Below are 56,176 nucleotides of genomic sequence, written 5' to 3' on the forward strand. Positions count from 1 at the left end.
TCTGCAGGATCGCGCCGGTGAAGTCGGGGGTGTCCAGGCGGACCGTGATTGCGGCGACCCGGAGGTCTGGATGCAGTGATTGCCAGATCGTGTCCGTGATGGCGGACCAGGGGAGTGGAACGGCGATCAGTTCCGGGTGGCCGTTGGTGGTGACGTCGGCGGCGGTGCCGGAGTAGGTCGTTGTGGTGATGGCAGTGCCTGGTGCCAGGCGGGCGGCGTACAGGGACGGCTGTGCGGTGAGTTCGCCGTACGGGATGGCGGAACCGATGACGGCGTCGGTGAGCTCGGTGCCGTTGATCGTTGCGCCGGCGGTGATGCGTGGGGTGCGGATCGGTGGGTCGGGCTCGTACGTGAGTTGGCGCAGCGCGAGTTGGAGGTCGGGTTGCTGTCCGCGGCCGGCGGTCAGTTCGCTGACCTGGGTGCCGTTGCCGACGATGAACCAGTCGTCGCCGCGGGTCGCCGCGGTGTAGTGGCGGAGGTCGTCGGTGGCGGTGCCGGAGACGTCGCGGACGATGATTTCGCGTTGCTGTACGACGAGTTCGCGGGACTTGGACGCGGGGGATCGGCCGGTGAGCCAGTACGCGAAGAACGGGACGCCGTCGGTGTCGCGTCCGACGGCGAGACCGCGGCCTGGGTACTCGGGGGACTTCCAGGTGGTCATCGGCCGAGGAATTTCCGGATCGCGTCGACGTAGTGCGCCGGCTCTTCCTCGTTGATCGAGTGGGCTGCGTGATGGAAGATCTCGAGGGTCGCCTGCGGGAGCCGGGCGGCGAGGTCGCGCGGGATGTCGAAGCCGACCTGGCGGTCCCAGAGCGCGGCGAGGATCAGCGTGGGCACCTCGACGGCGGCAAGGTCGTCGACCAGATCGGCGCGTTCGTTGCCGACCAGGGCCATCGCCACCTCCATGTTCGGGGCCGGCGCATTCTCGTCGTCGGCCGGGATGTTCGACGGGTCGTGGTAGAAGAACGCGGCCGCGTTGGTGCTCTGGGCAATCGCTCCCAGGGCGGCGAGGGTACGGTCCAGCGGCTCGGTGACGCCGTCGAGTTGGGTGCGCAACGCGGTCCGCTCGGCGTCGGTCAGGATCGGGTCGACCGCGGCCGGGCGCATCGCCCACAGTCCGGGGTGCAGCGGGTCGGCGATCGGTGGAGCGTGCAGGATGAGCCGATCCACATGGTTGCTGTGGGCAACGGCGTACTCGGCCGCCAGCAAGCACCCGTACGACACACCCCACGGCACGATCCGCTCGACGCCGAGCGCCGTACGCAACTCGTCCAGGTCCGCGACGAGCTGCTCCATCGTGTACGTCGAGGCGTCGGATGGACGCTCCGACCGACCGCACCCACGCTGGTCGTAGAACACCACCGGAGCCACCTTCGCCAACTCGTCCCCGACCGACCGCTCGACACTGTACGAACTCTCCCCGGGCCCACCGTGCAGCAACACCAGCGGCACACCACCGTTCGCCGCCCCCACCACCCGCACCCAATGCCGAACCCCACCAGCACCCACCGCCCGCACCCCATCACTCAACATGCCCGCGAGCATACGCGCGCCCCGGTCCCGTGATGGACCTACTGCACAACCGGGGAGCTGAACTCCCCAAACCCTCACCACGCTGGAATCCTGGTTCCAGAACCTCTGCGAGAGGGGAGCGAGATGACACGCTCACGCTGAACGGAACGCGGGCCACCGGCTCCACCGGCAGCGTCCGGTTCACGGCGAACGTGACCCGGAGCGACGACACCCTCATCTTCACCGACCTCACGACCTTCCCGATCGCCGGTCCGATCGACGCCACCGCTCGGCGCGCCGCACTCGAACAGGCCGTCCTCGACCATCTCCGCACCCCGCTCACCTACAGCATCGAGTCCAATCACCTCGAACTCCGCGCCACCAGAACCACCGGCCTCAGCCTCAGCGCCCCCCGCCCGGACGGAAATCCGCGCGGTACCTGCTGATTCAGGCCGAGAGCACGGCGGCGTGCTTGCCGGTGGTGAGGGATTGGCCTTGGTCGATCATTTGTTCGGCGAGGCGGTCGACGGCCTTCGAGAAGGCGTCGGAGTTTTCCGGGTCCCAGTCGGTGAGGTGGTCGAGCATCCAGACTCGGAACGCTCCCACGAAGCGCTGGAACATCTCCAGGCCGAGCGTGGTGAAGCGGTAGTGCCCGAGTGTCTCGGACAAGTAGCCGTCGGCAACCAACTGGGTGGCCAGCGGTTCCAGGACGCCGGGCGGCATGCGCAGGTCGCCGGTCATTTCGGCGAGGGTGGCGGAGCCGGACTCGGCGCCGCCGCGGAACACCCGCATGATCATCCAGGTCTGCGCGGCGCTCAGCGGCAGCCCGGACTGGGCGAGTACCTCGGGTGCCGGGTTGCGCTTGTGGTGCCGTACGACGAGGGCCGCGAGCTTCTGCAGTTCGTGTTCGGAGTCGAACGAGGCCGGTGCCGCGAAGTTCTCGCCGACGTCGGACGCGGCCATCCGGGCGGTGTCGCGGAGCGGAACCTCCTTCAGCAGCAGGGCGGTCAGGAACCCGAGCCCGGCCACCGGGACCGCCCACAAGAACACGACATGCAGCGACTCGGCGTACGCCGCGGTGATCACCGACCGCGCCGCGTCCGGCAGCGAACGGACGCCCGCGACCGTCGCCGCCACCTTCGGGTCGACCTGCGCGGTCTGCACCGCGACGCCCAGCTTCTCCGGCAACTGGTGCGCGTAGATCGACCCGAACACCGCGACGCCGAACGAGCTGCCCATCGTCCGCAAGAAGCTCACGCCGGAGGTCGCCACGCCGAGGTCCGCGTAGTCGACGGTGCTCTGCACGACGACGGTCGGCACCGGCATGCACGCGCCGACCCCGAGGCCCAGGACGACCATGAACCCGGCGGTGACGACGTACGACGTGCTGTTGTCGAGGAGCGACAGCAGGTACAGCCCGACGCCGATCAGGATCGTCCCGAAGATCGGGAACAGCCGGTACCGCCCGCTCTTGCTGATGATCTGCCCGACCACGACCGAGGCGACGAGTAGACCGCACACCAGCGGCAGCATCTGCAGCCCGGACTCGGTCGCCGACGCGCCGTGCACGAACTGCAGGTACGTCGGCAGGTACGTCACGCCGCCCAGCATCGCGAATCCGATGATGAAGCTCATGATCGAGCACACCGTGAACACCGGCGAGCGGAACAACCGCAACGGCAGCAACGGTTCCGCCGCGCGCCGTTCCGCCCACACGAACAGGCCGAGCGCGAGCAACGACCCCACGGCCATCGCGATGATCACGGCCGACGTCCAGGCGTACTCGTTCCCGCCCCAGGTGGTGACCAGCGTCAGCCCGGTCGCGGCGATCCCGATGAACAGGATCCCGAGGTAGTCGATCGTCGGCCCGACCGCGGCCCTCACCGACGGAAGGGTGATCGAGGCAACGATCAGGACGATGACGCCGAGCGGCAGGTTGACGTAGAACGCCCAGCGCCAGCTCAGGTGGTCGACGAACAGCCCACCGAGCAGCGGTCCGGCGACCGTCGACACCCCGAACACCGAACCCATCACGCCTTGGTACCGGCCGCGTTCGCTGAGCGGTACGACGTCCGCGATCACGGCCATCGCGGTGACCATCAGCCCGCCGGCGCCGAGGCCCTGGATCGCGCGCGACCCGACCAGCCAGAGCATCGAGTGCGACATCCCGCAGAGCGCGGAACCGGCCAGGAACAGCACGACGCTGAGCAGGAACATCGGCTTGCGCCCGTACAGGTCACCGAACTTCCCGATCAGCGCGGTCATGATCGTCTCGGCGAGCAGGTACGACGTCACCACCCAGGACAGGTGGTTGGCGCCGCCGAGGTCGCTGACGATGGTCGGCAGCGCGGTCGCCACGATCGTCTGGTCGAGGGCCGCGAGCAACATTCCGAGCATGATCGCCACCACGACGGCGTTCCGGGTGGCCCGTCCGACGGGCTGAGCCTCGGTCTCCATGAGCCGAATGTAGCTATTCCCGGACAGCCTGTGACCACGAAACGACGGAGATCCGGTGACGAAATCGGGTCCGTAAGATGGGTGGGTGCCGTCGACATTGCCCGAGGGGGAGGTTGCGCCCCGGGACGGGGCGTTGCCGGATGCTGCTGTGCAGGAGGCCGCCGGGCGGCCGTTCGGGTTCTACCTGCATGTTCCGTTCTGCGCGTCGCGCTGCGGGTACTGCGACTTCAACACCTACACCGCCACGGAACTCGGTGGTGGCGGGGCGCAAGCGTCGTACGCCGACAACGCGGTCGCCGAGGTACGGCTGGCGCGACGGGTGCTGGGGGAGCTGGATCGGCCTGTCGACACGGTGTTCTTCGGGGGTGGTACGCCGACGCTGCTGCCGGCCGCGGATCTCGGGAAGATGCTGGCGGCGGTCCGCGACGAGTTCGGACTCGCGCCGGACGCGGAGGTCACAACCGAGGCCAATCCGGAGTCGATCGATCCGGCCTATCTGTCGGCGCTCCGGGAGGCGGGCTTCAACCGCGTCAGCTTCGGCATGCAGAGCTCCTCGTCGGCCGTGCTGAAGATCCTCGACCGGCAGCACAGCCCTGGGCGTGCGCTGCAGGCCGCCCGTGAGGCGACGTCGGCTGGCTTCGAGCACGTGAACCTCGACCTGATCTACGGGACACCCGGCGAATCCCTGGAGGACTGGCACGCCTCGCTCGAGTCGGCGCTCTCCGCGGAGCCCGATCACGTGAGCGCGTACGCGTTGATCGTGGAGGACGGGACCCAGCTCGCCCGGCGGATCCGGCGCGGTGAGCTGCCGATGCCGGACGACGACGATCTCGCGGACAAGTACGTGCTGGCCGACGAACTGCTGACCGCTGCCGGCCTCGGGTGGTACGAGGTGTCGAACTGGGCTCGCAGTCCGGCGGCCCGCTGCCGGCACAACGAGCTGTACTGGCGCGGCGACACGTGGTGGGGGATCGGCCCGGGCGCGCACAGCCACGTCGGGGGCGTCCGCTGGTGGAACGTGAAGCACCCCAGCGCGTACGCCGAACGCCTCGGTGCCGGTGAGAGTCCGGCGTACGCCCGGGAGACGCTGGACGCGGAGACCCGACGGGTAGAGCGCGTGCTCCTCGAGGTGCGGTTGTCCGCCGGACTGCCGCTCGAGGTTCTCGACGATCCGGGCCGCGCCGCCGTCGACCAGGTCATCACAGACGGCCTCGCCCTGGTATCCAACGACCACCTCGTCCTCACGGACCGAGGCCGCCTACTAGCAGACGCGGTAGTCCGCGACCTCCTACCCTGACCTCCTACCCTGACCTCCCGCCCTCACCTCCCGCCCTCACCCCCCGCCCTCACCCCCGCCCTCACCTGCCGCCCTCACCTGCCGCCCTCACCTGCTGTACTGGCGTGCTGCCCTGGCCTGATCTGCGGCACTCGGCCCTCCTGTTGAAGTGATCACAAGTGATCGCAGTGAGCTGTTGACGACTGTTACGAGCAGGCGGCAGGGTGTGCGGTAAGCGCTTACTGGTCCTTCTGAGGAGTCGCGATGCCGCCCATCGTTCGTCGTCGGCTGTTGTTACAGGCCGGGCTCGCCGTCGGTGCGTTGGGCACCCTCGGACTGCCAACGGATGCGTTCGCGGAGGACGAGTTCGACGTACTCCGGGCCCGCTGGGCCGAGCTGAACACCGGCGGGGCGATCGACGCCGGCGACCCCGCGTACGCGAGCGCGCTCGCCCAACTCGGCCAGCAGGCGCAGCAGTTCGTCGACACGTTGATCGTCGACAACACGCGGACGGCGCTGTGGGCCGACCTCCCGCTCAGCCCGACGAGCGGCAACTTCTCGATCAGCTACACCCGTCTGAAGACGATCGCCCTGGCCCGCGCGACACCCGGCACGGGCCTGGCTGCGGAGGCCGGTGAGCTGCTGAGCGGTGCGCTGGACTTCCTCAACACGCGCTCGTTCAACGAGACGCTGAAGGAGACCGGGAACTGGTGGTTCTGGGAGATCGGCGCACCGCGCGCGCTCCTCGACACCTGCGTGCTGGCGTACGACGCGCTCTCGGCCGAGCAGCTCACGACGTACCTGCGAGCCGTCGACCACTTCGTTCCCGACCCGAACCGCCGGACCAATTCGCCCTCGCTGCGGGAGACCGGGGCGAACCGGGTCGACAAGGCGTTGATCGTCGCGCTCCGCGGAATCGTCGGGAAGTCGACCGACAGATTGTCGGCAGCTCGCGACGCGCTCAGCGACGTCGCGGAGGGCGGCAAGAACAGCGTGTTCACGTACGTCAGCAGCGGCGACGGGTTCTACCGCGACGGCTCGTTCATCCAGCACGGCAATCTCGCGTACGTCGGTACGTACGGCAACGTCGCGCTCGGCGGAGTCGCGAACCTGATCGCGCTGCTCGGTGGATCGACCTGGGAGATCACCGACCCGAACCGCGCCGTCCTGCTGGACGCGGTGGACACGAGCTTCGCCCCGTTCATGGTGGACGGCCTGATGATGGACTGCGTCTCCGGCCGGGCGATCTCCCGCGAGGCCGCCGGCGACCATCGCAACGGCCATGGCACCACCTCGACCGTGCTGCTGCTCGCGAGCGGAGTCGCGGAACCCTACGCGAGCAGGTACAAGGCACTTGCGAAGAGCTGGATCACCCGCGACCGCCTCGACGACTACCTGCCGGGCGCATCCATCCCGCAGATCTCCCGTGCGAAGGTGCTGCTCGCCGACGCCGCGGTCACACCCGCCCCGACCCCCCCCGCGGCACTTCCAGTTCTACAACCAGGACCGTGTCGTGCACCGCCGCCCGGGTTGGACGTTCGCGATCGCGATGTCGTCGAAGCGGATGGCCCGCTACGAGTGGGGCAACGGCGAGAACCTGCGCGGCTGGTACGTCGGCGACGGCATGACGTACCTGTACAACAGCGACCAGTCGCAGTACTACGACGCGTACTGGCCGACGGTCGACGCGCAGCGGATGCCGGGTACGACGGTCAGCACGAAACCGCGTCAACCCGGGGGCGCGGGCAGCGGTACGGGAACAGTCGCCGCGTACGCCGAGTGGGTCGGCGGAGCGTCGTACAAGGAGGTCGCCGGCGCCGTCGGGATGCACCTGATCAACTACGACAAGAGCTTGCAGGCGCGGAAGTCGTGGTTCTGCCTGCGGGACTCGGTGGTCGCGCTGGGCACGGGGATCGTGGGCACGGATGGTTATCCGGTGGAGACGGTTGTCGAGAATCGGAATCTCCACGAGAACGGCACGGCGGCGCTGATTGTCGACGGACAGGCGGCGGTCGACCAGACCTACGGCGATCCGCAGTGGGCCTACCTGGAAGGCGTGGGCGGCTATGTCTTCCCGGCCGGCGGTCAGTTGCGGGTCGAGCGAGAGGACCGGACCGCGTCATGGTCGGAGATCAACGTCGGCAACGATACAGCCGGTTCCACCACTCCCTACACCAGGCGCTACGCGAAGCTCGTCTTCGAGCACGGCACCGGCGCCGGTTCGTACGCGTACGTTCTGTTGCCGAACGCAACCACCCCCCAGACGGCCGAACGAGCAGCCGACCCCGGGATGACCGTCCTGGCGAACACCGCGAATGTCCAAGCGATCGTCTCCCACCGCGAGAACCTGGTCCTGGCGAACTTCTGGACAGCCGGCGCCCTGACCGAGATCACCGGTGGCACCGGGACACGTTCCGTGGCCAGTGACGGGCCCGCATCCGTAGTGGTCGGCGCGGACGGACGCGTACTGACGGTCGCGGTGTCCGATCCGAGTCGGACCGCGCAGACCGTCCGGGTGACGATCGACCGGCGGGTCGGTGACGTGATCGCCAAGGATTCGGCGATCACGGTAGTTGCCGCGGGCAAGCAGTTGGTCCTGGACGTCGCCGTCGGCGGCACGAACGGCGCCACCCACACCGCGTCCTTCAACTGATCTCCGCAAGCAACCGGGGCCGCCCATCAGCGGCCGGCCGGGTCGCCGGGTGCTGGCAGTTCAACCAGGAGGTTGTTCGATGACGCCGCGCGCCCGTCCCCGGCCGCTCACGAGGCGCCGTGTCCTCCAAGTAGCCGGTACCGGCCTGGCGCTGGCCACCGCACCAGCGGTGGCCGACGCGCACCAGCACCACAAGTATCAGCACGAGCACCAGCGCGAGCGAACTCCGTACGACCGGTTTCTAGCTACCGGCCGACACCGCGCTCAACATCGGCGACACCGGCAGCGCGAAGGTCACGCTCGGCGAGCAGGCGCAGCCGATGCTGTACTTCGTCCTCGGCCGCACCGGTGAGGACGACTTCCAGCGGCAGCTCGACGAACGCGCCACGCCGTACGCCGAACTCGTCAGCCCGCATGTGATGATCACCGTCGAACGCGCGTCGGCGCTGACCTATCGAGCCGAGAACCACACCGAGCTGCTGAGAAGCTCGTGATGTTCGAACAGCTACGCCTCGAGCGACTGCTTCCGCGCCTGGGGTGTGCCGGTGGATGCTGAGGCGACCGCACAGCTCGGCGCGCTGCAGCTGGCTCCGCCACCGACGGATCCGACGACGATTCGTGAGTGAACAGGACGAAGGCACCCACCGGGTCGAGGTGGGTGCCTTCGTCGCTCACGGGGTGACGCTCAATCGCGCAGGAAGAGTTCGATGACGCAGCTCTCGACGTCGGGGGCTCGGTTCGGGAGCTTCAGAGTCAGCGTGTTGTCCGGGAGGCCGGTCAGATATGTGTGCGCGGGCGCGGAAGGGTCCACGGTCATCCGCGTAACCTCCGACGCGTCGTGCAGGAACTGCGCGTACTCGACCCGATCGCCCAGGCCGGGCAGATGCAGATGTCCCATCGGCCAGGCGAAGACGTGGAGATACAACCTCCGGCCGTTCTGCGTGTAGCGGCAATCCACCGGCGGCACATAAGCACTCGGACCGCACCCGCGGATCGACCGCTCGTGCAGCCGCATCCACGAGCCGACGCCGGCCAGCGCCTCGAGCGCCCGAGGCTCCCAGGCACCACGACCGTTGGGGCCGACGTTGAGCAGCATGTTGCCGCCCTTCGAGACCGAGTCGACGAGCATCCGGATCAGCAGTGCCGGCGACTTCCAGTCGTGGTTGTCGCGGTGATATCCCCAGCTGCCGTTCAGCGTCTGGCACGCCTCCCACGGCACCTGCGTGCCGTTGCCAGCGGCGACCTCGTTCCCGGGCGGCTGCACCTGTTCGGGCGTGGTGAAGTCACCCGACCCCAGACCGAGCCGATTGTTGACCAGGATCCCCGGTTGCAGCTCCCGGACCATCGCGAGCAGCTCCGCGGACCGCCACTCGTCCGGCCCCTTCGCGTTGAACCCGCGATCGGCGTACGAGAAGTCGAACCACATCACGTCGATCTTCCCGTACGACGTGAGCAGCTCGCGGACCTGCCCGTGCAGGTAGTCGGCGTACTTCGCCACGTCCCGGTCCGCGGTCCGATCGATGAAGTCGACGTCCTTGCGCTGCGGGTGGTACAGATCCACCGGGAAATCCGGGTGGTGCCAGTCGAGCAACGAGTGGTACAGCCCGATCCGGAACCCACGGGCCCGGAACGCCTCGACCATCGGCGCCAGCAGGTCCTTGCCGTACGGCGTGTACGGCGCCGAGTAGTCGGTCAGCTTCGAGTCCCAGAGGCAGAACCCGTCGTGGTGCTTGGTCGTGATCACCAGGTACCGCATGCCGGCGTTCCAGGCGTCCTCGGCCCACTGCACCGGGTCGTACAGGTCCGGGTCGAAGTGGTCGAAGTACGGCTGGTACTCGGCGTCGGTGAGCTGTTCGTACGACTTCACCCATTCGTGCCGCGCCGCGGCCGCGTAGATGCCCCAGTGCACGAACAGCCCGAACCGGGCCTCGGTCAGCCAGCTCATCGAGGACTCGCACTGCCGCTCAGCGCGGTCTCGTACTCGCCGCGGATCTTGTCGCCGCCGTCCTTCTTCCATTTCGCCAGCGCCGCGTCGAACGCGCTGATCGGTTTCCGGCCGGCGATCACGTCGTTGCGGACGTCGGCGAACGCCTGGCCGATGTCGCCGCCGGTCTTGTCGTTGGTCGGCGAGATCATCGAGGTGGTCGGATCCTTCACCACCATCGCGAGCAGCTTGGTCAGGTCCTCGTGCGCCTTGTCGATGTAGGTCGGGTCAGTCGCGTTGAACAGCACCTGCGGGGGAGCGGCGATGTACTTCCACGGCACGGTCAGCTCGGCCTCGCCCTTGCTCGTCTGCTTCGGGTTGCCGTTCGCGTCCCGGGTGAAGTCGACGCCCTCCACGCCGTAGTTCAACAGCAGGTTCTCGGTGCTGCCGAACGGGGCGGCGAAGAAGTTCGCGACCGCGAGCAGTTCCTTGGCGCGGGCCTCGTCGGACTTCTTCATCAGCGTGTACGCGAACAGCACGTTGTCGGCCCACGTGTTCGCCTTGCCGCCCTTCGGCGCCATCGGCACGAACGCGCGCGGGTCGTTCTGCGGGTCGAGCCGCTTCATCGCCTTGACGTAGTCGATGTACGCGGGGAACCCGTCGTACACGAAGGCGCCCTTGCCGGCCTTGAACGCGTTCTTCCGCGCGGTCCCGTCGGCGCCGTCCGAGCCGGGGACGACGACGCCGGCCTTCACCAACTGGACGGCGAACTCGAGCGCGGCCTTGTACTCCGGCGTCTCGAAGCTCTTCACGAGCTTGCCGCCGTCCTCCTTCCAGCCGAACGGTACGCCGAACATCTGCTGCACGAACGTGAAGAACGTGTTGCCCTTCGAGTTCACGATCGCCCAGCGGCCCTGCTGCGGTTTGGTCAGCTCCTTGCAGGCGGCCAGGAAGTCCTCGGCGGTGGCCGGGTACTCGATGCCGGCGGCGTCCAGCAGACGCTTGTTGTAGAACCCGGCACCGCCGGTGATGCTGCGCGGGATCGGCAGCCCGTAGATCTTGTCCTGGACGACGCAGGCCTGCCAGATCACCTGCGGGATGTTCGCCAGGTTCGGGTAGTCCTTCACCTTGTCGCCGCTCAGGTACGGCGTCAGGTCGGTGCACTTCGCGGACAGGAAAGCCGGTAGGTTGTTGACCAGCGTCGCATCCGACATCAGGAACAGGTCAGGCAGCTGGTTCGCGGCCAGCACGGTCTGGAACTTCGTCGCCCAGTCGCTGTCCGGCACGATGGTCAGGTCGAGCGTGCCGCCGAGCTGCTTCTCGACCGCCTGCCACGCGGTGTTCTTGTCCTTGGCCGGGGGCAGCGGGTCGAAGATGTCGGTCATCACGCTGACCTTGCCGCCGTTCAGCGGTGGCCTCTTCACCGTGGTGACGAGGTCCTTCGGGTAGGTCCGGTAGCCAGGCGGTACGCCGTCCGCCGTACCGGCCAGCTCCGGCTTGGGACCGGCGAACGGCACGTACGTGGGCAACGCGACCGTGGACGCGCGGGCGGTACCGGCCGCCGTGCTGCCGTTGCTGCAGGCAACCAGCGTCGGGACGCCGGTCGCGCTCATCACGGCGACACCGACGGCGCTGCGCAGCAACCCGCGGCGGCTGAGAGAGGGGGTGGTCACGGTCATTTCTCCTAACCCTTGATGGCGCCGGTGAGTACGCCCTTGGTGAAGTAGCGCTGCAGGAACGGGTAGACGCAGAGGATGGGGACGAGCGCGACGACGACGACGGCCATCTGGACGGCCTGGATGGAGGCGACCGCCTCACCCGGCGATTCGGTGCCGCCACCGACCGGCTGCCCCTGCAGGACGTAGAGGCGCAGGACGAGCGGCAGCGGCCACTTGCCGGTGTCGCTGAGGTAGAGCAATGCGTTGAAGAACGCGTTCCAGTGGCCGACGGCGTAGAACAGCGCGACCACCGCGAGGACCGCCTTCGACAGCGGCAGCACGATCCGGAGCAGGATCGCGAGGTCGCCGGCGCCGTCGATCCGGGCGCTGTCGAGCAGTTCGGCCGGGATGTTCTGGAAGAAGTTGCGCAGCACCAGGAAGTTGAAGGCGCTGACCAGGCCGGGGACGATCAGCGACGTGTACGAGTCGTACATGCCGAGCGCCTTGACCAGCAGGAAGTTCGGGATGATGCCGGCGCCGAACAACATGGTCAGTAGAACGGTCGTCAACACGAACCGCCCGCCGACGATCGGCCGGCTCAGCCCGTAGGCGAGCGCGATCGTGACGACCAGGTTCAGCGCCGTACCGATGATCGTGATCGCGGCACTGACGAGCAGCGCGTGACTGACCACGCCGCCGGCGAAGATCGTCCGGTACGCCGCCAGCGTCGGCTCGCTCGGGAAGAACGCGATGATGCCGCCGCGGCGGGTGATCTCGGACTCGCCGGCCAGGCTGGTCGCGATGATGTTCACGAACGGGTACAGCACGAGCAGACAGACGACCGCGATCACCACACTCTTGATCGCCAGCCCTGCCCTGCTCGGAGCTTCCATCCACGGTGGGCGTGCGGTCTTCATCGCGAGTAGATCCCTTCGTGGCCGAAGCGGTGGGCGAGTTTGTTGGCGCCGAGGATCAGGACCAGCCCGATCACGCCCTTGACCAGGCCGACGGCCGCGGCCGGGCCCCACTGGCCGTCGAGCACACCGTGGAAGTACACGTAGGTGTCGAGGACTTCCGCCGCGTCGGCGCCGACCGCGTCGCGCTGCAGCAGGATCTGCTCGAAGCCGACCGAGAGGATGCTGCCCAGGTTGAGGATCAGCAGCAGCAACGTCACGGGCACGATGCCCGGCAGCGTCACGTGCCACAGCCGCCGCCAGCGGTCCGCGCCGTCGATCGCCGCCGCCTCGTAGTGCTCGGTGTCGATGTTCAGCAACGCGGCGAGGTAGATGATCGTGCCCCAGCCGGCGTCCTTCCAGATCAGCTGCAGCGTGACCAGCCACGGGAAGAAGCCAGGATTCGTCATCAGGTCGACCCGCGGCAGGCCGAGGTCACCGAGCAGCTGGGGAAGCAGGCCGGTACCGCCGATCAGCTGCTGGCTGATCGAGATCAGGATCACCCAGCCGATGAAGTGCGGCAGGTACACGACGCTCTGCACGAACCGCTTGATCCTCGGACTCACGATGCTGTTCAGCAGCAGCGCCAGCCCGATCGGCGCGGGAAAGAACAGCGCCAGCTGCAGTACGGCGAACTTCAACGTGTTGAGCAGCGCGCGGTAGAAGTCCGGCTCGGTGAACACCGAGAAGTTGCCGAAGCCGACCCACGGGCTGTCCTTGAAGCCGAGGTACGGCTGGTAGTCCTGGAACACGATCACGTTGCCGAGCAGCGGCACGTAGTGGAACACCACGAAGAACAGGAACCCGGGCAGCACCAGCAGCAGCATCACCCGGTCGCGGCGCAGCCGCGCGCGCAGGCCGGGACCGGGCTGCCGGACCGTGGCGGGCGGCCGGCGCGACGTACGGCTGACGCGGTGCATGTTCCTCCTGGTAGTAAGCGTTTGCTGTCCAATGTGAGAGCAACCATGAAACGTTCACCGCCTTGCTGTCAAGCACTTGCCGCACTTCTCTTGACCTCGGTTCGGTTAACTGCTTACGGTTTCTAGTAACCGTTTACTAGGAGTGATCCGTGCCGAAACCTGAAACCACCGAGGGTCGTGGCCCGCGGTTGCGTACGCTCGTCGCGATGCCTGCCGAGACCTGGTCGGAGGTGTTCACCCCGGCGGCCCACGAGCGGCTGGAAGGGGTCGGCGAGCTGCTCGGGATGTCGGCAGGCGCCGCATCACGGGGGAACGACGCCCGCGGCGGCCAGATGCCGCGGTTGCGGTCGTCGTTCGGCGAGGTTGCCGACGAGCTGGCGGCGGCCGAGGTGTTGTTGACCGGGTGGGGCTGCCCGCGGATCACCGGCGACGTCCTGGATGCGGCCCCCAAGCTGCGGGCGATCGTGCACGCGGCGGGGACGGTCAAGACCTTCGTCGATCCGGTGGTGTTCGAGCGCGGCGTGGAGGTTTCGTCCGCTGCCGCGGCGAACGCGATCCCGGTCGCCGAGTTCACGGTGGCGGCGGTCGTGCTCGCGGCCAAGCGGGCATTCCGGCACCGGGACTGGTACCGGGGCTCCGGGTTTAAGCGGCCGTTGCCCGGAGCACCGATTCTCGGAACGCTCGGTACCACGGTCGGCGTGCTCGGGGCCTCCCGAATTGGACGCCAGGTGATCGAGCGGCTGCGGTCGCTGGACGTCGACGTACTGGTGAGTGACCCGTACCTGAGTCGCGCGCAGGCGGTGGCGCTGGGCGCGCGGTGGTGCGCGTTGCCGGAGTTGTTCGCGGCGAGCGACATCGTGACGGTGCACGCGCCGCTGCTGCCGGAAACGCGCGGGCTGGTGACGGCGGAGTTGCTGGCCGCCATGCCGGACGGCGGCGTACTCGTCAACACCGCGCGGGGCCCCGTGGTGGACCATGTCGCGCTGGAGCAGGAGTGTGTCTCGGGCCGTCTCGATGCGGTCCTCGACGTCACGGATCCTGAACCGCTCCCGCCCGACTCCCCGATGCTGCGGTTGCCCAACGTCTTCATCACGCCACACCTGGCCGGTGCCATGGGCAACGAATCCACCAGACTCGGCGACGCGGCCGTCGCCGAACTCGAGCGCCTCGCCACCGGCCACCCTCTCGCCCACGGCATCCACCGCGACGACCTTGGGCGGATTGCATGACGGCGGCAGACCTGGGCGCGGGGCGGGGGCTGCGGGGGCCGGATCGGGTGGTGTCGCCGCGGACCGGGTATACGCGGGAGGCCTGGTTGGCGGTGGCCGATCGGTTGCTGGACGCATTGGTGCCTTGGTTCTCGGCGAGTGGGGCTCAGGTTCGGTTGCCGGGGCGGGGGAGTTGGTCGGGGGCGGACTGCGATGGTCTGGAGGGGTTTGCGCGGTCGTTCCTCCTGGCTGCGTTCCGAATTGCCGCGGACGATGGAGACGAGCGGCTCGTCGAGCGGTATTCGCGCGGGCTGGTCGCGGGGGCGGGTGGTGAGTGGCCTCGGTTGACGCCGTGTTCGCAGCAGATGGTGGAGGCTGCGGCGATCGCCGTCGGGCTGCACGAGTCGCGAGCCTGGTTGTGGGATCGGCTTGACGGCACGGAACAGCAGGTTGTCGTCGACTGGTTGAGCGGGTTCGTCGGGTCGCGGACGTGGGACAACAACTGGCGGCTGTTCCAGGTCGTGGGGGAGCAGTTCCTCGCGTCCGCCGGAGCGCCGTACTCACCGGACGACATCGATGCGGGGCTCGAGCGGATCGAGGACTGGTACGTCGGGGACGGCTGGTACTCCGACGGTCCGGGACAGAACTTCGACCACTACATCGGGTGGGCGATGCACCTGTATCCGGGGATGTGGGCGCGGATGGCCGGGTCTGCCGCGGACGGGCGGCTCGCGGTGTACCGGGAGCGATTGCACCGGTTCGTCGAGGACGCCGTACACCTGACCGGTACGGACGGGGCGCCGATCCACTTCGGGCGATCGCTGTGTTACCGGATGGCGAGCGTCGCGCCGTACTGGATGGGGGCGTTGCTCGACGCGACACCGTTGACGGCAGGTCAGACGCGGCGGTTGTGCTCGGGGACGTTGCGGCACTTCGTGGATCACGGGGTCCCGGACGGGCGGGGGTTGCTGACGCTCGGGTGGCATCACCATTTTCTGCCCGTGACGCAGCCGTACTCCGGGCCGGCTTCGCCGTACTGGGCTGCCAAGGGGTTTCTCGGGTTGTTGCTTCCGGCCGATCATGAGGTGTGGACGGCGCCGGAGGCCGGGGTGCCGTTGGACGAGCGTGATCAGGTGCGGGAACTGCCCGCGCCGGGGTGGGTGGTTCACGGAACGAAGGACGACGGGATCGTCCGGCTGCTCAACCACGGCAGCGATCACGGTGGGGAGGGCGATCCGCACTACAACCGGCTGGCGTACTCGACCCGCACCGGCCCGGAGTTGACAGCCGATGCCGTCGACAACCAGCTCCTGCTGGGCGACTGTGGCCCGCGGACGCAGATCCGGCGCACCCAGGCGGGCGGTTCGTGGTGGGAAGCAGGGGAGGCGCGGATCGAGGTCGCGTCGGTGGTGCACGGCCGCATCGAGGTGCGCTGCGCGCTGGTCGACGGGCCGCCGGGTGTGATCAGGCACGGTGGATATGCAGTGGCCTCAGCTGAGTTCCCAGAAGCAGAGGTTGGAGAGCTCTGGGCGCAGGCAACGCGGGTGGATCGGCTCAGCTCGGTTGTTGTCGGGTTGTCGGGATACCAGCGGGCGGGGGTACGCCGGGGGCTGGATGTGAATGCGTTCGGGCCGCACTCGGCCACGCCGTATCTGGAGGCGGATTACCTCGGGGAAGGTCCGCGGCTGCTGGTGGCGGCGGTGGTACTGTCCGGCGACACGGTGTGGCCGCGGCAGTTGGGCGAGAGCATCGACGTGACGGTGGACGGGTGCCGGGTCGGCCTCCGGTTCGCCGACGGCGGGCAGGTCGACGTACGGCTGGGTGAGGAGGTGGGTGATGGCGGAACCGCCCCGGGGGCGGGCGCGCCGGCGTGACCCCGAGGCGGCGCGGACCATCCGGGACGTGGCCGATCGCGCGGGGGTCTCCACCGCGACCGTCTCCCGTGTTGTCAACGGCAACTATCCGGTCGCGGCCTCGACCCGGGCAGCGGTCGAGCGCGCGATGCGCGAGCTCGGGTACGTCGCGAACGCGCACGCCCGTGCACTGGCCGGCTCCACCACCCGCGTGGTCGGCATCGTGGTGAACGAGATCGTCGACCCGTTCTTCGCCTACATCGCCCGCGGTGTGCAGTCCGAAGCGACCGCCTCCGGCCGGCTGTGCCTGGTCTGTTCGACGCAGGGCGACGAGGCGGCCGAGCTGCGGTTCGTCGACCTGCTGCTCGAACAGCGCGCGGACGCGGTGATCCTGGTCGGCGGCGCGGTCGAGGACCAGGACTACTTCGCCACCATCGGGCAGCGCGCGAAGCAGCTCGCGAAGAACGGTTCCAGCCTGGTTCTCTGCGGGCGGCCCGGCCTGGAGTCCGGTGTACCGGCGTACGCCGTCGACTACGACAACACCGGCGGGGCCGCCGCGATCACGGACCACCTGCTCAGCGTCGGCCACACAAAGATCCTGTACCTCGGCGGCCCGACGATGCTGTCCACCACGACCGCCCGGGTCCGCGGCTTCCGTCAGGCATACGCGGCCCGCAAACTCGAGCACGATCCAGCGCTGGTCCGTACCGGTGCGTTCGGCCGCCAGTGGGGGTACGACCAGACGCTGCGCGCGCTCGACGAAGGCCCCGAGTTCACGGCGATCTTCGCCGCCAACGACATCGTCGCGGCCGGCGCCTACACGGCGCTGCGCGAACGCGGCCTCAGCATCCCGGGCGACATCTCGGTCGTCGGGTACGACGACGTACCGGTCGCGGTCGAGCTGCAGCCGGCACTGACCACCGTCCGGGTACCGCTGGAGGAGCTCGGGCGAGCCGCCGTCCGCGCCGGGGTCTCCGGCCAGGAACCGAACGCGGATCCGTTCGCGCACCAGCAACAGGTGACGACGCTCGGCACCGTCGTGGTGGTCCGGGACTCGGTCGCGCCACCCGGCCGGCGCTGACTACTCACAGCGAACTCCCAGGTACGAAACGGCACTTGACATATCTACTGCGGACCGTTGAGACTCAGCTCACTTTCGCGATCCGAGAGCGCTCTCAACCCCCGTCCGAGTTCCAGGGAGCTTTCAGCCATGCGGCCCAGTGCCCGCTATCGCCCCGTAGCCGGCCTGCTCGCCGCTGCCGGGATCCTGTTGGTCGCCGCCTGCGGTGGCGGTTCCGGTACGACGGACACCGCCGGCAGGTCCGCCGACGGCCCGAAGATCGAGCTGACCGTCGCCACCTTCAACGAGTTCGGGTACGCCGACCTCTACGCCGAGTACGAGGCGCAGCACCCGAACATCACGATCGTCGAGCAGCGCGCGAAGACCGTCGACGACCACGTGAAGAACCTGGACGCGAACCTGGCCCGCGGTACCGGCCTGGCCGACATCGAGGCGATGGAGGTCAGCTGGATCTACAAGTACCTGGCCAAGGCGGACAAGTTCGTCGACCTGCGTCAGTACGGCGCGGACGACCTGAAGGACCGCTGGCTGGACTGGAAGCTCGACGGCGCGACCACACCGGACGGGAAGATCATCGGCTACGGCACCGACATCGGGCCGGAGGCGATCTGCTACCGCCGCGACCTGTTCGCGAAGGCCGGCCTGCCGACCGACCGCGCCGAGGTGGCGAAGCTGTTCCAGGACTGGCCGTCGTACTTCGCGACCGGCCGGAAGTTCAAGCAGCGGGTCCCGGGTTCGGCCTGGTACGACTCCGCGGTGCTGACCTGGGAGGCGATGCGGAACCAGCTGATCCAGGCGTACTACTCGAACCAGGACCTGTTCCTCGCCGACCAGAACCCGCGGCTCAAGCGCACCTGGGACCAGGTCGTGGCCGGCAGCAAGGACGGGCTGTCCGCCGGTCTGCCCGCCTGGAGCGACGCCTGGAACGCATCGTTCCGGACCGACAAGTTCGCGACGATGGCCTGCCCGGGCTGGCTGCTCGGCGTGATCCAGGACAACGCGGGCAGCTACGGCAAGAACAAGTGGGATGTCGCGGACGTGTTCCCCGGCGGCGGTGGCAACTGGGGCGGCTCGTACCTGACCGTCCCGGCGCAGTCGCCGTACCCGGAGGAGGCGGCGAAGCTGGCGGCCTGGCTGACCGCGCCGGAGCAGCAGGTGAAGGTGTTCAAGAAGATCGGCTCGTTCCCGTCCACGCTGGACGCGTACGACGACCCGCAGGTGAAGTCGCAGGTGAACCCGTACTTCAACAACGCACCGGTCGGGCAGATCTTCGTGAACCGCGCGCGCAGTGTGATCCTCAAGCAGCACAAGGGCCCGCGGGACGGCGAGATCAACCAGATCTTCAGCGCCGCACTGGCGCGGGTCGACGCCGGCAAACAGGCCCCGGACGCGGCCTGGAAACAGGCGCTGGCCGAGGCGTACAAGGTCGCGAACACCCGCGTCGGAAGCTGAGCCCAACACACCCTGGCCGGTGGCGGACGTCTGACGCACGATCGACCGGCGACGTATTACGGTGTGAACGCGGGCCGATCGAGAGCAGTGTCAACTAAAGGGAGGGCCGATGAACGGGTCTGGTTCTCCGACTCTGGAAGAGGTCGCGGCACTCGCCGGGGTGTCACGGGCGACCGTCTCGCGGGTGGTGAACGGCTCGCCGAAGGTGCTGCCGGACACGGTTGCCGCGGTCGAGCAGGCGATCTTGCAGCTGGGGTACGTACCGAACCGGGCGGCCCGCGCGCTGGTCACCCGGCGGACCGACTCGGTCGCGATCGTCGTACCGGAACCCGACAGCCGGGTGTTCTCCGACCCGTTCTTCGCCCGGATGCTCAGCGGGGTCAGCCGGACGCTCGCGCCGACGCCATCGCAGCTGGTGCTGCTGCTCGAACCGGCCGAGGCCGACGACCAGCGCCTGCTGCGGTACCTGCGCGGCGGGCATGTGGACGGCGCGATCATCATCAGCCACCACGGGCGGGACAACATCCTGCAGGAGCTGGCGCAGCTGCCGCTGCCGATCGTGTTCAGTGCGCGGCCGCTCGGCGTCGACGTACCGGTGGCCAGTGTCGACGTCGACAACGTGGCCGGCGCGCGGACCGGCGTCCAGCATCTGCTCTCGATCGGCCGGAGGAAGATCGCGACGATCGCCGGACCGCTCGACATGACCGCCGGAATCGACCGGCTGACCGGCTACCAGGAAGTGATGAAGGAGGCCGGGCTGCCCGCGATGGTCGCGTACGGCGACTTCACCCCGGACGGTGGTGAGCAGGCGGCGCTGCGGTTGCTGGACGACCACCCGGACCTGGACGGCCTGTTCGTCGCATCGGACCTGATGGCGACCGCCGCCCTCCGCGTGCTCTCCCAGAGCGGCCGCCGAGTTCCGGCGGACGTCGCGGTCGTCGGCTTCGACGACTCGGTCCTCGCGACCACGACCACTCCGAAACTGACCACGGTTCGCCAGCCCGTCGAGCAACTGGGCTCCCGGTTGGCCGAGATCCTGCTCGCGAAGATCGCCGGCGAGGAGCACACCACCGCGGAGATCTACGACACCGAACTCGTCATCCGCGACAGCGCCTAGCTGATAGTCAGCGGTCGCGTCCGAGGTGAATCGACCGCACGTACGCCTTCATCGGAGCGATGTGCTGCGCGAGGCCATCGGTTGGCGGCCGGCCCTTTCCATCGACCAAAACGTCGTCGGTGTGGTGGTCAGCGAATCGGTGCGGAACGCAGCAAGGGGGCCTGCAGGCAGGGAAGTGCAGCCCGCCTGAGGTCGGGAACACTGTTTCCGCCGCGGAACTGGGGTTGCTTCGGTCATGTTCTGCGCTTGGTATCCGGAGGCTCCGGTGCGTTGAGGTCGTAGCGCACTCCGAGCATTCGAACGACGAAGCAGAAGGCCGCCGCGACGAGCGCGGCGGGGAGACCCACCGCTCCGAACCGGTCGGCAGAGACGACCACGAGTGAGCCCAGCAACGCGGGGATGGCGTACAGGCCGCTGGTGAGTACCGACGGGATCTCGCGGATGAGAACGTCTCGCAGCGTTCCACCGCCAACGGCGGTGATCGTGCCCAGGATGATCGCTTGGCCGAAGCCGACCCCGAATTGGAGACCCTTGAGCGCGCCGCTGACCGCGAACAGGCTCAGCCCCGCAGCATCCAGCAGCAGGACCGGCGTGGCGAGTCGATCGAGGCGGCGGCCGAACCCGAACGCGACGAGGGCACCGGCGGCCGCGACCGTCAGGTACCGCCAGTCGTTGAACGTCGCCGGCGGCAGCGCCCCCAGCAGGATGTCGCGCACGATTCCACCACCTAGTGCGGTGAGCATCCCGAGCGTGACCACACCGACGATATCGACCCGGGTGACCCGCAGTGCGGTCAGCGCGCCGTTCAGGGCGAACGCGAAGGTGCCGGTCAGGTCCAGAACCAGAAAGGTGGCCGAAGCAGTGCTCACGCATCCTGTCTACCGGACTCACGCCCTGGTGAAGCGCGTCGGAGGTTACGGGCCTCGCAACTCGCAGCTGAGCTGGTCGAGATGCGCCCCGCCGGCGACCGCGTTCAGCCCGTCTTCTTGTTGCCGAGCGGCTCGGGCACCATCGGGCTGCCGTGTCCGACGAAAGCTGCCGGCATGGTGACGTCGTCGTACTGCCGCGCCCCGGCCCAGCTCCGCCGCAGGTCCATTCGCTCGAGCCGAAGGCGATGAGGTGAGCGCATCATGGAGATATGCCCGACACCGCGCCGACCGCAGTTCTCGACAGCCTCGCGTCCGTCCGGGCGTGGCAGGAGGATTTCTATCGCGACCTGCACGCCCATCCCGAACTCTCACACCAGGAGTGGCGGACGGGGAGTAGTGTCGCCGCTCGACTGCGGGAGGCCGGCTGCGAGGTCCAGGACAAGGTCGGAGGCACAGGCGTCGTGGGGATTCTGCGCAACGGGGACGGCCGGTGCGTGCTGCTGCGTGCGGATATGGACGCGCTGCCGGTGCTCGAGGCGACGGGACTGCCATACGCGAGCAGGCAAGTTACGGACGACGGCGTCCCGCTCATGCACGCCTGCGGTCATGATGTGCACATAACCTGCCTGCTCGGTGCGGTCACTTTGCTGGCGCAGGCGCGGGCGCAATGGTCAGGCACCTTGGTCGCGCTGTTCCAGCCCGCTGAGGAGACTGCGGACGGTGCGAGGGCGATGGTCGAGGGCGGGCTGGCTTCGATCGTGCCCCACGTCGATGTGGCGATGGCTCAACACGTACTGCCGTTCCCGTCCGGCCTCGTCAAGAGCCGGCCAGGCCCGACGCTGTCCGCCGCCGACAGCATGCGGATCACCGTCCATGGGCGGGGCGCGCACGGCTCGATGCCACAGGCCGCCGTCGACCCCGTCGTACTGGCGGCCAGCATCGTGATGCGGCTGCAGACCGTGGTCTCCCGCGAGGTCGCGCCCGGCGACACCGCGGTCCTGACGGTGGGGAGCCTCCAGGCCGGGACGAAGAGCAACGTCATCCCCGACCACGCGGTGCTCCAACTCAACGTCCGCACCTACGACGAGCACACCCGCTCGACCGTCCTGGACGCGATCGAGCGGATCGTCCGCGCCGAATGCGAGGCGTCCGGGTCGCCGAAGGAACCCGAATTCGAGCTTTTCGACCGCTATCCCCTCACCGACAACGACAATGACGTCACCGACCGGGTCGCCGCCGCGTTCGAGGACTACTTCGGTGATCGCTCGGGCCCGCTCCCGCAGCAAAGTGCGAGCGAGGACTTCAGCGATATCCCGACCGCCCTCGGCGCGCCATACACCTATTGGGGAATCGGCGGCATCGACGCCGACACTTACCGGGCAGCCGAACAGGCCGGCCGCGTCGCGCAGGACATCCCGGTCAACCACTCGGCAAACTTCGCGCCCGTCGTCCAACCCACCCTCGACACCGGCACCCAGGCGCTCGTCGTCGCCGCCTTGGCAGGGCTCGCCGGCTAGCAGCAGGTCAGTCGGCAGCGGGTCGGTCGTCGAGCCAGGTCAGCGCGGCGACGGTCAGGGCCTCCACGCCGGTGCTGAGCGTCGGCTCGAGGAGTGGTGCGAAGAACGGCGAATGGTTGCTGGGCAGTTCGTCCTCTCGACCTTCGCGGAAGGCCGGTCCGGCGACGGCGGGATCGAGGCCGCCCCAGAACCAGAAGACCGTGGGGACGCCGAGCACCTCGCCGAACACGCCGACGTCCTCGCTCGCATTGACGACCGGGATCGGCAGGATGCGCTCGGGCCCGAAATGGTCGCCGATCGCGGCCAGGGTCGTCCGGGTCGCGTCGGGGTCGCTGATCAGCATCGGCGCACTGGCGAACCAGTCGATGGTGGGCTCGCTCGGCGCCGCGCTCGCCTGCGACTCGGCCCGCGCGATCCGCTCCACCGCGGCGCGGACGAGGTCGCGGACCTGCGGCGAGTAGGTGCGGATGTTGACACCGAGCTCGGCGGTCTCCGGGATGATGTTCTCCTTGGTGCCGGCCTGCAGCCGCCCGACGGTGACGACGGCGGGCTGCGCCGCCGGGACCTCGCGGGCGACGATGCCCTGCAGCCGGGTGACGACGTTCGCGGCCATCAGCACCGGGTCGATCGCTGCCTCGGGCCGCGAGCCGTGCGCGCCGCGACCGTGCAGGACGATGTTGACCGAGTCGGAGGCCGCCATCACCGGTCCGGTCCCGTAGCCGATGAAACCGGCCGGGAGCGGTCCGACGTGCTGCCCCAGCACGATCCGGGGTTTCGGGAAGCGGTCGAAGAGCCCGTCCTCGACCATGCCCCGGGCACCGATCGCGAGCTCCTCGGCCGGCTGGAAGACCACGAGCACCGTCCCGCGCCAGCTGTCGCGGGCCTGCGCCAGCAGGTGGGCGGCGCCGGCGAGACAGGCCGCGTGCATGTCGTGGCCGCAGGCATGCATCACCGGCATCTCGTGCCCGTCGCGGTCGGTGGCCCGGACCGTACTGGCGTACTCCAGGCCGGTCTTCTCCTCGACCGGCAGTGCGTCGAAGTCCGCCCGCAGCATCACCACGGGACCGTCGCCGTTGCGGAGGACGCCGACGACACCCGTGCCGCCGACCTGCTCGACGACTTCGTCCGCGCCCGCGTCGCGCAGGCATTGCGCGAGGATCCGCGCGGTCCGGACCTCCTGCAGCGACAACTCGGGATTGCGGTGCAGGTCCTTGTACAACCCCGCCAGATCGTCGCGAAGGTCGGCCGAGAGCTTGACGAGCGCGTCGTTGGGCACCTGTTCAGGATGGGTTCGGCAGACCCGCCGCGCAACCATCCGGCGCACTACGGCGGGTCGTTCTGGAACTGGAACTGGACGCGGATCGAGTCGTCGAGCGGGAGGACGACGGTGGTGTTGGAGGCGGTCCAGGTCTGCGGGACGAGGAACAGTCGGTTCTGGCCGACGACCAGGAGGCGAAGGCCTCGGTAGCGGTAATTGAAGGTTTGCCCGGTGCTCGGGCGGAGGGTGGTTTCCTCGATGCCGGGCGAGCGGAGCGACAGGCGTTCCTTGGTGTCGAGGATGACGACCGGGAAGCGGTTCAGGTGTCGCGCGTCGGACTTGGCGAGACCGCGGCCGGAGTACTGCGCGGTGGTCGCCGTTGCCCAGAACGCGCAGGTCGTGGTGGCGATCGCGAGCAGGGCGATGAGGATGCGCTGCGGGCCGACGGCCGGGTCGGCCTTGCGGCGGAGGTACGTGAGGTAGGCGAGCGCCGCGGCGGCCAGGCCGATGACCGCAGGGACGATCAGCGCGTAGTACGGGATGCCGCCGATCAGCGGATACGCGAGCAGGCCGATCACGCCGACGATCAGCACCAGTACGGCGATCCGCGCGGCCCGGCGTACGGCGAGAGGCGTCGGGTGGATCGCGTTGTGCAGCAGGAGTCCCGCGACCGCTAGCAGCGTGATCACCAGCAGCGGGACGAGCAACGGCTGCGGGCTGCGCATCACGTAGTCCTGCGTACTCAGTCCGATCGTGTCGACGTCGATCCCGAAGTACTCGTACTGCGAACGCGCGGAGACGTACCCGAAGTAGAACAGCAACGCGCTCAGCAGCGTCACCGGCGCGACGATCCCGGCGGCAAAGCTCACCCACCGCTCGAGCTGCGACCGGTCGTCGGCCATCGGTCAACTCGTCGGCGTCTCGGTGGCCGGTGGCGTCACCGGCGGCTGCGCAGTGAGCGTGATCTGGCTGCCGCCCAGCGACTTGAGCTTCGCGCACTGGCGCTCGGTCTCGCAGGTCGCGGTCGCCGGGATGACGAGCGTGACCGTGCCTTCCGTACCGACCTGTTTGAAGCCGACCCAGCACTGCGGGAGGTCCTGAGACGTCCACAGCAGACCCTCGCAGGACTGGGAGCTCGCGGGGCAGCCGGTCTGGTCCAGTGTGAAGACACCGGGCGGGTCGAACGTCGGCGTACCGAGTTCGATCGTGACGCCGTTCGGGATGTCGCCGGCCAGCCAGCTGATCGGGTTGCAGTTCGCGCCGTCCTCCGGGACACCGCCGATCGGCAGCGAGGCGATCTGGATGGACGGCTTGTCCTGCCGGGTCTGCGTGGGCTCGGCGCCGGTCGGCTCGGGGACGGGTTCGCTCGTGTCCTCGGTCGTCACGGTCACGGCCGGCGGAGCCGTACCACTGCTGTTGTCGCCGGACGTGTCGGAGCACCCCGGGACCAGCAGCATCAGTACGGAAACCGTCACAGCCCACCAGCGCATGACGACCACCCCCAGGAACAGAATGACCCTCCGTGCAGATCGCGACAACAGGTCGTTCACTCTCCGCTGCGGGCGGCGCCGAACCGTGGTAAATCTGTCGGATGAGTGACCACGAGATCCGGATCGCGCTGGTACTGAACGGCGGCGTCAGCCTCGCGGTCTGGATGGGCGGGGTGACGCACGAGCTGGATCTGATCCGCCGCGCGTCGGGCGGTGCGGAGGCACCGAAGCCACAGCCGTACGACGCCGTGATCGCCGACCGCTGGCGCGAGCTGTGCCGGCGGGGCGAGGAACGGCGGCGCGTGGTCGTCGACGTGATCGCCGGGACCAGTGCCGGCGGCCTGAACGGATCGTTGCTCGCGACCGCGATCGCGAACGGGTCGACGCTGGATCCGGACGGCGACGACGGGCCGTGGCTGCGGCAGAAGTGGGTCGCGCTCGGTTCGCTCGACGTCGGCAAGCTCGTCCCGGCCGCGGGCGTGAAGTCGCCGTCGGTGCTCGACGGCACGTACTTCCTGCGGCAGGTCGAGGAGTTGCTCAAAGGAGTTGCCGACGCGGGCGAGAGTGCTGCCGAAGAGCCTGTCACGTTGTTCGTGACCGCGTCCGGTCTGGGCGTGCAGCAGTTCGAGGCGAAGGACGCGGCGGGGCAGGCGTTCGTCGTACCCGACCATCGTTACCTGTACGGGTTCACCAGCGAGGACGCGCCGACGTACGACGGTACGCACCGCAGGTTCACCACCCAGCAGAAGAACGGGCTGAAGGACACCGAACTGCTGGCGCGGGCCGCCCGCGCGTCGGCGTCGTTCCCGGCCGCGTTCGGCCCCGTACTGGAGACGCCGGAGCTGGCCGCGGAACCGCCCCGGATGCGGCCGCAGCCGGTCGAGTCCGGCGCGTGGCTGATCGACGGGGGCGTCCTCGACAACGCCCCGTTCGGCCCGGTACTCGACGTCGTCGCCCGCCGTCCGGTCAACGGCAAGGCGACGCGGTACGTCCTGTACGTCGTACCGTCCGCCGGGATCGGCCGCGCCTCGACGGCGTTGCCTGCCGCGAAGCAGCCGAGTTGGCGAGTGGCCGCGCTCTCCGCGGTGCAGTTCCCGCGCGAGGTCGACTTCCGGTCGGACGTCGAGCAGCTCGAACGCCTGCTGCTGGAGGCGGACGCCTCCTGGTCCGACACCCAGCGGCTCTTCGATCGTTGCCTGGCGCAACCAGCAGAGCGGGCCCGGCTGCAGGCGGCGGCGACGGCGTTGCAGCCGGCGTACTCGCGGGGTCGCGCGGCCGGTGGCGTGTGGGAGGCCGTGACGATCGCGAGTCATGACCAGTCGACCGTGCTGGACGCCGCGACCGCGCTCTCCGAGAACGAGATCGACGACATCCTGCGGACCGATCACCCGTGGGTGCCTGATCCGGACGGGTCGACGGCCGTTCTGCATGACGATGCCGAGGGCAACCCGAGCTGGTTGTGGGGGACCGGTGCGGCCGAGCGAATCGTCCGGCTGATCCTGCGCTCGTTGCGGACCCAGGTCAGCACCGCCCCACACGAGGAGCGTGCCGAGCTGGAGAAGCGGCTGACCGCGGCGAGCGACTGCCTGCTGAAGGTGCAGGCGGTTCGCGACGCCCTCGACGTACAGTTGGCCGCTGCCCATCTCGACCTGCGGCCGGCCGGTGGCGCGGAAGCGGTCGCGGTCGGGCTGAACGACATCTTCGAGCAGTTGCAGGTGCAGCGCACACTCGGCGACGCGTTCGCGGCACTCGTCCAGGTGATCGGGTGGGATCTCGTCGACACTGCGCTCGAGGTGGAGATCGTCTCGAGGTGTACGTCGGCACGCACGCCGCAGCAGCGCAGTGCGCCGTTCCAGTTCCTGCGGCTCGGTCCGGACATCCCGCTCGCGGTCCTCGACGAGCTGCAGGAAGGGTCGATCGCGAACCAGCTCAACGACCGGATCCTGTACGGCACCCAGGTCGGGCACTTCGGCGCGTTCGGTGCGGCCGACTGGCGGCGCTGGGACTGGCTGATGGGCCGCCTGCACTGCGTCGCGCATCTCGGTGCGATGCTCGGCGCGGACGCGGACTGGATCCGCGAGACCCAGCGCCAGGTGCTGCAGGCCGAGGGCTGGCAGCTGACCGAGGTCGCCGAACGGATCGAACGGCTGGCCCGGGACTTCCCGGTCGATGCCGGGATCGCCGCGCTGGTGACGATGCGGGACGAGCTGAACGAGTCGCCCGAGGGCCGTGCGATCACCAAGGGGCTCGCGGACCGGATGGTCGACGTGTCGGGCGGTCTCGGTCCGCAGGTCGGCAACTGGGTCAAGGCGGCCGCGGGCCGCAAGCATCAGCCCGGTTCGTGGCTGCTGCGCACCGCGCGCTGGTTCACCGAGCCGGCGCGGCAGACGGTGTGGGAACGGATGGTCCGCGGCGCCAAACTCACGCCGGCGCCCCGGCCGACGATCTTCCAGCCATGGTTGCCGGCGGCAACAGCAGCTGTTGGTGTGGTGCTGCTGGTCGTCGCGGCGGCAGTGGATTCTGTGCTTGCTGGTCTGTTGGCCGGTGTGGTGCTGACATTGAGTGCTGTCCTCGGCGTGATCACCTGGTACGTCCGCCGCGCCCGCCGCCGGATCCGCACCTGGCTGGAGAACCGGATGCCGGAAATCAGTCCAGGGTCACGAAATCGATGAGTTCCTCGACCCGGCCGAGCAGCGCCGGGTCGAGGTCCGCGAAGCTGTTCACCTTCGACAGAATGTGCTTCCAGGCCGCCGCGACGTCGGCCTGGTCGGTCGCCGGCCAGCCGAACGCCTGCAGCACGCCCTTCTTCCAGTCCTGCCCGTGCGGCACCTTCGGCCAGGCCTTGATCCCGACCGACGGCGGCTTGACCGCTTCCCAGATGTCGATGAACGGGTGCCCGACCACGAGCACGTACCGGTTGTTCACCTGGGCCGCGATCTTGGACTCCTTGGAGCCCTCGACCAGGTGGTCGACGAGGACGCCGAGCCGCCGGCCGGGTCCGGGCTGGAAGCGGTTGACGATCTCGACCAGGTCGTCGACGCCCTCGAGGTACTCGACCACGACGCCCTCGATCCGCAGGTCGTCGCCCCAGACCTTCTCGACCAGCTCGGCGTCGTGCCGGCCCTCGACGTAGATCCGGCCGGCCCGCGCGACCTTCGCCCGGACGTTGTCCACGGCCACCGATCCGGAGGCCGTCCGGGTCTTCTTCGCCGGTCCGGCCTTCTTCGGCGGCTTCAGGCTGACCGGTTTGCCGTCCAGCCAGAACCCCGGGCCGAGCGGGTAGGTACGGATCTTCCCGTGCCGGTCCTCGAGGTCGACGACGCCGTGCTCCCAGCGCACGATCGCGCCGACGAACCCGGAGCTGGGCTCCTCGACGACCATGCCCTTCTCGATCTCGACCTCGACGGTCCGCCCGTTCTTGGGTTTGCGCCAGTCGCCCGCGAGGACGTCGTTCCCATACCTGTCAGCCACGCGCCAACTCTAATAAGTTGGAGCCGCATGCGTGGCCGTTGACTGTCGGCTCGGCGCGGTGAGCGTGAGGACGAAGTACGCCAGGAATCCGGCGACCAGTCCGACCGCCCACGAGTAGTCGTACAGCGGCTTGAGGAACGGGATCAGGCCGTTCTGCGGGAACGGACCGGCGCCCGGGTTCGAGTACGCGCCGCCGACCGCGAGCACCGAGCCGAACAGCGTCGCGACGACGCCGCGCCAGTTCCAGCCGCCGGAGTACCAGTAGCGGCCGCCGGGTTTGTAGAGCTCGGCGAGCTGCAGGTTCGTCCGGTCGATCAGCCAGTACCCCGCGATCAGTACGCCGGCCACCGACGCGAGCAGGCCGCCGTAGAACGACAGCCATACGAAGATGTAGATCGACGGGTCCGAGATCAGCCGCCACGGCTGGATGACGATCCCGACCACGCCGGTGAGCAGGCCCGCGGTGCGGAAGTTCAGCCAGCGCGGCAGTGCGTTCGCGAAGTCGTACGACGGACTCACCACGTTGGCCGCGACGTTGCAGGACATCGTCGCCAGGATCGCCATGATCAGGCCGATCGTGACGATCACCGGGTTCTGGAACCGGCGGGTCAGCTCGACCGGGTCCCAGATCGCCGAACCGTAGAGCACCACCGTGCCGGACGTGGTGATGATCGAGACCAGTGCGATGAACGACATCGTGGTCGGCAGGCCGATGATCTGGCCCCACACCTGCGCCCGCTGGCCCTTACCGAACCGGGTGAAGTCGGGCATGTTCAGCGACAGCGTCGCCCAGAACGCGATCATGCCCATCAGCGACGGCGCGAAGATCTTCCAGAAGTCGGCGTCCCAGCCGAGCTTGGACGGCTGCGACAGGATCGGCCCGAAGCCGCCGGCCTTCACCAGGACCGCCACCATCAACGCCAGGAACGCGATCGTCACCAGCGGCGCGGCCCAGTTCTCGAACCGGCGCAGACCCTCGATACCGCGGAAGATCAGCGCCATCTGCAGTACCCAGAAGAACAGGAAACTCAGCCACATCGTCCACGGGTGCCCGCCGATCGCCGACGCGTTCGTCCAGCCCTTGCCGAACAGTTCGCCGACGATCACGAAGATCGCCTGCCCGCCGATCCAGGTCTGGATCCCGAACCAGCCGCAGGCGATGAACGCGCGCAGCAGCGCCGGGAAGTTCGCGCCGCGGACGCCGTAGAAGGCGCGCGCGAAGACCGGGAACGGGATGCCGTACTTCGTGCCGGCATGGCTGTTCAGCAACAGCGGGACCAGGACGATCAGGTTCCCGAGCGTGATCGTGAGGAACGCCTGCAGCCAGTTCATCCCGAGCGCGACCAGCCCGGACGCGAGCAGGTAGCTCGGGATGTTGTGCGCCATCCCCATCCACAAGGCGGCGTAGTTGTACGTCGTCCAGGTCCGCTCGGGCAACCGCGTCGGCGCGAGCTCGGCGTTCGCGTACGGACTGCTTCGGAGAGCTTCCGGATCCGCTAGCTCGACGCGTCCGTCGGGATGAACCGTTTGTATGGCCATGAGTCCCACCCCATCCGGTCGGGCGATGTCCGTTGCGAACAAGTTGCGGGACCGGATGACGTCATGTCAACGGACAATTACCTATCCGGGGCCGAGCAGCGGGAGGCTCGGGCGTTGCGGCGTACCGAGGACGGCGTAGCCGCGGCGGATCGCGTCCTGGAGTTTGTCGACCGGCCACGGCCAGTCGTCGGTGTGCTTGAGCGCGTCCTCGAGCGACGTACCGGCGTGGTGCAGGGTCGAGATGGTGTTCGCGACCTTGCCCAGCTCGATCGCCTGGTCGTGCGCGAACTCCAGGTCGACGACCGCGCCGTGACCCGGGACGATCCGCACGTCCTGCGGCATCATGCCGACCACGGCCTGGATCGTGTCCGGCCACTCCAACGGGAACGAGTCCTCGCCGTACGACGGCGGCGCCGACTCCTCGAGCAGGTCGCCGACGAAGAACACGTGCACGTCCGGTACGGCGACCACCGCGTCGCCGGAGGTGTGCCCGTTGCCGACCCAGAGCAGCTCGACCCGCCGGTCGCCGAGGTCGATCACCTTCGCGGCGGCGAACGTCGTACCGGCCAGCTTTTCCTCGGCGGCGGCGTTCTCGTGCAGGTAGACCTCGGCACCCTCGAAGACGCTGTTGCCGTTCACGTGGTCGAAATGGGCATGCGTGTTGACAACCCACTTCACCGGCAGGTCCGTGAGCTCGCGGATCTGTTCGCGCAACTGCTCGGCCTCTTCGATGGTCGCCCGGGTGTCGATCACCAGCGCCCCGTCCACACCGACGACCAAACCGACGTTCAGATCCCATTCGTCATACCGCCGAACCCACGTGCGGTCCCCCAGCTCGGCCCAAGCGCTCATAGGCCTGACATTACTTGGCCGCTTCCAGAACTTCCGGCCCAGGTGGTGAGAGTAACGGTTGGCAAGCCCTCTCCTTGCGACTTAAGGTCGCAAGTGTTCCGATCGGAACTCCGAAACTTTCGAAGGGTGGCCGTGGTGACGACACGACGTGCGGTAGTGGTCCGGGGTGGCTGGGAAGGGCACTCGCCGGTCGAGGCGACCGACCTGTTCATCCCGTACCTGAAGGACAACGGCTACGAGGTGACGGTCTCCGACACCACCGCGGCCTACCTCGAGCTGGACGGCGTCGACCTCGTCGTGCAGTGCGTGACGATGAGCGAGATCGAGGACGACCACTTCAAGGGCCTGGAGGCGGCGATCCGGCGCGGTACCGGGTTCGCCGGCTGGCACGGCGGGATCGCGGACTCGTTCCGGAAGAACGTCGACTACAGCTTCATCACCGGCGGGCAGTTCATCTCGCACCCGCACGGCTTCACCGACTACCGGGTGGACATCATTGCGGATCACCCGATCGTCGAGGGCATCAAGCACTTCGACGTGCACACCGAGCAGTACTACATCCACTACGACCCGACCAACACGGTGCTCGCCACCACGACGTTCGAGTCGCACCCCGACTACCCGTGGATCGAGGGCGCGGTGATGCCGGCGATCTGGACCCGGACCTGGGGCGAGGGCAAGGTCTTCGTCTGCACGGTCGGCCACAAGCTGGACGACCTGGAGACGCCCGAGGTACGCACGATCATCGAGCGGGGGCTGCTGTGGGCGAGCAAGTGACCGGAGTCGGCATCGTCGGTACCGGCGTCATTTCCGGTACCTACCTGGACCACCTCGCCAAGCTCCCCGGCGTCGACGTGGTCGCGGTCGCGGACCTGGACGTCTCGCGCGCTCAAGCCATCGCGGACCAGAACCCGGGCATCCGCGCGGTGTCACCGGAGGAGCTCTACGCGGCCGACGACGTCGACATCGTCCTCAACCTCACGATCCCGGCTGCCCACGCCGCCGTACACCAGGCGGCGATGGAGGCCGGCAAGCACGTGTACGGCGAGAAGCCGCTGGCCATGGACCGTGCCGAAGCGGAACCGCTGCTGAAGTACGCCGCTGCCAACGACCTGCGTATCGGCTGTGCACCGGACACGGTCCTCGGCACCGGCACCCAGACGGCGCGTGCGGTGATCGACCGTGGTGACATCGGCACCCCGCACGCGGCGACCGCGTTCATGGTGACCCCCGGCCACGAGCTGTGGCACCCGGCGCCCGAGTTCTATTACCGCCCCGGCGGCGGTCCGGTCCTCGACATGGGCCCGTACTACGTGACCAGCCTGGTGACGCTGCTCGGTCCGGTCGTCCGGGTCACGGCCCGCGCGGGCCGGGCGAAGCAGCAGCGGAAGATCCACACCGGACCACGCGCTGGGACCGTCTTCGACGTCGAGGTGCCGACGCACGTCACCGGCGTACTGGAGCACGAGTCGGGCGCGCTGACCACCGTGCTGATGTCGTTCGACGTCTGGGCCGGGCGGCTGCCCCGGATCGAGGTCCACGGCACGGACGGCAGCCTGTCCGTCCCGGACCCGAACGGATTCGACGGCGCCGTCGAGATCGTGACCCCGGATCAGCGCGAGTGGACCGAGGTTCCGGTCGCCGGCGGGTACGCCGGGACGGGCCGCGGGGTCGGTGTCGCGGACATGGCCCGGGCCTTGCGCACGGGCGAGCCACACCGGGCGTCGGGGGAGCTGGCGTACCACGTGCTCGACGTACTGGAGTCGTTCATCGACTCCGCCGTACAGGATCAGCCGCTTGATGTGGCCAGTACAGTGACACGTCCGGCGCCGGTTCCGTTGGGAGCCTCACCCGAGACCGCCTAGACTGGCACTCTGAACGACGGAGTGCCAAGGGTCCGAAAGGGTGGTGCGCGTGCTGGACGACCGCAAGCTGGATGTGCTCCGCGCCATCGTCGAGGACTACGTCGCGACCCATGAGCCGATCGGGTCGAAGGCACTCGTGGACCGGCACAACCTCGGGGTCTCCCCGGCCACCGTACGTAACGACATGGCCGCGCTGGAGGAGGAGGGGTACATCACCCAGCCGCACACCAGCGCCGGCCGGATCCCGACCGACGCCGGCTACCGGCTGTTCGTCGACAAGCTGAGCACGGTCAAGACGCTGTCGGCGGCGGAGAAGCGGGCGATCACGTCGTTCCTGGCCGGTGCGGTCGACCTGGACGACGTGGTCCGCCGGACCGTGCGGCTGCTCGCCCAGATCACCCGCCAGGTCGCCATCGTGCAGTACCCGTCGCTCAACCGGTCGAGCGTGCGGCACATCGAGGTCGTCACGATGAGTCCACGCCGGCTACTGCTCGTGTTGATCACCAGCAACGGGCGGGTCGAGCAGCGGCTAGTCGAACATCCCCAGGACGTCGACGAGCAGCTGATCGCCGACCTGCGCTCCCGGCTGAACTCAGCCCTCGCCGGTCAGCGCCTCACCGACGCGGCCACCTCACTGGCCGGCGTGCCCGACCTGTTCGCGCCGGCCGACCGGCCGCTGGTCTCGTCGATCGTCACCACGCTGTTCGAGGCGTTCACCGACGAGGTCGGCGAGCAGCGGATCGCGGTCGGCGGCGCCGCCAACCTGACCCGGTACGGCGACGACTTCGAGCGGAACGTGAAGCCGGTGCTGGAGGCCCTCGAGGAGCACGTCATCCTGCTCAAACTGCTCGGCGAGGCGACCAACCCGCAGACGCTGACCGTTCGGATCGGCCACGAGAACCCGTACGAGGAGCTCGCCACCACCTCGGTGGTCGCGACCGGGTACGGGTCCAAGTCGGAGGTACTGGCCACCCTCGGCATCGTCGGGCCGACGCACATGGACTACCCGAGCACGATGGGCGCCGTACGGGCCGTCGCGCGCTACGTCAGCCAGATCCTGGCTGAGTCATGATTCAAATGAAGACAACCCCCTGGTCTGGAGTATGAGCACCGATTACTACGCCGTCCTAGGTGTCAGCCGTGACGCGTCACCGGACGAGATCAAGAAGGCGTACCGCAAGCTGGCACGCCAGTACCACCCGGACGTCAACGACTCCGAGGACGCGCACCAGAAGTTCCAGGAGATCGGGCGTGCGTTCCAGGTGCTCAGCGACCCGCAGAAGCGGCAGCTGCACGACCTCGGCGGCGACCCGTTCGCCTCCGCGGCCGGCGGGCCGGGCGGGGCTGGGTTCGGCCAGGCGTTCACGTTCACCGACATCATGGACGCATTCTTCGGCCAGACCGGCGGCGCGACCCGTGGACCGCGGCCGCGCACCCGGCGCGGCCAGGACGCGTTGATCCCGCTCCGGATCGACCTGGCCGAGGCCGCGTTCGGTACGACGCGCGAGCTCAAGGTCGACACCGCCGTCCTCTGCCCGACCTGTAGCGGATCCGGCGCGGCGGCCGGGTCCGAGCCGGTGACCTGCGAGATCTGCCACGGGCGCGGTGAGGTGACGCACACGCAGCGGTCGTTCCTCGGTGAGGTGCGGACGATGCGTCCCTGCCCGAACTGCCGCGGCTACGGGACCACCATCCCGAACCCGTGCGTCGAGTGCTCCGGCGACGGGCGGGTGCGCTCCCGCCGGACCGTCACCGTGAAGATCCCCGGCGGCGTCGACACCGGCACCCGCGTGCAGCTGTCCGGTCAGGGCGAGGTCGGCCCCGGCGGCGGCCCGGCCGGCGACCTGTACGTCGAGATCGAGGTCGAGCCGCACGACATCTTCACCCGCAACGGTGACGATCTGCACTGCACGGTCACGCTCCCGATGACGGCCGCCGCGCTCGGTACGACGATCGACCTGCCGACCCTCGAGGGCGAGACGACGCCGCTCGAGGTCCGCCCCGGGACCCAGTCGGGGACGACGCAGACGCTGACCGCGCGCGGCGTACCGCGGTTGCGGCATGCCGGGCGGGGTGACCTGATCGTCCAGGTGATCGTGGAGACCCCGACGAAGCTCGACGACGCCCAGGCCGACCTGCTCCGCCAGCTCGCCATCGCCCGCGACGAGGAACGCCCCCAGGGTCAGGTCCAAGCCACGCACAAGAGCGTCTTCGGCCGCCTCCGCGACGCCTTCGGCGCGCACTAGCAGCCGTGGGTGTCGCGGTGTTCTTCCTCGCCGAGCTCGGCGAGGAAGAACTGGTACTCGACGGGGCCGAGGGCCGGCATGCCGCGGTCGTACGGCGGATCGGGCCGGGGGAGCGGGTCCGGCTGACCGACGGACGGGGTGCCTGGGCCGAGGGGTCTGTGGTCGCCGCGTCCAAGGTGGGCCTGACGGTGGCCGTGGACGAGCGGGGCAGTACGCCGGCCGCGGACCCGCGGGTCGTCGTGGTGCAGGCCGTGCCGAAGGGCGAGCGCGCTGAGCTCGCGGTGGAGATGCTGACCGAGGTCGGCGTCGACGTCATCGTCCCGTGGAACGCCGACCGCAGCCAGTTCCGCGCCAACCCGGAACGCGTCGAGAAGCTGCTCGCGAAGTGGCAGTCGTGGTCCTTCGAGGCCAGCAAACAGTCCCGCCGCACCTGGTTCACCGAGGTCGCTCCACTCGCGTCAACGTCGGACGTCGCCGCGTTGCTCGCCACCGCGGCGCTCCCGGTCGTCCTGCACGAGGAAGCCACGGTCCCCCTCGCCACCCTCGACCTACCACGGACAGGCATCATCGTCATCGTGATCGGGCCTGAGGGTGGGTTGACTCCAGCGGAGCTCTCGTCCTTCGCCGTCCCGCCGGTCCGCCTCGGCGACACCGTCCTCCGAACGTCAACGGCGGGCGTTGCAGCCGCCTCCGCCCTGCTGTCCCGCTCCCGCTGGCGCTAATCGCGAACAGCCTGCTGGTACGCCGCGAGCATGTCCGCGTCGTCGATGCTCCCGTGGTGGTGGATCTGCTGCCACGAACCGTCGTACCTGAAGACCCTGGTGGTACGGATCTGCAGCGGACGGTCGCCCAAATAGCTGCCAACCTCCCGCCCGGCGAATACCACCGAGTCGTCCAGCCAGTACGTCGCCGCGTCGCCGAACGTCACCTGGACGTTCAAGCTGCCCGCGAACACCCGCCTGTAGAGGTCCCGCACCGCCTCCCGGCCGCGCAGAATCCCTCCGACCGGGTTGTTCAGCTGGACCAACGGATCGTCCGCCCAGCCGTCGACGAGCACGTCCAGGTCCTTGTTGTTGAGCGCGTAGTAGAACGTCTCCAGCGCGGCCAGCGCGCCCTCCCGCCCCGCCGCGCGGGCCTCCGCAACTCGCGGTCGCGCGTCCGGCCCGTACCTGTAGTCGACTAGTTCGATCATCACCAGCACCTCGCTACGCTGTTAGACAGATACCGAACACAACTGTACGACGAGGATCGAACATTATGGCTGTCGAGACCGCCAGAGCCCGGACGCTCACCCATGCCGACCCGGCCGGGGTGCCGCTCCAGGCGGCCCTCGACGCGCTCGCGGACCCGGTCCGGCGCTCGATCCTGCGCGACCTGGCCGCCCACGACGACTGGACCCGCGCCTGCGGCACCTTCGACCTGCCGATCAAGAAGGCGACCGCCAGCCACCACTTCGCCGTCCTGCGCTCCGCCGGCCTGATCGAGCAGCGCGATGAGGGTGCTCGTCGCCTCAACCGGCTGCGCCGCGCCGAGTTCGACGCCGCGTTCCCCGGCCTGCTCGCCGCCACCATCGACCGCGCGGACTGACCCCGCGCTAGCTGACCACGATCGACTTGGTGTCGGTGTCGGTGATACTCCCGTCGGCCGGCGAAACCAGGTACACGCTGATCTGCCACGGGCCTGGGCTGAGCATGAGCTGGAACGAGTACGACGAGAAGGTCTGGCCCTCCTTCGTGTTCGTGAAGCCCTTCCGCACCTCGCGGGTCTTCACGTTCGTCGCCTGGTAGTTGACGGTCGACTCGAACGCGGCCGCCACACCCTGCACGGTCACCGACGGGTCGAGCGCCTCGTTCTCCGACGGCGAGTCGATCCACACCAGCGCCTGGACGTCGGCCGCCTGCGCCCGGTCGAGCGGCTGGGTGGCGTCGATCTGCCCGAACAGCCGCGGTACGGTCTGCCCGCCCTCGGTCACGCGGATCGGCGTCTGGTTGTCCTGCAACGCGCCCTGAACGGTGTACACGAGCTGCTGCGCCGCCACGCGCGCGACGTCCGGGTCCAAGGTGGCCTTCGGCAACTGCTTGAAGTCGACCGTCACCGCGTCGTCCGTGCGCGTCACCGTGTTCACCGCGGCGCCACGCCACACCGAGAAGTAGTCCGGGTCGGCGGGCTGCTTCGTCGTCATGATCCGGACCGCCTGCTCCGCCGGGTGCCCGCTCACCTTCGTCCAGGTGCGGTACAGCCGGGCCGACCGCTTCTTCGGTACGCCGATCTGCTCGCCGAGCCAGTAGACCGGGACGAGCTGGTTCTTGACGGTCTCCTCCGGTACGCCGCGGTCCGTCGGGCCGGCGGTCTTCACCGACGGGCTCGGCACCGGCGACGCGGTCAGTACCGACGGCGCCTGGCTTTCGGGCAGGGCGGTCGAGGTGTTCGCCGTACCTTGCCCGGCGACCGAGTCACCGTCGTTCGCGGTGGTGTCCGAGCCGTTGAACACGGTGAAGGCTCCGACGGCCGCCGCGGTACCGACCGCGGCCACGCCGGCGGTCAGGAACCACGGGCGCAGCCTGGACGGCCGCTGGGCGTGTGCGCGGGCGCGGATCTCGAGCAGCGCGTCGGCCGGCTCGATCCGGTCCGCCTCCTCGCGGAGGGCCCGGCGCATCACCTCGTCGAACGGATCCTTCTGCTGGTCACTCATGCGTTCTGCTCCAGGAGCTGGCGCAGCGACTTGGTCGCGCGCGCGGCATGACTCTTCACGGAACCCCGGGTGATGCCCATCGTGTCGGCGATCTCCGCCTCCGACAGGTCACCGTAATACCGCAGGACCATCACGGTGCGTTGCTTCTCCGGCAGGGTCCGCATCGCCTCGATCACCCGGTCGGTCTCGGCGGTGCGCAGGACGGCCTGTTCGGCACTGGGTTCGTCGGGCAGCGACCGCGGGGTATGCCGGTCGACCACCACCAGGTGGCGCTGGCGGGACCGGCAGCGGTTCACCACCGCGGTCCGCAGGTACGCGAGGGCCTTGTGGGGGTCGCGCAACCGGTTCCACCGGCCGTGCATCGCGACGAACGCGTCCTGCACGATCTCTTCGGCCGTGCCGGTGTCGCGCAGCAGCAGGCTCGCGAGGCGGACGAGCGAGGTGTAATGCGCCGTGTACACAGCCGTCAGCGCCTCGTCGGCATCCCACGAGGACTCATGTGTCACGCACTCTTCGTACACCACGGCCGGTTGTGCCACGAAAAGACGACGCCAAGACTGCGTCCCAGGTTGACAACAGCATGCACCGATCGGGCGCGATTCTGTAGGCACGAAGCAGGCGTCCCGGCGAATTCCGAGTGAGGCTGTCGGACGGGACGGCTAGCATGGGAGGTCCCATCACGTTTATTCAGGAGGAAGAGCCTGTCCAGGCCACGCAGTATCGAACCGGAGGCGCGCCCGAACGGCGCGGTTTCAGGTGCAGGCACCAGCACGCAGGCGTCGCACAAGATCGTCGTGCCGAACAGCATCGACATGGTGGCGCTGCTCGGAGCCCGGGACGAGTTCCTCCGCATCATCGAGAGGCTGTTCGCCGCCGACATCATGGTTCGCGGCAACGAGATCACGCTCAACGGTGAGCCGGCCGAGCTGGCCCTGGCCGAGCGGCTGATCGACGAGCTGATCGCGGTGATCCGGACCGGGCACGGGCTGACCGCGGACTCGGTCGAGCGGAGTATCGCGATGGTCAAGCAGGCCACCGCCGAGAGCCCGGCCGACGTGCTGACGCAGAACATCCTGTCCAGCCGCGGCCGTACGATCCGGCCGAAGACGCTGAACCAGAAGCGCTACGTCGACGCGATCGACAAGAACACGATCGTGTTCGGGATCGGCCCGGCCGGTACCGGCAAGACCTACCTGGCGGTGGCCAAGGCGGTCCAGGCGCTGCAGGCCAAGGAGGTCAACCGGATCATCCTGACCCGGCCGGCCGTCGAGGCCGGCGAGCGGCTCGGCTTCCTGCCCGGCACCCTGTCGGAGAAGATCGACCCCTACCTGCGGCCGCTGTACGACGCACTGCACGACATGCTCGACCCGGAGTCCATCCCGCGGCTGATGACCGCCGGCACGATCGAGATCGCCCCGCTGGCCTACATGCGCGGCCGGACGCTGAACGACGCCTACATCATTCTGGACGAGGCGCAGAACACCTCGCCGGAGCAGATGAAGATGTTCCTCACCCGGCTCGGCTTCGGCTCGAAGATGGTCGTCACCGGCGACGTCACCCAGGTCGACCTGCCGAACGGGACGAATTCCGGGCTCAAGGTGGTGCAGGAAATTCTCGACGGCGTCCAGGATCTGGCATTCTGCCGGTTGACATCGCATGACGTGGTCCGGCACAAGCTGGTCGGCCGGATCGTGTCGGCGTACGAAAACTACGAAGGCAGTGCTGATTCCCACCGATGAACGTCGAGGTCAACAACGAGTCCGGCGTGGAGATCGACGCGCACGGACTGATGCGGCTCAGCCGGTTCGTGATGTCGTCGCTGCGGCTGCACCCGGAGTGTGAGCTGTCGATCAAGCTGGTCGACGAGGACACCATGGCGCGGTACCACGTCGAGTTCCTGGACCTGCCGGGTCCGACCGACGTGATGTCGTGGCCGATGGACGAGCTCCGACCGGGTTCGGACGGCGACGCGGACGAGGACCTGCCGCTCGGGCACCTGGGCGACATCGCCCTGTGCCCGACGGTGGCCGCCGCCCAGGGCGCGAAGGCCGGCCACGGGACGTGGGCCGAGCTGGAGCTGCTCACCGTGCACGGCATCCTGCACCTGCTCGGCTACGACCACGCGGAACCCGCCGAGAAAGCGGAGATGTGGGACGTCCAGGGCCGCCTGCTGGAAGCATGGCGCGCACCTGGAAACCGTATCGAGGCGTGATACTGCCATGACATCCCACGACCTCGTTCTGCTGGTTGTGGCTGCGGTGCTCGTTCTGCTGGCCGGGCTGTTCGCCGCGGCCGAGGCGGCGCTGTCGTCGTACTCGAAGGTGCGCGCGAACGAGCAGGTCGAGCTGGGCAACCTGCGCGCGCTCCGGCTCCGCGACCTGCTCTCCGACGCCCCGCGGTACCTGAACTCGCTGCTCCTGCTCCGGCTGAGCTGCGAGATCACCGCGATCGTCCTGGTCACCCAGGCGTTGTCCGAGGTCCTCTCGGTGACCTGGGAACACATCCTGATCACCGCCGTGGTGATGGTGCTGGTCTCGTACGTGATCATCGGCGTCGCGCCGCGGACGCTCGGCCGGCAGCACTCGGACCGGTTCGCGATCCTCTCGGCCGGTCCGGTGATGACCGTGACCCGGATCCTCGGTCCGTTGCCGAAGGTGCTGATCATGCTCGGCAACGCGCTCACCCCGGGCAAGGGGTTCGCCGAAGGCCCGTTCGCGACCGAGGCCGAGCTGCGCGCGCTGGTCGACTACGCGGAGAAGTCCGCGGTGATCGAGTCCGGCGAGCGGCAGATGATCCACTCGGTGTTCGAGCTCGGCGACACCATCGTCCGCGAGGTGATGGTGCCGCGGACCGACATGGTGTTCATCGAGAAGCACAAGAAGCTCCGCCAGCTCACCTCGCTGGCGCTGCGTTCGGGGTACTCGCGGATCCCGGTGATCGGTGAGTCGCTCGACGACATCGTCGGCGTCGTCTACCTCAAGGACGTGATGCGCCGCGTCTACGACAACGCCCAGGCCGAGTCCACCGAACGGGTCGAGTCGGTGATGCGGCCGTGCATGTACGTCCCGGACTCCAAGCCCGTCGACGAGCTGCTGCGCGAGATGCAGGCCGCGCGGATGCACCTCGCGATCGTCGTCGACGAGTACGGCGGTACGGCGGGGCTGGTCGCGATCGAGGACATCCTCGAGGAGATCGTCGGCGAGATCACCGACGAGTACGACGAGGACCCGGACTCGGTGCAGCACCTGGCCGACGGCGCGTACCGGGTGTCGGCCCGGCTGCCGATCGACGAGCTGGGCGAGCTGTTCGGCGTACCGCTGGACGACGACGACGTGGACACCGTGGGCGGCCTGATGGCCAAGCTGCTCGGGAAGGTACCGATCCCCGGCGCCGAGGTCGCGATCGAGGGCCTGTCGCTGACCGCGGAGCGCCCGTCCGGCCGCCGGAACCAGGTAGGTACGGTTCTGGTACGCCGCGAGGAGCCATCTCCCGCGCCGCACGACCAGAACCACCAGCACGCCTGATCGCCTGAGGAGTACCTTTGTCTGACCTGTCCGCCGAGGACACCAAACTCGTCACGCTGGCCCGGGCCGCGCGCGCTCGTACCCGTGCGGTCGAAGGCGCCGCCGTACGGGACAGCGACGGGCGGACGTACGCCGCCTGCACCGTGGCGCTCGACAACGTCGAGCTGACCGCGCTGCAGCTCGCGGTCGCGATGGCGCTCGCGTCCGGGGTGAAGGGTCTGGAGGCGGCCGCGGTGGTCACCGACGGCGACGCGCCGGACATCCAGGTCGTCCGGCACTTCGCCGGTGCCAACATTCCCGTCGTAGTTGCCCTGGGCACCGGAGAGGTCCACGATGTCGTCCACACCTGAGAACTTCAAGGCCGGTTTCGCCTGTTTCGTCGGCCGGCCGAACGCGGGCAAGTCCACGCTCACCAACGCGCTGGTGGGGCAGAAGATCGTGATCACCTCGTCCAAGCCGCAGACCACGAGACACGCCGTCCGCGGCATCGTGCACCGGCCGGACGCGCAGCTGATCCTGGTCGATACACCCGGTCTGCACAAGCCGCGCACGCTGCTCGGCGAGCGGCTGAACGACCTGGTCAAGACCACCTGGGCCGAGGTCGACGTGATCGCTGTCTGCCTGCCGGCCAGCGACAAGATCGGCCCCGGTGACCGGTTCCTGGTCAGCGAGGCGGCCAAGGTCGCGAAGACCCCGAAGGTTGCCCTGGCCACCAAGGCCGACCTGGTCTCGCCCGACCGGATGGTCGAGCACCTCGCCGAGATCCAGGCGCTGGGGGAGTCGGTCGGGATCGAGTGGGCGTCGGTCGTCCCGGTGTCGGCGACGTCCGGGTTCCAGGTCGACGTGGTCGCCGACGAACTGGTGAAGCTGCTGCCGGAGGGCTTCCCGCTGTATCCCGACGGGGACATCACGGACGAGCCCGAGGAGACGCTGGTCGCGGAGCTGATCCGCGAGGCCGCGCTGGAGGGCGTCCGGGACGAGCTGCCGCACTCGATCGCCGTCACCATCGACGAGATGAACCTGCGCGAGGACCGGCCGGCCGACAAGCCGCTGCTCGACATCTACGCGAACATCTTCCTCGAGCGGGAGAGCCAGAAGGGCATCGTGATCGGCCACAAGGGTGCCCGGCTGCGCGAGGTCGGCGCGGCCGCGCGCAAGCAGATCGAGGCCCTGCTCGGCACGCCGGTCTATCTCGACCTGCACGTCAAGATCGCGAAGAACTGGCAGACGGACGCGAAGAACCTTCGCAAGCTGGGCTTCTGATGCTGACCAACCCCGTGTACGCCGCTCTGACCGGGCCGCACGCGTCCTTCGCCGAGGTCCGCGGCAACGCCCGCCGCTACCCGGCCGCGGTCGCGCCGTTCCTGGGCCTGCCCGACGAGCCGACCGCGGCGGACTGGGCCGACGCGGCCGAGCTGCTCAAGGCCTCCGGCCCGGCCGCGCTGATGCGGCCCGAGTTCGACGTGCCGGACGGCATCAAGCTGGACAGGAGGTTCGACCTGGTCCAGTTCGTCGCCCCGCCCGACTTGCCCGCCGAGGACGCGGAAGCGGTCCGGCTCGGCGTGGACGACGTACCGGACATGCTGGCGCTGGTCGCGCTGACCGATCCGGGCCCGTTCCGGAGCCGCACGATCGAGCTCGGCACGTACCTCGGCATCCGCCGCGGCGGCGAGCTGGTCGCGATGGCCGGTACCAGGTTCAGCCTGCCGGGGTACGCCGAGATCAGCGCGGTCTGCACGCACCCGTCGGCCCGCGGTCAGGGCCTCGCCACCCGGCTGATCCGGGCCGTGGCCGCCCACGTCACCGCGACCTCCCGGACCCCGTTCCTGCACACCGGCGGCACCAACAGCACCGCGATCCGGCTGTACCACTCGCTGGGTTTCACCCTCTCCCATGAGATGAAGGTCACAATCGTCGAGGCGGTCTAGCCTGGAACAGTTGCAACAAGCTGCAACTGTGGCGCCTGCTGTCCCCCGCGCGCGTTATGCTCGCGCACGATCTCGAGGTTCATCGAGGTCGACCATGTCCTGAGGGGGACTCCCAGTATGAAACTCAAGCGCTTCGCGCTCGCCCTGGCCGGGGTCGGCATGCTCGCCGCGACGGCCGCCACCGGACCGGCCACCGCCGCCGTCCGGACCGACCCGACGCCCGGGATCGCCAAGGGCAATCTGAAGACCACGCCGAACACGAAGCTCGCCTCCGGCGGATGCCAGCAGGACGTGGGCTTCAACACCCCGACTCCGGCGATCAACGACGTCCTGGTGACACCGGGCAAGCCGCCGCGCCCCGAGTTCTACTCGGAGTTCCGCTTCGTCGGCACCCGGCTCAACACGACGTGGTACGGCGTGAAGACCGACGCGCACATCTACACCCACGGCCTGTTCGTGCAGGGCGGAACGCTCTACCGCAGCGTCACGTACTTCGACACCGACAACCCGCGGCCGACCTACGCGCGGATCGGCTCCGGCTGGAGCAGCTTCACCCAGCTGGTGACCTCGAACTACGCGATCACCGCGCCGAACCGCTCGTACCTGTACGGGCTGAGCACCAACGGCAGCCTGTACCGCTACGCGGCGTCGGGTGCGACCTTCCGGGCACTCGGCCACTTCCCGGGTTTCAAGGGCTTCAAGGCGATGACCGTGATCTCCGAGACCCCGACCTACGACACGCTGCTGATGACCACCAAGGCGGGCGCGCTCTGGACCGTCCACATCCCGGCCGCGGCCTCGACGAAGCCGGTCCTGAAGCTGGTCCGGAGCTCGGGCTTCGCGGCGTACGAGTCGCTGGCCGCCGTGGAGTGCGGTACCAGGGGCGGCACGCTGGTGACCGGTTTCGACAACGACACCGACTCGATCTACCAGTACGCGATGAGCAAGTTCAACGGCTCGAAGACCGCGGTCACGTCCTACGGCCGGGTCCCGGGCGCCACGGTGCCGGGCACCGGCATCTTCTCGATCACCGGCCACTGGAACCAGCTGGTCGGGGAGTGATCCTGCAGTAGTGCAGAGCCCGGGGGCGCCGCGTGCTGCGGCGCCCCCGGTCTGTTTCAGAGGTTCTTCTGGTAGTCCAGGAAGCGCGCGACGATGTGGTAGTTCAGCGCCTCGTTGATGCTGATCATGTGGTCGTTGGACTCCGCGTTCCAGGTGTCGATCTGGGTCAGCGCCGGCTCCTGCTCACGGAGCCAGAGCAGCATCGCGGACTTGAGCAGCGCGCCGAGGCGATGACCGCGGTGGTCGCGGGACACCGCGGTGTCGTGCTGCTCGCCGAGGTGCGGGCGCTCGCGCTCGACCGCGACCACGGTGTGACCGGCGAGTGCGCCGGTGTCCTTCGCGCGGGCGACCACCCGATAGACCGTCCGGTCGCTCTTGCGCTGCGCCTCTTCGTACGCGCGCAACCGCTCCGGCGTGAACACGTCGTCGTCCAGGTCGAGGTCGTCCTTCGGCGCGTCGTTGATCGACTCGACGACCGCGACCATCCCGTCGAGCATGTCGTCCGGCAGCGCGCCGGTGATCCGCACCAGTTCGTACCCGGACGCGGCCGCGGCGGACTCGTCGTACATCCGCTGGACCAGGTCCCAGTCGAGGCCGGCCAGCTCCTGACGGCGGTTCACCTCGACGGACTTCTGCTCGAGCCCGTGCCGCGCCGCGAACGCCTGCGCATTCGGCAGATCGATCGCGCCGAGCCCGGTCCCGGTACGGCCCAGCTCACGGGTGAGCTGTTCGCCGTACTCGAACAGCGCCGAGCCGATCCCGCGACCGCGGTGGTCGGGGTGCACCTTGATGTCCAGCCAGGTCTTGTCGGTGTTCTCGTACCGCGGGATGTCGATCGTCAGCACGCCGACGGCCGTCCCGTCGTCCTCGCGGGCGAGGTATGCCCCCGGCGGCTCCAGGTCCCACCCGTAGCGCAGCATGTTCGCGAACGTCCGCGGCGTGTGCTGGACCAACTCCGGGCAATCCAGCTTCCACCCGGCCGAGTCCACGGCAACAGCGTCCGCACAACCGACCTCGTCGTCGGCCGACAACTTGATGATCTCCACGCCCACAGGGTCCCCGGAACACACGGTTACCGCACCTGGTTTATCCCTGGTCGAGAAGTTCCTCGCTGAGCTTCCACAGCCGCTGCGCGTTGTCCGGGTCGATCGCGTACGGCAGGACGCCGAACGCGCCCGGAGTAACGGCCAGCACCTCGGTGTCCGGTACGTCGGACGTGTGCACCGTGGCGATGTCGACGTCCTCGCAGTACACCCCGCCGTACCCCTCGAGTTTGGGACTGACCGCACACCACACCTGCGTCGCCGCGCCCTGCTCGGCCGTCTTCAGCCCGCGGGCAGGGTCGATGATCGGCTCGTAGTTCTCGTCCAGGAAGCCACCCGCTCGCAGGATCTCGCGGTCCGCGTTCCGGGCCAGGTGCGTGATGATGCTGCCCGGGTGCACCGCGAACGCCCTGATGCCGTGCGCCTGCTCGCGCCGGTCCAACTCGACGGCGAACAGCACGTTCGCGGTCTTCGACTGCCCGTACGCCGAGTACGGCGTGTACTCCCGGCGCTCGAAGTTCGGGTCCTCGAAGTCGACCGCGCTGTAGCGATGGCCACGCGACGACACCGCCACCACCCGTGCGCCCCCGGCCTTCCGCAACGCCGGCAGCAACCGCGTCGCGAGCTGGAAATGGCCGAGATGGTTCGTCGCGAACTGCGACTCGTACCCGCGGGCGTCCCGGGTCAGCGGGTTCGCCATGATCCCCGCACTGTTCACCAGGATGTGCAGCGGCTGCCCGCCGGCCAGGAACCGGTCCGCGAGGCGTCGATGCTCACCGGATCGAGCAGATCCAGGTGCTCGACCGTCACCCCGGCGATGTCGTCCAGCTGCTGGGCCGCCCGCGCGACGTCACGCGCCGGCACGACGACCTCGGCGCCGGCGGCCCGGAACGCGCGGACCGTCTCCTTGCCCAGCCCGGAGTACCCACCGGTGACGACTGCGACCTTCCCGTGCAGATCGACGCCGTCGAGTACGTCGTACGTCGTGGAGGCGGCGCTGAATCCGGAACCCATTGGTGTCTGCATGCTTCGACGGTAGGCGGGACCGCCCGGACGCAGAATGCTTGAGAGTGCCGACAACTTGCGCGATAGTACGGATATGACCGATCCGCTCACCGAGACGCTCGCGCTCACCGAGGCACGCTGCCACGTCTCGCGAGGGTTCGAGGCGATCGGCGACTGGGCGCTGCACTACCCGGCGTCGAACCGGCTCAAGTTCAGCGCCGTGGTCGAGGGCACCTGCTGGATCGACTTCGACGACGAGCTGCCGACCGGCCGGATCGAGCTGATGCCGGGGGACATCGTGCTGTTCGACGGCCGGCACGAGTTCGTGAAGGGCAACTCCGACGCCGTACCGATCGGGGACGCGGTCGCCGCGTTCGGCACCACCGACGGTCCGATCGCCCGGTTCGGCAGTGGCACCACGACTGGCATCGGACCGCGGGTCGTGGGCGTCGGCGGGCACGTCAGCCTGAACCGCACCGGTGAGGAACTGCTGATGCGCGCGCTGCCGCCGGTGCTGCATCTGCGGGCCACCGACGACCGGGCCGCGACCTTCCACTGGCTGTTGCACAGGTTGTTGCGCGAGGCATCGACCGCGGACCTCGGCGCGAGCCTGGCCGCCGCCGACGTCGCGCACCTGCTCTTCCTGGAGGCGTTGCGCGCCTGCCTCGCGGAGGTCGACGCGCTGCCGGTCGGCTGGCTGCGCGCGATTGCCGACGAGCGGATCGGCCCCGCGCTGCGCCTGATGCACGACCACCCTGGTCGCGCCTGGCAGCTCGAGGAGCTGGCCCGGGCGGTCGCGATGTCCCGGACGACGTTCGCCGAGCGCTTCCGTTCGGTCGCCGGCGTCCCGCCACTCACGTACCTGCTCAACTGGCGGATGCGCCTGGCCGAGCGAGCTCTGCGCGACGGCGATCAGCCGATGTCAGCCGTCGCGCACTCGCTCGGCTACACCTCCGACAGTGCGTTCAGCAACGCCTTCAAACGCGTCAACGGCATCGCGCCCCGCCGCTATCGCGAGGCGGCGCGGGCGGCTCGTGCGGATGCCGGCGCAGAGGAAGCCGCTACGGCTTAGGCATCCCGTAGGCGTGGTCGACCGTCATCGAGAGCACCAGGCGCTTGTCCTGGACCATCACCGCGCGGTACTCGTCCCAGTCCGGGTGCTCGCCGGACGCGGTCCGGTAGTAGTCGACGAGGTCCTCCACCACGACGTCGTGCGGGTCGGCGGCGACCGGGCTGAGTTCGGCCTTGCCCTCGAGTACGACGTACGAGCGGCCGCCCGGGCCGTCGACGTACAAGCTCGCCCGCGGGTCGCGGCGCAGGTTTCTTGTCTTGGCGCGGTCGTCGGTCAGTGAGACCCTGATGCGATTCCCGTCGTACACATAGGTGACGTTGGACAGCTGCGGCCTGCCGTCACGCTTGATCGTCACCAGCACCCCGAGCCCGTGCGTACCGATCCGGTCGAGAAGAGTTTCTGTCATGCGATCACCCTATGAATTCAAGCGCTGTTGAAGGCAAGAAACGGACCCCGGTTCGACGGGGTGGGGGTGTTGTGCATAGACTCGCAGGCACTATGCGGCACCAGCTTCTCCTCCTTCGCTGCCGCGGCGAGGCCTGACAAGGCCGGTTCCCTCGCCGCGGAGTCTTGACGTACGCCGGTCGTCCCGCACGACACCCGTACTTCCGAGGAGAACCCCCGTGGCACCGAAGAACCAGCCCAAGCCTGTTCAGCAGCCGTCCGGTATGCCGATCCACCGCTACCGCGCGTTCCCGCCGATCGACCTGCCGGACCGCACCTGGCCGGCCAAGTCCGTCGACCGCACGCCGCGCTGGCTGTCCACCGACCTCCGCGACGGCAACCAGGCGCTGGTCGAGCCGATGTCGCCGGCCCGCAAGCGGCGGATGTTCGACCTGCTGGTGAAGATGGGCTACAAGGAGATCGAGGTCGGCTTCCCGAGCGCCAGCCAGTACGACTTCGACTTCGTCCGGAGCCTGATCGAGGACGACGTGATCCCGGACGACGTGACGATCTCGGTGCTGACCCAGGCCCGCGAGGAGCTGATCGAGCGCACCGTACAGTCGCTGCAGGGCTCGCCGAAGGCGACCATCCACCTGTACAACGCGACCGCGCCGCTGTTCCGCCGGGTGGTGTTCAACGTCGACAAGGCCGAGTGCCGCGCGATCGCCGTCCGCGGCACCGAGACCGTGATGAAGTACGCCGACGAGATCCTCGGCGACTGCGAGTTCGGGTACCAGTACAGCCCGGAGATCTTCACCGGGACCGAGCTGGAGTTCGCGCTCGAGGTGTGCGAGGCGGTCAGCGACGTCTGGCAGCCGGCCGAGGGTCGCGAGATCATCCTGAACCTGCCGGCCACGGTCGAGATGTGCACCCCGAACGTGTACGCCGACCAGATCGAGTGGTTCGCCCGGAACCTCACCCGCCGCGAGCACAGCGCGATCAGCCTGCACCCGCACAACGACCGCGGTACGGCGGTGGCCGCCACCGAGCTGGCGCTGATGGCCGGCGCGGACCGGGTCGAGGGCTGCCTGTTCGGCCACGGCGAGCGGACCGGCAACGTCGACCTGGTGACGCTGGGGATGAACCTGTTCAGCCAGGGCATCGACCCGCAGATCGACTTCTCCGACATCGACGAGATCCGCCGGACGGTCGAGTACTGCACGCAGATGCGGGTCCCGGAGCGCCAGCCGTACGCCGGTGACCTGGTCTACACCGCCTTCTCCGGGTCGCACCAGGACGCGATCAAGAAGGGCCTGGAGGCGCTGGACAAGCAGGCCGCGGCCGAGGGCCGGCCGGTCAGCGAGATCGCCTGGGAGGCGCCGTACCTGCCGATCGACCCGAAGGACGTCGGCCGGTCGTACGAGGCCGTGATCCGGGTCAACTCGCAGTCCGGCAAGGGCGGGGTCGCGTACATCATGAAGTCCGAGCACCGGCTCGACCTGCCGCGCCGGCTGCAGATCGAGTTCAGCCGGGTGATCCAGCAGCACACCGACAACGAGGGCGGCGAGGTCGGGCCGCAGCAGATGTGGGACATCTTCGCGGCCGAGTACCTGGCGCCGGGCAAGCTGTCGCTGCTGAGCGTGAACTCGACCTCGGGCGAGGGGCAGGGCGACCAGCTCCGGGTTCAGGTCTATGCCAATGGCGTGCCGCACGAGTTGGTTGGTGAGGGCAACGGCCCGGTGTCGGCGTTCGTGGACGCGCTGCAGCCGCTGAAGTACGACGTCCGCGTGCTGGACTACCACGAGCACGCGCTGTCGGCCGGTGGTGACGCGCTGGCCGCTGCGTACGTCGAGTGCGAGGTCGGTGACGAGGTGTTCTGGGGAGTCGGCAGGGACGCCAACATTCTCACTGCGTCCCTGAAGGCCGTCGTCTCGGCTGTCAATCGCGCCACGCGCTGATCCACTTCTTCGAGTGCCCGTCTCCGTGTCGGAGGCGGGCACTTCCTGTACGCCCCGGTACCGTTTCGTCACGGATCGCAACGTTGTCTCAACGTTGCCTCAAGTCGTTGACTCGGGGACCAGAGCTGCGCACACTAGCGTCACTATGCGCAGATCCTTGCAAGACAGTGTTACTAAGTCCTGCGGATGAGGGCCTGCGCCACCGACTTTCCCTGGTAGTCGCGTGGAGGTGAGCAGTGAGCGGTGCGGTCGATACGTCCGCGGCGGAACTGATCGAAGGTCCCGCTGTCGAACCGAGACCTTCGGCCGTACGGCGGTTCTTCAACGCCTGGCTGGTGCGAAGACTGTTCAAGGCGGTCTTGACGGTCTTCATCGTCACGACGGGTACGTTCTTCCTGGTCCGATTGTTGCCCGGTAACCCGGTCGACACCTATATCCAAACGCAGATCGCGCAGACGGGTATCTCCTACGAGGCAGCGGCCGCGCAGGCGAAGAACCTGTTCTCGCTGGACCCGAACCAGCCGCTGATCCTGCAGTACCTGCATTACATGGCCAACATGCTGCACGGCGACTTCGGCAACTCGGTGCTGTCGCCCGGGACCACAGTCGCGCAGGTGATCAAGACCTATCTGCCCTGGACGCTGTTCTCGGTCGGGGTCGCGACGGTGTTCAGCTTCATCATCGGCATCGTCGCCGGGATGATCATGGCCTACCGCCGCGAGACCTGGATCGACCACCTGCTGACGTCGATCGGCTCGCTGCTGCACGCGATCCCGAACTACATCCTGGCGATCCTGATCGTGGTCTTCCTGGGCGTGAAGCTGCAGTTCTTCGACCTGACCGCGGCCCGTGGCTCGTACACGCCGGGCGTGACGCCGTCGTTCAGCTTCAGCTTCCTGAACGACATCTTCTACCACGCGACGCTGCCGATCCTCGCGTACGCGTTGACCACGGTCGGCTCGTGGGCGCTGGTGATGAAGTCGTCGACGGTGGAGACGCTCGGCGAGGACTACGTGACGGTGGCCCGGGCGCGCGGTCTGTCCGACTCCCGGATCCGGTCCGGGTACGTCGGGCGCAACGCCGTACTGCCGCTGTTCAGCCAGCTCGCGGTGTCGCTCGGGTTCGTCGTCGGCGGCTCGATCTTCGTGGAGAAGATCTTCGGCTACCAGGGCATCGGTTTCAGCCTGTACAACGCGGTCAACGGCCGTGACTACGCCGTCCTGCAGGGCATCTTCCTGGTCGTGACGATCTCGGTCGTGGTCGCCAACCTGCTCGCCGACCTGCTGTACAGCCGGCTGGATCCGCGGATCCGCGTCCAGGGCAAGGGGTGACGAGATGACCGAGGCAACCATCCCCGTCTCCGCGGTCGGCACCACCGGCGTCTCCCGCTTCGCCGGAATTCTCCGCTCGCTGCGCCGCAGCCCGGCCGGCTTCATCGGGTTCGTGATCGTCACGCTGCTGGTGCTGGTCACCGCGATCGTGCCGTTCTTCCTCCCGAACGTCGCGCCGAACGTCAAGGAGATCCTGCTCCCGGCCGGTTCGCCCGGGCACCTGCTCGGTACCGACAACGAGGGCAAGGACGTCCTGATCCAGATGGTCGGCGGCGGCCGGACGGTGATCTTCGTCGGCTTCTTCGCCGCGGCGATCTCGACCGCGCTGGCGATCGTGCTCGGGTCGCTGGCCGCCTACCTCGGCGGCTGGGTCGACACGGTCGTGGTCACGCTGGCCGATGTCTTCCTGACCGTCCCGCAGATCGTGCTGCTCGCCGTGATGGGCGCGTTCTTCAAGCTGGACTCGCCGATCCTGCTGGCGTTGCTGGTCGGCGGCCTGTCCTGGCCGGTGCTGACCCGGGCGGTCCGGGCCCAGGTGTTCTCGCTGAAGGAGCGCGAGTTCGTCGAGGCGGCGCGGCTGCTCGACCTCGGTACGGTCCGGGTGGTGTTCGTCGAGATCCTGCCGAACATGGCCAGCTTCATCCTGATGAACTTCATGATCGGCGTCACCAACGCGATCTACCAGCTGGTCGGCCTGTACCTGCTCGGTCTGGCCCCGCTGACCGGCTCGAACTGGGGCATCATGCTGAACCGCGCCTGGATCGCCGGCGCCATCTTCAACGACGCGAGCCTGGCCTGGATCCTCAGCCCGGTGGTCGCGATCATCCTGCTGCTGCTCGGACTGGTGATGATGACACGATCCCTCGAAGAGATCCTCAACCCGCGGCTCCGGGACCGGTGATCGCGCGATGACGACGACCTCTACGAGTACCCGGGCCAAGCGTGGCGGCGAGGGCAAGCCGCTGCTGTCGATCCGCGACTTCAAGGTCGAGTACCGGACCGGCTCCGGCTCGGTCGTGCAGGCGGTCCGCGGCGTCGACCTCGACCTGTTCCCCGGCGAGAGCCTGGCGCTGGTCGGCGAGAGCGGTTGTGGCAAGACGACGTTCGGCCTCGGCCTGCTCCGGTTGCTGCCGCGGCTCGGGCACGCCAGCGGCAAGGTCCAGTTCAACCGCGGCGACGGCACCGAGATCGACGTACTGGGACTGGACGGCCGGGACCTGCGCGAGTTCCGCTGGCGGGACGCGGCGATGGTGTTCCAGGGCGCGATGAACGCGTTCAACCCGGTACTGAAGATCCGCGCGCACATGCACGACACGATGCGCGCGCACACCAAGGCGTCCAAGCAGGAGATCGAGGACCGCGCCGCCGAGCTGCTCCGGCTGGTCCGGCTGGAGCCGACGCGGGTGATGGACAGCTACCCGCACGAGCTCTCCGGCGGCATGCGGCAGCGCGTACTGATCGCGATGAGCCTGCTGCTCGAACCCGAAGTGCTGATCCTGGACGAGCCGACCACCGCGCTCGACATCCTCACCCAGCGGTCCGTCGTCGACGTACTGCACGAGGTCCGCGAGCGGCTCGGGTTCTCGATGATCTTCATCTCGCACGACCTGTCGCTGGCCGCCGAGCTCGCGGACCGGGTGGCCACCATGTACGCCGGGCGGATCATCGAGACCGGTGGCGTCCGGGACATGTTCTACCGGCCGCGGCACCCGTACACGCTCGGCCTGATCAAGGCGGTCCCGCCGATCGTCGGCGATCTGCCCGACATGGAGTCGATCCCGGGCGGCCCGCCGAGCCTGGCGGCGCTGCCCGCCGGCTGCAAGTTCAGCCCGCGCTGCAAGTACGCGACGCCGGAGTGCAAGGAGGCCGACCCGCCGCTGCTTCCGATCACCGACGAGCCGGGCGACGCGCACGAAGCGGCCTGTATCCACTGGAAGGACGTGCACCTCGAGCGTGAGGTGCCGAGCGAGAACTTGGGGACGGCATCATGAGCGCGCTCGAGAAGTCTCCGCAGGCCGCTGAGGCCACCGGCCGGACGTCGCTGATCTCGCTCGACGGGGTGAGCCAGGTGTTCGAGACCAAGGCCGGCCCGATCAAGGCGGTCGACAACATCAACCTGTCGATCAACCCCGGCGAGGTGCTCTGCCTGGTCGGCGAGAGCGGTTCGGGCAAGACGACCGCGGCCCGGATGGCGGCGGGTCTGGCCCGGCCGACCAGCGGCCACGTCACGTTCGACGGCACCGACATCTGGTCGATGAAGCGCAACGACTTCACCACGTTCCGGCGCGGCGTGCAGTACGTGCACCAGGACCCGTACGCGTCGCTGAACCCGACCCGGACGATCCAGCAGACGATCACCGCGCCGCTGCTCAAGCACGGCGTGGTGAAGAACAAGAAGGAGGCCGCGGAGAAGGCGGCCGAGCTGCTGACCAAGGTCGACCTGACGCCGCCGGAGAACTACCTGTCGAAGTTCCCGCACCAGCTGTCCGGTGGCCAGCGGCAACGAGTCTCGGTGGCCCGCGCGCTGACCCTGGACCCGAAGCTGATCATCGCCGACGAGTCGACCTCGATGCTGGACGTGTCGATCCGGATCAGCGTGCTGGCGATGCTCGGCCGGCTGCGCGACGACCTCGGCGTCGGGTTCCTGTTCATCACCCACGACCTGGCGATCGCGAAGTACTTCGGCTGGAACGGCAAGACCGCGGTGATGTACCTCGGCCGGATCGTCGAGTTCGGCCCGACCCCGAAGATCATCAACGCGCCGACGCACCCGTACACCCGGGCGCTGATCGACGCGATCCCGGAGCCGGACCCGGACCTGACCAAGACCAAGGGCCGCGAATCCCTGCGGAGCCTGGAGATCCCGAGCCTGGCCGACCTGCCGCCCGGGTGCTCGTTCCACCCGCGCTGCCCGTTGTTCGAGGACGGGCTGTGCGACGCGAAGGTACCGCAGCTGGTCGAGATCCGGACCGGCCAGTCGGCCGCGTGCCACGTCGTCGCGCGGGACGGCGTACCTGATGACGGCCCGCAGAAACTTCCCGACGAGCCGGGGAGCTGATGACACCTCAGATCGGCCGGGCGGCGCTCGGCTGGGCAGCGTTCCTCGTGCTGGCCAGCGGAGTCCTGCTGCTCACCCTGACGCCGGGCACCGCGGAGTTCGTCGTCACCTTGTTCACCTTGTGTTTGGGCCTGCTACTGGGCCTGGTGGTCGTCGTCGGGGTGTTGATCACCCGGCGCCGGGAAAAACGCGAGGGCGGTAGTTAGTCCCACCAGTGAGTAGTACCTGACCCACATGGTCGTGTGGTCAGTCCAGAAAGGACGAAGGATGAGTCCCACCGGCACCAACGATTCCGGCGCCAACGGTCAGGGCGCGGACGCCCGGACCAACGCCATCTCCCGCCGCAACGTACTCCAGTTGTTCGGCATCGCCGGTGTCGGCGTGGCCGGCATCGGGGCACTGGAGGCCTGCTCGCCCAGCAAGCCGAACTCCAGCGGTGGCGGCGGCAGCAGCAACGCCAGCAAGGAGTTCCACGGCGCGTACCCGTACCAGCTGCCCCCCAAGGGTCACTTCAACCTGGTGAAGGGTGTCACCGACGGTATCCAGGTCGACAGCCCGTACCTGGATCTCATCTACCCGAGTGGCGGTCTGTACTACTGGGCCGACAAGAAGTGGGAATGGATGATGGCCGAGTCCGGCACGCTGGACGAGGCGACCAAGACCTACACGATGAAGCTCCGGTCCGGTCTGACCTGGAGCGACGGCAAGCCGGTCACCTCGAAGGACGTCGTGTCGACGTTCAACCTGCACTGGCTGATGCGCCAGCAGTCCTGGACGTTCCTGTCCGACGTCAGCGCCAAGGACGACACCACGGTGACCTTCACCATCGGTACGCCGTCCACCGTGCTGGAGCGCTACATCCTGCGCGCGCCGATCATGCCGGACTCGGTCTACGGTGAGTGGGCGACCAAGGCCGAGACGATGCGCAAGGCAAAGACCAGCCTGGACAGCGCCGAGGGCAAGCAGCTGAACGGCGACTTCCAGAAGTTCCGTCCGCAGAACCCGGTCGTGTCCGGCCCGTTCAACTTCGACGTGAAGAGCATGACCAACTCGCAGATGACGTTGGTCAAGAACGACAAGGGTCTGTTCGCCGACAAGATCGGCTTCAACAAGGTCGTGCTGTACAACGGTGAGACCTCCGACATCACCCCGGTCGTCCTGAACAAGGACATCGACTACGCCACCCACGGTTTCGCGGTGGCGACCGAGAAGACCCTGCTGTCCAGCGGCTTCCGGATCCTCCGGCCGCCGGTGTACTCCGGCCCGGCGCTGGTGTTCAACTACACCGCGCACCCGGAGTTCTCCGACGTCAAGGTCCGGCAGGCGATCGCCTACATCCTGGACCGCAACGAGAACGGCACGGTCGCACTCGGCGACTCCGGCAAGCCGTGCAAGTTCATGGCCGGCTTCTCCGACATCTCGGTTCCGGACTGGGTGTCCGACGCCGACCAGAAGAAGCTCCAGGCGTACGAGAAGGACGAGGCCAAGGCCACGTCGCTGCTGCAGGCCGCCGGCTGGAAGAAGAACGGTGGCAAGTGGACGCTGCCGAACGGCAAGCCGGCCGCCTACGACATCAAGTTCCCGACCGAGTTCGCCGACTGGAACCCGGCCGCCACCAACGCGGCCGACCAGCTGAACAAGTTCGGGTTCAACATCACCAAGCGCGGTATCACCTTCACCCAGCTGAGCCCCGACGTACTGGCCGGCAAGTTCGACATCGCGATCCAGAGCTGGGGCGCGTCGAGCCACCCGCACCCGTACTTCTCGTTCGTCCAGGACCTGTACACGTTCAACTACGTGACCGCGGCGAACTCCGGCGGCAAGGGAATGAACTTCCCGCTCAAGCAGACCACCTCGGCCGGTCCGATCGACCTGCAGTCCGTGGTGGACAAGTCCGCGCAGGGCCTGAACCTCGACGAGCAGAAGAAGAACGTCACCGCCGCGGCGC

55 protein-coding genes and 1 pseudogene (2 of these 56 cut by a window edge) are annotated in these 56,176 nt (G+C 68.5%); 33 read left to right on the top strand and 23 right to left on the bottom strand.

The annotated features are described in order from the left end of the window. Together FB475_RS27100 and FB475_RS27105 are read right to left on the bottom strand one after the other, a co-directional pair. A protein-coding gene (locus FB475_RS27100; protein ID WP_141859356.1) for an IMP cyclohydrolase crosses the window boundary here: on the bottom strand, positions 1 to 661 show its 5' portion. It extends 5 nt beyond the left edge of the window; the window shows 661 of its 666 coding nt (coding positions 1-661); the start codon lies at positions 659 to 661; its stop codon lies beyond the left edge, outside the window. Continuing rightward, complete coding sequence (locus tag FB475_RS27105) at positions 658 to 1,533, bottom strand: alpha/beta fold hydrolase (RefSeq protein WP_185759450.1); 876 nt, start codon at positions 1,531 to 1,533, stop codon at positions 658 to 660. Before FB475_RS27105 ends, FB475_RS27100 begins: the two co-directional genes overlap by 4 nt. Before the next feature lie 191 nt (positions 1,534 to 1,724). Here FB475_RS27105 and FB475_RS38305 point away from each other — a divergent pair, with 191 nt between their 5' ends. After that, positions 1,725 to 1,958, top strand: a complete 234-nt coding sequence (locus tag FB475_RS38305; RefSeq protein WP_337678221.1) for a hypothetical protein — start codon at positions 1,725 to 1,727, stop codon at positions 1,956 to 1,958. Position 1,959: 1 nt separating this feature from the next. Here FB475_RS38305 and FB475_RS27115 read toward each other — a convergent pair whose 3' ends face one another. Further along, positions 1,960 to 3,969, bottom strand: coding sequence for an MDR family MFS transporter (locus FB475_RS27115; RefSeq protein ID WP_141859361.1), 2,010 nt, complete (start codon positions 3,967 to 3,969; stop codon positions 1,960 to 1,962). Between the two features lie 85 nt (positions 3,970 to 4,054). Here FB475_RS27115 and hemW point away from each other — a divergent pair, with 85 nt between their 5' ends. Beyond that, positions 4,055 to 5,266 carry a radical SAM family heme chaperone HemW gene (hemW, locus tag FB475_RS27120; protein ID WP_141859363.1) on the top strand — a complete coding sequence of 404 codons (1,212 nt, stop codon included), beginning with the start codon at positions 4,055 to 4,057 and terminating at the stop codon, positions 5,264 to 5,266. Between the two features lie 273 nt (positions 5,267 to 5,539). Here hemW and FB475_RS37845 read toward each other — a convergent pair whose 3' ends face one another. Beyond that, a complete protein-coding gene (locus tag FB475_RS37845) occupies positions 5,540 to 5,701 on the bottom strand; it encodes a hypothetical protein (RefSeq protein WP_238332437.1) in 162 nt (53 codons plus the stop codon). Between FB475_RS37845 and FB475_RS38470 the strand changes: the two are divergent. The 3 genes and pseudogenes from FB475_RS38470 to FB475_RS27135 form a co-directional block, all read left to right on the top strand. Next, positions 5,660 to 6,547, top strand: a pseudogene (locus FB475_RS38470) (polysaccharide lyase 8 family protein); the annotation flags it as partial. The gene FB475_RS37845 and the pseudogene FB475_RS38470 overlap by 42 nt on opposite strands. Next, entirely contained in the window at positions 6,528 to 7,898 is a 1,371-nt protein-coding gene (locus tag FB475_RS27130) for a polysaccharide lyase family 8 super-sandwich domain-containing protein (RefSeq protein WP_141859365.1), read from the top strand. The pseudogene FB475_RS38470 and the gene FB475_RS27130, both read left to right, overlap by 20 nt. Before the next feature lie 320 nt (positions 7,899 to 8,218). Next, entirely contained in the window at positions 8,219 to 8,392 is a 174-nt protein-coding gene (locus FB475_RS27135) for a M60 family metallopeptidase (protein ID WP_141859367.1), read from the top strand. A gap of 191 nt (positions 8,393 to 8,583) precedes the next feature. Here the strand turns inward: FB475_RS27135 and FB475_RS27140 are convergent, their stop codons facing one another. Genes FB475_RS27140 through FB475_RS27155 form a run of 4 tightly spaced genes read right to left on the bottom strand, consistent with a single transcriptional unit; the run spans position 8,584 to position 13,353 of the window. Then, the gene (locus tag FB475_RS27140; protein ID WP_185759452.1) at positions 8,584 to 9,843 is read right to left on the bottom strand and encodes an alpha-L-fucosidase; all 1,260 of its coding nucleotides are present in this window, start codon (positions 9,841 to 9,843) and stop codon (positions 8,584 to 8,586) included. Then, on the bottom strand, positions 9,840 to 11,501 hold the full coding sequence (locus FB475_RS27145) for a type 2 periplasmic-binding domain-containing protein (protein ID WP_141859371.1): 1,662 nt from the start codon (positions 11,499 to 11,501) through the stop codon (positions 9,840 to 9,842). Before FB475_RS27145 ends, FB475_RS27140 begins: the two co-directional genes overlap by 4 nt. A 5-nt stretch (positions 11,502 to 11,506) precedes the next feature. Then, positions 11,507 to 12,397, bottom strand: a complete 891-nt coding sequence (locus FB475_RS27150) for a carbohydrate ABC transporter permease (RefSeq protein WP_202878521.1) — start codon at positions 12,395 to 12,397, stop codon at positions 11,507 to 11,509. Next, entirely contained in the window at positions 12,394 to 13,353 is a 960-nt protein-coding gene (locus FB475_RS27155; protein WP_238332440.1) for an ABC transporter permease, read from the bottom strand. Before FB475_RS27155 ends, FB475_RS27150 begins: the two co-directional genes overlap by 4 nt. A gap of 149 nt (positions 13,354 to 13,502) precedes the next feature. Here FB475_RS27155 and FB475_RS27160 point away from each other — a divergent pair, with 149 nt between their 5' ends. The 5 genes from FB475_RS27160 (at position 13,503) to FB475_RS27180 (ending at position 20,064) form a co-directional block, all read left to right on the top strand. Continuing rightward, positions 13,503 to 14,582, top strand: a complete 1,080-nt coding sequence (locus FB475_RS27160; RefSeq protein ID WP_238332441.1) for a hydroxyacid dehydrogenase — start codon at positions 13,503 to 13,505, stop codon at positions 14,580 to 14,582. Next, on the top strand, positions 14,579 to 16,435 hold the full coding sequence (locus FB475_RS27165; RefSeq protein ID WP_141859373.1) for a DUF2264 domain-containing protein: 1,857 nt from the start codon (positions 14,579 to 14,581) through the stop codon (positions 16,433 to 16,435). The genes FB475_RS27160 and FB475_RS27165 overlap by 4 nt, the downstream gene beginning before the upstream one ends. After that, positions 16,398 to 17,495, top strand: a complete 1,098-nt coding sequence (locus FB475_RS27170; RefSeq protein ID WP_141859375.1) for a LacI family DNA-binding transcriptional regulator — start codon at positions 16,398 to 16,400, stop codon at positions 17,493 to 17,495. Before FB475_RS27165 ends, FB475_RS27170 begins: the two co-directional genes overlap by 38 nt. A gap of 129 nt (positions 17,496 to 17,624) precedes the next feature. Further along, positions 17,625 to 18,947: an ABC transporter substrate-binding protein gene (locus FB475_RS27175; protein WP_141859377.1), complete on the top strand. Its 1,323-nt coding sequence runs from the start codon at positions 17,625 to 17,627 to the stop codon at positions 18,945 to 18,947. 109 nt (positions 18,948 to 19,056) lie between these two features. Beyond that, positions 19,057 to 20,064, top strand: coding sequence for a LacI family DNA-binding transcriptional regulator (locus FB475_RS27180; RefSeq protein WP_141859378.1), 1,008 nt, complete (start codon positions 19,057 to 19,059; stop codon positions 20,062 to 20,064). A 233-nt stretch (positions 20,065 to 20,297) separates the two neighbouring features. On the opposite strand, the gene FB475_RS27185 is transcribed toward FB475_RS27180, so the two are convergent. Both FB475_RS27185 and FB475_RS38210 read right to left on the bottom strand, forming a co-directional pair. Further along, positions 20,298 to 20,933, bottom strand: coding sequence for a trimeric intracellular cation channel family protein (locus tag FB475_RS27185; protein ID WP_141859380.1), 636 nt, complete (start codon positions 20,931 to 20,933; stop codon positions 20,298 to 20,300). A gap of 104 nt (positions 20,934 to 21,037) precedes the next feature. Then, complete coding sequence (locus FB475_RS38210) at positions 21,038 to 21,160, bottom strand: hypothetical protein (RefSeq protein WP_272952103.1); 123 nt, start codon at positions 21,158 to 21,160, stop codon at positions 21,038 to 21,040. A 42-nt stretch (positions 21,161 to 21,202) separates the two neighbouring features. Here FB475_RS38210 and FB475_RS27190 point away from each other — a divergent pair, with 42 nt between their 5' ends. Further along, complete coding sequence (locus FB475_RS27190; RefSeq protein ID WP_141859382.1) at positions 21,203 to 22,450, top strand: amidohydrolase; 1,248 nt, start codon at positions 21,203 to 21,205, stop codon at positions 22,448 to 22,450. Positions 22,451 to 22,457: 7 nt separating this feature from the next. Here the strand turns inward: FB475_RS27190 and FB475_RS27195 are convergent, their stop codons facing one another. From FB475_RS27195 to FB475_RS27205, 3 genes are read right to left on the bottom strand one after another with little or no spacing between them, the layout of a single operon-like run. Further along, positions 22,458 to 23,726 carry an amidohydrolase gene (locus FB475_RS27195; RefSeq protein ID WP_238332442.1) on the bottom strand — a complete coding sequence of 423 codons (1,269 nt, stop codon included), beginning with the start codon at positions 23,724 to 23,726 and terminating at the stop codon, positions 22,458 to 22,460. Between the two features lie 47 nt (positions 23,727 to 23,773). After that, on the bottom strand, positions 23,774 to 24,610 hold the full coding sequence (locus FB475_RS27200) for a hypothetical protein (protein ID WP_141859386.1): 837 nt from the start codon (positions 24,608 to 24,610) through the stop codon (positions 23,774 to 23,776). Between the two features lie 3 nt (positions 24,611 to 24,613). Continuing rightward, positions 24,614 to 25,198, bottom strand: coding sequence for a hypothetical protein (locus tag FB475_RS27205; protein WP_141859388.1), 585 nt, complete (start codon positions 25,196 to 25,198; stop codon positions 24,614 to 24,616). Between the two features lie 101 nt (positions 25,199 to 25,299). Between FB475_RS27205 and FB475_RS27210 the strand changes: the two genes are divergently transcribed. Then, the gene (locus tag FB475_RS27210) at positions 25,300 to 27,870 is read left to right on the top strand and encodes a DUF3376 domain-containing protein (RefSeq protein ID WP_141859390.1); all 2,571 of its coding nucleotides are present in this window, start codon (positions 25,300 to 25,302) and stop codon (positions 27,868 to 27,870) included. Here the strand turns inward: FB475_RS27210 and FB475_RS27215 are convergent. The 3 genes from FB475_RS27215 to FB475_RS27225 form a co-directional block, all read right to left on the bottom strand. Further along, on the bottom strand, positions 27,845 to 28,669 hold the full coding sequence (locus FB475_RS27215; protein ID WP_141859392.1) for a DUF3097 domain-containing protein: 825 nt from the start codon (positions 28,667 to 28,669) through the stop codon (positions 27,845 to 27,847). The two genes, FB475_RS27210 and FB475_RS27215, sit on opposite strands and share 26 nt — an antisense overlap. 9 nt (positions 28,670 to 28,678) lie before the next feature. Next, a complete protein-coding gene (locus FB475_RS27220; RefSeq protein ID WP_141859393.1) occupies positions 28,679 to 30,208 on the bottom strand; it encodes an NCS1 family nucleobase:cation symporter-1 in 1,530 nt (509 codons plus the stop codon). Between the two features lie 81 nt (positions 30,209 to 30,289). Next, a complete protein-coding gene (locus tag FB475_RS27225; RefSeq protein ID WP_141859395.1) occupies positions 30,290 to 31,060 on the bottom strand; it encodes an MBL fold metallo-hydrolase in 771 nt (256 codons plus the stop codon). A 135-nt stretch (positions 31,061 to 31,195) separates the two neighbouring features. Between FB475_RS27225 and FB475_RS27230 the strand changes: the two genes are divergently transcribed. The 5 genes from FB475_RS27230 to FB475_RS27250 are packed head-to-tail and all read left to right on the top strand — an operon-like array spanning position 31,196 to position 35,893. Then, positions 31,196 to 31,837, top strand: coding sequence for a ThuA domain-containing protein (locus tag FB475_RS27230; RefSeq protein ID WP_238332443.1), 642 nt, complete (start codon positions 31,196 to 31,198; stop codon positions 31,835 to 31,837). Then, entirely contained in the window at positions 31,822 to 32,925 is a 1,104-nt protein-coding gene (locus FB475_RS27235) for a Gfo/Idh/MocA family protein (protein WP_141859397.1), read from the top strand. Before FB475_RS27230 ends, FB475_RS27235 begins: the two co-directional genes overlap by 16 nt. A gap of 49 nt (positions 32,926 to 32,974) precedes the next feature. Further along, positions 32,975 to 33,997, top strand: a complete 1,023-nt coding sequence (gene hrcA, locus FB475_RS27240; protein ID WP_141859398.1) for a heat-inducible transcriptional repressor HrcA — start codon at positions 32,975 to 32,977, stop codon at positions 33,995 to 33,997. 31 nt (positions 33,998 to 34,028) lie between these two features. Then, complete coding sequence (dnaJ, locus tag FB475_RS27245) at positions 34,029 to 35,171, top strand: molecular chaperone DnaJ (RefSeq protein ID WP_141859400.1); 1,143 nt, start codon at positions 34,029 to 34,031, stop codon at positions 35,169 to 35,171. Between the two features lie 5 nt (positions 35,172 to 35,176). Then, on the top strand, positions 35,177 to 35,893 hold the full coding sequence (locus tag FB475_RS27250) for a 16S rRNA (uracil(1498)-N(3))-methyltransferase (RefSeq protein WP_141859402.1): 717 nt from the start codon (positions 35,177 to 35,179) through the stop codon (positions 35,891 to 35,893). Here the strand turns inward: FB475_RS27250 and FB475_RS27255 are convergent. Next, positions 35,890 to 36,363 (bottom strand): YybH family protein, encoded by a 474-nt coding sequence (locus tag FB475_RS27255; RefSeq protein WP_141859404.1) that lies wholly within the window; start codon positions 36,361 to 36,363, stop codon positions 35,890 to 35,892. The genes FB475_RS27250 and FB475_RS27255 overlap by 4 nt on opposite strands. 65 nt (positions 36,364 to 36,428) lie before the next feature. Here FB475_RS27255 and FB475_RS27260 point away from each other — a divergent pair, with 65 nt between their 5' ends. Beyond that, positions 36,429 to 36,758, top strand: a complete 330-nt coding sequence (locus tag FB475_RS27260; protein WP_141859406.1) for a helix-turn-helix domain-containing protein — start codon at positions 36,429 to 36,431, stop codon at positions 36,756 to 36,758. Between the two features lie 7 nt (positions 36,759 to 36,765). Here FB475_RS27260 and FB475_RS27265 read toward each other — a convergent pair whose 3' ends face one another. Both FB475_RS27265 and FB475_RS27270 read right to left on the bottom strand, forming a co-directional pair. Then, entirely contained in the window at positions 36,766 to 37,863 is a 1,098-nt protein-coding gene (locus FB475_RS27265) for a Gmad2 immunoglobulin-like domain-containing protein (protein ID WP_141859408.1), read from the bottom strand. Continuing rightward, positions 37,860 to 38,369, bottom strand: coding sequence for a SigE family RNA polymerase sigma factor (locus tag FB475_RS27270; protein WP_238332444.1), 510 nt, complete (start codon positions 38,367 to 38,369; stop codon positions 37,860 to 37,862). The genes FB475_RS27265 and FB475_RS27270 overlap by 4 nt, the downstream gene beginning before the upstream one ends. 306 nt (positions 38,370 to 38,675) lie before the next feature. Between FB475_RS27270 and FB475_RS27275 the strand changes: the two genes are divergently transcribed. From FB475_RS27275 to FB475_RS27305, 7 genes are all read left to right on the top strand, one after another. After that, positions 38,676 to 39,602, top strand: coding sequence for a PhoH family protein (locus FB475_RS27275; protein WP_185759470.1), 927 nt, complete (start codon positions 38,676 to 38,678; stop codon positions 39,600 to 39,602). Beyond that, positions 39,599 to 40,075, top strand: a complete 477-nt coding sequence (gene ybeY / locus FB475_RS27280) for an rRNA maturation RNase YbeY (RefSeq protein WP_141859412.1) — start codon at positions 39,599 to 39,601, stop codon at positions 40,073 to 40,075. The genes FB475_RS27275 and ybeY overlap by 4 nt, the downstream gene beginning before the upstream one ends. Positions 40,076 to 40,082: 7 nt before the next feature. Further along, positions 40,083 to 41,387: a hemolysin family protein gene (locus tag FB475_RS27285; protein WP_141859414.1), complete on the top strand. Its 1,305-nt coding sequence runs from the start codon at positions 40,083 to 40,085 to the stop codon at positions 41,385 to 41,387. A gap of 17 nt (positions 41,388 to 41,404) precedes the next feature. Further along, positions 41,405 to 41,737 carry a cytidine deaminase gene (locus tag FB475_RS27290; RefSeq protein WP_141859415.1) on the top strand — a complete coding sequence of 111 codons (333 nt, stop codon included), beginning with the start codon at positions 41,405 to 41,407 and terminating at the stop codon, positions 41,735 to 41,737. Beyond that, positions 41,721 to 42,650 (top strand): GTPase Era, encoded by a 930-nt coding sequence (gene era / locus FB475_RS27295; protein ID WP_141859417.1) that lies wholly within the window; start codon positions 41,721 to 41,723, stop codon positions 42,648 to 42,650. Before FB475_RS27290 ends, era begins: the two co-directional genes overlap by 17 nt. Continuing rightward, a complete protein-coding gene (locus FB475_RS27300; protein ID WP_141859419.1) occupies positions 42,650 to 43,315 on the top strand; it encodes a GNAT family N-acetyltransferase in 666 nt (221 codons plus the stop codon). Before era ends, FB475_RS27300 begins: the two co-directional genes overlap by 1 nt. Positions 43,316 to 43,432: 117 nt before the next feature. Then, positions 43,433 to 44,377, top strand: a complete 945-nt coding sequence (locus FB475_RS27305; RefSeq protein ID WP_141859421.1) for a hypothetical protein — start codon at positions 43,433 to 43,435, stop codon at positions 44,375 to 44,377. Positions 44,378 to 44,433: 56 nt separating this feature from the next. On the opposite strand, the gene FB475_RS27310 is transcribed toward FB475_RS27305, so the two are convergent. Genes FB475_RS27310 through FB475_RS38215 form a run of 3 tightly spaced genes read right to left on the bottom strand, consistent with a single transcriptional unit; the run spans position 44,434 to position 46,446 of the window. Then, the gene (locus tag FB475_RS27310; RefSeq protein ID WP_238332445.1) at positions 44,434 to 45,423 is read right to left on the bottom strand and encodes a GNAT family N-acetyltransferase; all 990 of its coding nucleotides are present in this window, start codon (positions 45,421 to 45,423) and stop codon (positions 44,434 to 44,436) included. Between the two features lie 40 nt (positions 45,424 to 45,463). Continuing rightward, entirely contained in the window at positions 45,464 to 46,138 is a 675-nt protein-coding gene (locus FB475_RS27315; protein WP_272952104.1) for an SDR family NAD(P)-dependent oxidoreductase, read from the bottom strand. After that, a complete protein-coding gene (locus FB475_RS38215; protein WP_272952105.1) occupies positions 46,135 to 46,446 on the bottom strand; it encodes an SDR family NAD(P)-dependent oxidoreductase in 312 nt (103 codons plus the stop codon). Before FB475_RS38215 ends, FB475_RS27315 begins: the two co-directional genes overlap by 4 nt. A 73-nt stretch (positions 46,447 to 46,519) precedes the next feature. Between FB475_RS38215 and FB475_RS27320 the strand changes: the two genes are divergently transcribed. Beyond that, positions 46,520 to 47,497, top strand: a complete 978-nt coding sequence (locus FB475_RS27320) for an AraC family transcriptional regulator (RefSeq protein ID WP_141859423.1) — start codon at positions 46,520 to 46,522, stop codon at positions 47,495 to 47,497. On the opposite strand, the gene FB475_RS27325 is transcribed toward FB475_RS27320, so the two are convergent. Continuing rightward, a complete protein-coding gene (locus FB475_RS27325) occupies positions 47,487 to 47,903 on the bottom strand; it encodes a PPOX class F420-dependent oxidoreductase (RefSeq protein WP_141859425.1) in 417 nt (138 codons plus the stop codon). The two genes, FB475_RS27320 and FB475_RS27325, sit on opposite strands and share 11 nt — an antisense overlap. 262 nt (positions 47,904 to 48,165) lie before the next feature. Here FB475_RS27325 and leuA point away from each other — a divergent pair, with 262 nt between their 5' ends. The 7 genes from leuA to FB475_RS27360 all read left to right on the top strand — a co-directional run. Beyond that, the gene (gene leuA, locus FB475_RS27330; RefSeq protein ID WP_202878555.1) at positions 48,166 to 49,839 is read left to right on the top strand and encodes a 2-isopropylmalate synthase; all 1,674 of its coding nucleotides are present in this window, start codon (positions 48,166 to 48,168) and stop codon (positions 49,837 to 49,839) included. A gap of 236 nt (positions 49,840 to 50,075) precedes the next feature. Further along, the gene (locus tag FB475_RS27335) at positions 50,076 to 51,170 is read left to right on the top strand and encodes an ABC transporter permease (protein WP_238332446.1); all 1,095 of its coding nucleotides are present in this window, start codon (positions 50,076 to 50,078) and stop codon (positions 51,168 to 51,170) included. 4 nt (positions 51,171 to 51,174) lie between these two features. Continuing rightward, positions 51,175 to 52,071: an ABC transporter permease gene (locus tag FB475_RS27340; RefSeq protein ID WP_141859428.1), complete on the top strand. Its 897-nt coding sequence runs from the start codon at positions 51,175 to 51,177 to the stop codon at positions 52,069 to 52,071. Positions 52,072 to 52,078: 7 nt separating this feature from the next. Beyond that, positions 52,079 to 53,161, top strand: a complete 1,083-nt coding sequence (locus FB475_RS27345) for an ABC transporter ATP-binding protein (RefSeq protein WP_141859430.1) — start codon at positions 52,079 to 52,081, stop codon at positions 53,159 to 53,161. Then, positions 53,158 to 54,228, top strand: coding sequence for an ABC transporter ATP-binding protein (locus FB475_RS27350; RefSeq protein ID WP_141859432.1), 1,071 nt, complete (start codon positions 53,158 to 53,160; stop codon positions 54,226 to 54,228). Before FB475_RS27345 ends, FB475_RS27350 begins: the two co-directional genes overlap by 4 nt. Beyond that, positions 54,228 to 54,434: a hypothetical protein gene (locus FB475_RS27355; protein WP_141859434.1), complete on the top strand. Its 207-nt coding sequence runs from the start codon at positions 54,228 to 54,230 to the stop codon at positions 54,432 to 54,434. The genes FB475_RS27350 and FB475_RS27355 overlap by 1 nt, the downstream gene beginning before the upstream one ends. Before the next feature lie 61 nt (positions 54,435 to 54,495). Next, positions 54,496 to 56,176 carry the 5' portion of an ABC transporter substrate-binding protein gene (locus tag FB475_RS27360; protein ID WP_141859436.1) on the top strand. Its footprint extends 182 nt past the window's final position, so only the first 1,681 of its 1,863 coding nucleotides appear in the window; its start codon is at positions 54,496 to 54,498; the stop codon falls past the right edge of the window.

The sequence above is a fragment of the Kribbella jejuensis genome (assembly GCF_006715085.1).
In the GTDB taxonomy this organism is placed as follows: Bacteria; Actinomycetota; Actinomycetes; order Propionibacteriales; family Kribbellaceae; genus Kribbella; species Kribbella jejuensis.

What these genes read in the sequence shown, in the direction of transcription:
- FB475_RS27105 (WP_185759450.1), bottom strand. Translation starts at nt 1,533, where the DNA reads ATGTTGAGTGATGGGGTGCGGGCGGTGGGTGCTGGTGGGGTTCGGCAT.
- FB475_RS27115 (WP_141859361.1), bottom strand. Translation starts at nt 3,969, where the DNA reads ATGGAGACCGAGGCTCAGCCCGTCGGACGGGCCACCCGGAACGCCGTC.
- FB475_RS27130 (WP_141859365.1), top strand. Translation starts at nt 6,528, where the DNA reads ATGGCACCACCTCGACCGTGCTGCTGCTCGCGAGCGGAGTCGCGGAAC.
- FB475_RS27135 (WP_141859367.1), top strand. Translation starts at nt 8,219, where the DNA reads ATGCTGTACTTCGTCCTCGGCCGCACCGGTGAGGACGACTTCCAGCGG.
- FB475_RS27140 (WP_185759452.1), bottom strand. Translation starts at nt 9,843, where the DNA reads ATGAGCTGGCTGACCGAGGCCCGGTTCGGGCTGTTCGTGCACTGGGGC.
- FB475_RS27145 (WP_141859371.1), bottom strand. Translation starts at nt 11,501, where the DNA reads ATGACCGTGACCACCCCCTCTCTCAGCCGCCGCGGGTTGCTGCGCAGC.
- FB475_RS27150 (WP_202878521.1), bottom strand. Translation starts at nt 12,397, where the DNA reads ATGAAGACCGCACGCCCACCGTGGATGGAAGCTCCGAGCAGGGCAGGG.
- FB475_RS27155 (WP_238332440.1), bottom strand. Translation starts at nt 13,353, where the DNA reads ATGCACCGCGTCAGCCGTACGTCGCGCCGGCCGCCCGCCACGGTCCGG.
- FB475_RS27165 (WP_141859373.1), top strand. Translation starts at nt 14,579, where the DNA reads ATGACGGCGGCAGACCTGGGCGCGGGGCGGGGGCTGCGGGGGCCGGAT.
- FB475_RS27170 (WP_141859375.1), top strand. Translation starts at nt 16,398, where the DNA reads ATGGCGGAACCGCCCCGGGGGCGGGCGCGCCGGCGTGACCCCGAGGCG.
- FB475_RS27175 (WP_141859377.1), top strand. Translation starts at nt 17,625, where the DNA reads ATGCGGCCCAGTGCCCGCTATCGCCCCGTAGCCGGCCTGCTCGCCGCT.
- FB475_RS27180 (WP_141859378.1), top strand. Translation starts at nt 19,057, where the DNA reads ATGAACGGGTCTGGTTCTCCGACTCTGGAAGAGGTCGCGGCACTCGCC.
- FB475_RS38210 (WP_272952103.1), bottom strand. Translation starts at nt 21,160, where the DNA reads ATGGACCTGCGGCGGAGCTGGGCCGGGGCGCGGCAGTACGACGACGTC.
- FB475_RS27190 (WP_141859382.1), top strand. Translation starts at nt 21,203, where the DNA reads ATGCCCGACACCGCGCCGACCGCAGTTCTCGACAGCCTCGCGTCCGTC.
- FB475_RS27200 (WP_141859386.1), bottom strand. Translation starts at nt 24,610, where the DNA reads ATGGCCGACGACCGGTCGCAGCTCGAGCGGTGGGTGAGCTTTGCCGCC.
- FB475_RS27205 (WP_141859388.1), bottom strand. Translation starts at nt 25,198, where the DNA reads ATGCGCTGGTGGGCTGTGACGGTTTCCGTACTGATGCTGCTGGTCCCG.
- FB475_RS27210 (WP_141859390.1), top strand. Translation starts at nt 25,300, where the DNA reads ATGAGTGACCACGAGATCCGGATCGCGCTGGTACTGAACGGCGGCGTC.
- FB475_RS27220 (WP_141859393.1), bottom strand. Translation starts at nt 30,208, where the DNA reads ATGGCCATACAAACGGTTCATCCCGACGGACGCGTCGAGCTAGCGGAT.
- FB475_RS27225 (WP_141859395.1), bottom strand. Translation starts at nt 31,060, where the DNA reads ATGAGCGCTTGGGCCGAGCTGGGGGACCGCACGTGGGTTCGGCGGTAT.
- dnaJ (WP_141859400.1), top strand. Translation starts at nt 34,029, where the DNA reads ATGAGCACCGATTACTACGCCGTCCTAGGTGTCAGCCGTGACGCGTCA.
- FB475_RS27255 (WP_141859404.1), bottom strand. Translation starts at nt 36,363, where the DNA reads ATGATCGAACTAGTCGACTACAGGTACGGGCCGGACGCGCGACCGCGA.
- FB475_RS27260 (WP_141859406.1), top strand. Translation starts at nt 36,429, where the DNA reads ATGGCTGTCGAGACCGCCAGAGCCCGGACGCTCACCCATGCCGACCCG.
- FB475_RS27265 (WP_141859408.1), bottom strand. Translation starts at nt 37,863, where the DNA reads ATGAGTGACCAGCAGAAGGATCCGTTCGACGAGGTGATGCGCCGGGCC.
- FB475_RS27275 (WP_185759470.1), top strand. Translation starts at nt 38,676, where the DNA reads ATGGTGGCGCTGCTCGGAGCCCGGGACGAGTTCCTCCGCATCATCGAG.
- ybeY (WP_141859412.1), top strand. Translation starts at nt 39,599, where the DNA reads ATGAACGTCGAGGTCAACAACGAGTCCGGCGTGGAGATCGACGCGCAC.
- FB475_RS27285 (WP_141859414.1), top strand. Translation starts at nt 40,083, where the DNA reads ATGACATCCCACGACCTCGTTCTGCTGGTTGTGGCTGCGGTGCTCGTT.
- era (WP_141859417.1), top strand. Translation starts at nt 41,721, where the DNA reads ATGTCGTCCACACCTGAGAACTTCAAGGCCGGTTTCGCCTGTTTCGTC.
- FB475_RS27300 (WP_141859419.1), top strand. Translation starts at nt 42,650, where the DNA reads ATGCTGACCAACCCCGTGTACGCCGCTCTGACCGGGCCGCACGCGTCC.
- FB475_RS27305 (WP_141859421.1), top strand. Translation starts at nt 43,433, where the DNA reads ATGAAACTCAAGCGCTTCGCGCTCGCCCTGGCCGGGGTCGGCATGCTC.
- FB475_RS38215 (WP_272952105.1), bottom strand. Translation starts at nt 46,446, where the DNA reads ATGCAGACACCAATGGGTTCCGGATTCAGCGCCGCCTCCACGACGTAC.
- FB475_RS27320 (WP_141859423.1), top strand. Translation starts at nt 46,520, where the DNA reads ATGACCGATCCGCTCACCGAGACGCTCGCGCTCACCGAGGCACGCTGC.
- FB475_RS27325 (WP_141859425.1), bottom strand. Translation starts at nt 47,903, where the DNA reads ATGACAGAAACTCTTCTCGACCGGATCGGTACGCACGGGCTCGGGGTG.
- leuA (WP_202878555.1), top strand. Translation starts at nt 48,166, where the DNA reads ATGCCGATCCACCGCTACCGCGCGTTCCCGCCGATCGACCTGCCGGAC.
- FB475_RS27340 (WP_141859428.1), top strand. Translation starts at nt 51,175, where the DNA reads ATGACCGAGGCAACCATCCCCGTCTCCGCGGTCGGCACCACCGGCGTC.
- FB475_RS27345 (WP_141859430.1), top strand. Translation starts at nt 52,079, where the DNA reads ATGACGACGACCTCTACGAGTACCCGGGCCAAGCGTGGCGGCGAGGGC.
- FB475_RS27350 (WP_141859432.1), top strand. Translation starts at nt 53,158, where the DNA reads ATGAGCGCGCTCGAGAAGTCTCCGCAGGCCGCTGAGGCCACCGGCCGG.
- FB475_RS27355 (WP_141859434.1), top strand. Translation starts at nt 54,228, where the DNA reads ATGACACCTCAGATCGGCCGGGCGGCGCTCGGCTGGGCAGCGTTCCTC.